Genomic DNA, 57,671 nt, shown 5'->3' on the forward strand with positions numbered 1-57,671 from the left:
TTGAGAGATGATAGGCTGGAAGATTTCTTTCAGCCTATTATTCTGTTGTAAAATCAGAGCACACCTGTCTCTTTGGCATGATTCATATGGATTCCGATGTGGCCTATACCCAGAATCAGAGTACTGATTAACATCCAGATTACGTTGCCGTAGATTCCCAGCAGAAGGAATGCTGCAATGGGGAGCAAGGCAAGAGGAACCGGGATGCCCGCCATCCGCCGGTAGAAATTAGCCATAGTGGGCTGACGGAAGTACCGTACCCAGCAATATTCATATAGCAGCATTATCAAAAACGATATAAAGAGCCATACATTGCGCCAGCCCGCGGACGGGTTTATGTTAAAGTCGGAAAAGATAAGGGCGCAGCAGGTGGTCAGAACCTGCCCGGTCTGTTCTAAGATTCCCAGTATCCGGTTTTCACCTTTGGACGTATAGCCCTCCGGCTTTCTGCGGCTCCAAAGCATATTGGGAAGAAACAGCATCAGCAGATAGATCAGTCCCACATATGAAAAGCCAAAATGTCCAAGCATAATGAATTTCTCCTTTTAGAACGGGATAAGACTAACATTATCATAAACCATACAGCCAATCGCTGCAAGGAAATAGAAGAGTTTGAGAGACTTAGCTATTGATTTGGCGGAAAATGTGATAAAATAGTCTATAGTTGGAAAACAAAGGAAAGAAGGGAAGAAATTGGAGATTCTGAAAACGTTTAAGAAAAATTATGTGGTCGTCGCGGTTCTTTATATGCTGTTTGGACTTGTACTTCTGATCTGGCCTGAGATGTCTCTGATGACGATCTGCTACAGCTTTGGCGTGATCACCATTGTGTTTGGCATCGTGCGTCTGATCGGTTATTTTGTGAAGGATAGTTTTGTGTCTGCATTTCGGTATGATCTGGTGATCGGGGTGCTGGCTGTGGCAGCAGGTATTTTCATTTTGATCAAGCCGGATTTTATCGCCTCCATCCTGCCGGTAGTGCTGGGAATCTTCATTATCGTAAGCAGTATGATTAAACTGCAGAATGCACTGGACTTAAAACGGTTTCACTACGATAACTGGTGGGTTGTAGTAATTTTCGCAGTGCTGACTACGGTGCTCGGCATCATTATTATTGTAAATCCTTTTGAAGCCGCCAAGATGGCGATGATGTTTGTGGGCGTTGCGCTGGCTGTAGATGGTGTCTTGAGCCTGATAAGTCTGCTGTGGGTATCCAGGCAGATTAAAAAGCTGAAAGAGAATACGGAAATCATAGAGATGGAAGATTAAAAGTAACTTTGCTTAAAATAAAAGGCGTCCGGATTAATCCGGACGCCTTCTCAATGTTCTATTCGTATTTATTTACGGAACGTTTTACATAGGACGTATGAAGAAGTTCATGTGCTTTATGACTTCCGGGCTCGCCCAGGAATTCTGCATATAATTTCTTCAGGCTTTCATTCTCATGAGATTTACGTACCGGCATGCTGGCATCAGCATCATACAGAGCTTTTGCACGAAGGGCACGGATATCATTGAAGTTGCGGACACTTGCCGGAACCTGAGGCTGACCGCCGCCGTTTACACAGCCGCCAGGACAACCCATGATCTCAATAAAGTGATAATTGGCTTCACCGGATTTCACCTTCTCAAGCACCTCTCTGGCGTTTTTAAGACCGGATGCAACGGCTACGTTTACATCCATGCCGGCAACATGATAAGTAGCTTCCTTCACGCCTGCCACGCCTCTGACCTCATGGAACTCCGGATCAGGGAGAGATTCGCCGGTCAGGGTTTCCACCGCTGTTCTTAATGCCGCTTCCATAACACCGCCGGTAGCACCGAAGATCACAGCGGCACCTGTAGATTCGCCCATCGGATCATCGAATTTTTCTTCCGGAAGGGAAGTAAAGTCAAGACCTGCACGGCGGATCATATTGGCCAGCTCTCTGGTGGTCAGGGAATAATCCACATCGGGAACCCCTGCCGCATCCTCATCGTCACGGCCGATCTCAAATTTCTTAGCTGTACAAGGCATGATACTTACCATGACAATATCCTTCGCATCCCAGCCCATCTTCTGTGCATAGTAGGTTTTCGCCATTGCACCGAACATCTGATGCGGAGATTTACAGGAAGATAAGTTCTCTGTCATATCCGGGAAATAATGCTCACAATATTTGATCCATCCTGGTGAACAGGAGGTAATCATCGGCAGAACACCGCCGTTTTGTACTCTCTCGATAAATTCATGCGCCTCTTCCAGAATTGTAAGGTCGGCAGCCCAGTCGGTATCAAATACGCCGTCAAAGCCCATACGGCGCAGCGCAGCAGCCATCTGGCCCTCTACGTTGGTACCGATCGGATAACCGAATTCTTCGCCCAGGCCTGCACGTACAGCAGGAGCGGTCTGAACCAGAACATGTTTCGCAGGATCTGCAATCGCTTCGAATACTTCGCTGGTTGCGTCCTTCTCATAGATAGCGCCTACCGGACAGACAGCGATACACTGACCGCAGGATACACAGCTGGTCTCGCCAAGCCCCATCTCGAAAGCACTTGCGATATGGGTATTAAATCCACGCTCATTGGGGCCGATAACTCCGATGCCCTGTACATTGGCACAGGCAGCCACACAACGTCTGCAGAGGATACATTTATTGTTGTCACGTACCATATGAACAGCGGAGGTATCCAGAGGATACTCTACATTTTCGCCCTGATAGAAAGCAGAATCTTCTACTTTTAAATCCCGGCAAAGTTTCTGCAGTTCACAGTTGCCGCTTCTCACACAGGAGAGACATTCTTTTTTATGATTGGAAAGGATCAGTTCCAGAGTTTTTCTTCTGGAGTTTAATACCTTTGGTGTGTTGGTCCATACTTCCATCCCGTCGTTGATCGGGTATACACAGGAAGCTACCAGAGTTCTGGCACCTTTAACTTCAACAACACACATACGGCAAGCGCCGATTTCATTGATATCCTTCAGATAACATAAAGTGGGGATATCGATGTGAGCCATCTTGGCGGCCTGGAGAATAGTAGAACCGGCAGGCGCGGATACATCGATACCATTTATTTTGATATTTACGTTTTCCATACTTTACCTCCTAGGCTTTTGTTATAGCACCGAATCTACATTTTTCCATACAAGCGCCGCACTTGACACATTTCTCCTGATGGATGAAATGCGGCTGTTTCACAGTACCTTCAATAGCACCGTTCGGACAGACTCTTGCACATAGTGTACAGCCCTTACATTTATCAGCATCGATGGTGAAGGACAGCAGATGTTTACAAACACCGGCCGGACACTTCTTATCTACAACATGAGCAACATATTCGTCTCTGAAATAACGGAGTGTGGAGAGTACCGGGTTCGGAGCTGTCTGGCCCAGACCGCAGAGTGCGTTCTCCTTGATATAGTAGCAGAGCTCTTCCATCTTATCCAGATCTTCCAGAGTACCCTGGCCCTTGGTAATCTTGTCTAACATCTCATAGAGACGCTTTGTACCGATACGGCAGGGAGTACATTTACCGCAGGATTCATCAACGGTGAATTCCAGGAAGAATTTCGCGATGTCAACCATACAGTTATCTTCATCCATAACGATCAGACCGCCGGAACCCATCATGGAACCGATGGAAATCAGGTTGTCGTAATCAATCGGAATATCAAAATGCTCCGCAGGGATACATCCGCCGGACGGACCGCCTGTCTGAGCTGCTTTAAATTTCTTGCCGTTAGGGATACCGCCGCCGATTTCATCGACTACTTCGCGGAGGGTTGTACCCATCGGGATTTCCACAAGACCAGTGTTGTTGATCTTGCCGCCGAGAGCAAATACCTTGGTTCCTTTGGACTTCTCGGTTCCCATGCTGGAGAACCACTCAGCGCCGTTCAGAATAATCTGAGGAATGTTGGCGTAGGTCTCAACATTATTTAAGATGGTCGGACGCTGGAACAGGCCCTTAACTGCCGGGAATGGCGGACGGGGACGAGGCTCACCGCGGTTTCCTTCAATGGAAGTCATAAGTGCTGTTTCCTCACCGCATACGAACGCGCCGGCACCCAGACGCAGATCAATATCAAAACAGAAATCAGTTCCAAATATATTCTGGCCCAGAAGACCATACTCTCTGGCCTGTTCAATCGCGATTTTCAGACGCTGTACAGCGATCGGATACTCTGCACGTACATAGATATAACCCTGTGTAGCACCAATTGCATAACCAGCGATGGTCATGGCCTCCAGGACTACATGCGGATCGCCTTCCAGAACGGAACGGTCCATGAATGCGCCCGGATCACCTTCATCGGCGTTACAGCAGACATATTTCTGAACCTGTCCTCTGTTGCCGCTGGCAAATTTCCACTTTAAACCGGTCGGGAAACCTGCGCCGCCGCGGCCTCTCAAGCCACTGTCCAGAATAAGCTGGATCACTTCGTCGGGAGTCATAGTTGTCAGAACCTTGCCAAGAGCCTCATAGCCGCCGGTTCCTATGTACTCGTCAATCACTTCCGGATTGATGACACCACAGTTGCGAAGTGCGATTCTGTGCTGTTTTTTATAGAAGGCAGTTTCATTTAAGGATTTAATTCCGTCTTCTTCAACAGTCTCATTGTATAACAGACGAGTAACAATTCTACCCTTCAATAAATGTTCTTCTACAATTTCCGGGATATCTTCCGTTTTAACCATAGAATAAAAGGCAGCTTCCGGATAAACAATCATGATGGGACCCAGAGCGCAGAGGCCATGACATCCTGTCTGAACAACAGCCACTTCGTTGGTCAGACCCTGTTTATCAATTTCTTCCTGCAGTGTCTTCATGATTTCCAGACTTCCTGAGGAAGTACATCCGGTTCCACCGCAAACCAAAACGTGTGAACGATACATATGTTTTTGTCCTCCTTAGGATTCGAGATTTGCAGAATTAATGGTATATTTATTGACAATCTGACCGCGGATCAGGTGCTGTTCCACCACTTCCTGTGCTTTCTCCGGAGTCATTTTAATATAAGTAACTTTTTCTTTGCCGGGCTCCATAACCTCGACAATCGGTTCATACTGACAAAGTCCGATGCAGCCCGTCTGGGTTACAACAACATTATCCAGCTTCTTCTCGGCAACGGCATCTGCCAGTGCGGTCAGAACCGGTCTTGCCCCGCTGGCAATACCACAGGTAGCCATACCTACAACAACTCTGGTTTTGGCCTCATTATCTTCGGAACGCATATTAACCTGTGCCTGCATTCTTTCACGTATAGCCTTAAGTTCCTCAAGACTCTTCATAGGGTTTACCTCCTTATACTCAAACGTTGACGCCCTGATCAACTTCCAGTTTATTTTCTGATAAAAATTCTTTTATGTATGCGGAAACATCCGGAGAAGAAAAGGAAATATCTTCCCCCAGAATCTCACGAAACTCCCTGGTGTCCAGCGTGAAGCTTCTGTCGTCAAACCGGTAGGTATAGACAAAATCAATTTCCGGATGCATAGTCACCATCATATGGATCGTGCCGGTCATATCTCCAAGAGGCATCCTGTCAATATGAGACAGGGTAAAAGAAGCGATCACCACAGTCCCCGCATTTAATACGGATTCAATGGAAAAGCTTCCGCCGGTGCTTTCGGCAGCCTGCTTGAAAAACGGCACTCCAAGACCTACTTTCCTGGTAGTCCGGGTGGTGAAGAACGGGTCCATGACTTTCTGTATCTGTTCCTTCGTCATCCCGCATCCATTGTCCCGTATGGTCACTGTTAATGTGTCCTCTGACGTGTCCACCGCAACGATGATTTCCACAAGATCTGCCTGTGCCCGCACCGAATTCTCCGCTACATCCAGAATATTCAGAGAGATTTCCGTCATCATAGGCTTAATATTTTGCCAGAATATCGTCGAGATCGTCTACCGTAAGCCGGCCGTAAACCTCATCATTGATCATCAAGACAGGCGCCAGGCCGCAGGCACCTACACAACGGCAGGCATCCAGAGAAAACTTGCCGTCCGGTGTACATTCACCGCTGGCAATTCCCAGCTTTTCGGAAAGCTTGTTGAAGAGATCGCCGGAACCCTTAACATAACATGCGGTACCAAGACAGACTGAAATTGTGTTTTCCCCTTTCGGATTTAACGAAAACTGGGAATAGAAAGTAGCAACACCGTAAATTTTTTCAAGCGGAACATTCAGTTCATCGGAAATCATGGTTTGAACTTCAATCGGAAGATAACCGTAAATTTCCTGCGCCTTCTGAAGGATCGGCATTAAAGAACCTTTATCGTCTTTATGCTCGGCAATCATTGCACGAAGAGCGGTTTCCTGCTCCTTCGTTCCCTGAAAAGGCAAAGATTGTTTCTTAGAATCCATTTTAAACCTCCTCAATTCCGGGATCTTACCAGGAAGACCCCCTGTGTTAGACATAAGCCCTCCCTGCCTGCTGGCAACAGCCCTTGGGCAAAGAAAGGTAACAGCTTACATAAAGCCTGTGTACAAACAACAAAACAAGACATCTCAGCATTAATTCCGAGGTGCTTATTGATCCAAGCCGCGGTAAAAACCACAAGGCTTTGTACATCCCATATGTTAAAATTATGTCAATGATATAAGATTATAGCATAGGAACAGCCAAAAATCTACAATGTTAAATATTTAACATTAATTACCTCAAAAAATACAAAATAATCTACAAGGCCGTCAGAATACAATTCTAATTGAAAAACAAAAATAGCAATGTTATACTAAGAAGTAATAAAAAATGCACACAATTTAGTGGAAATGTTACGAACGCGCCATGTAAGAATACAAAGCTGTAACTGGACGAGGAGCTCGCTCCTCAGGGACAGTTGCAGGTTTGTATTCTTAAGCGGCGAAGCCGCAAAGCGAGCAGCAGCGGAGCAGATGCGAGCTTTAACATGGCGCGGAAACAGAGAGCAGAGTTTGTATTTTTACATGGCGAAGCTGCAAAGCGAGCAGATGCGAGCTTTAACATGGCTTATTTCACTTGGGACGGGTTCATAAATAGCATAGCGAGCAAACAGAGTCTCTCCGGATCACCGGCTGGGACTCCTATATATAAAGGAGGCGGATTATATGACTGTTGGAGATATAAAAGAGATACTGGGTGCCAGCCTGATTTGCGGAGAGGAGTATTTAAATAAGGAAGTACATACGGCCTGCGGGTCCGACATGATGAGCGATGTACTGGCCTATGTAAAGGACCAGTCCGTGCTGCTAAGCGGTCTGTGCAATCCACAGGTAATACGAACGGCAGAGATGATGGATATCGTCTGTATTGTATTTGTAAGAGGAAAGAACCCGGATGACGGGATGGTTGACCTGGCAAAGGATGGGGGCATAGCCCTGATGACAACACAGCACAGGATGTTTACAGCCTGCGGTATGCTGTATGAAAAAGGACTGCGGGGAGGTACTCGTATTGGCTGATGCAATTAAACTTCACTATGAGGTATCGGGCGAAGATTTTACCCGGGCAGGGGAGGCCTCCAGTGATGTAAAGAAAAAACTCAAGCAGATGGACGTGGACCCCGATGCTGTGAGGAAGGTGGCCATTGCCATGTATGAAGGAGAAATCAACATGGTCATTCATGCGAACGGCGGGGATATTGACGTGGAGATTCGTCCGGATGAAATTATCATGATTTTAAAGGATGTTGGTCCTGGAATTGAAGATGTCGGAAAGGCAATGCAGGAGGGATATTCCACAGCACCTGATAACATCCGTTCTCTGGGATTCGGGGCTGGGATGGGCCTGCCAAACATGAAAAAATATTCGGATGATATGAAGATTGACACCGTGATCGGGACGGGAACAACGGTTACGATGAAAGTTTATATATAATGAAGAATGAAAAATGAATAGTGAAGAACGGTGAGAAAGAGTAATGAAGAATGAAAAGTGAATAGTGAAGAACGGTGAGAAAGAGTAATGAGGAATGAAAAGTGAATAGTGAAGAACGGTGAGAAAGAGTAATGAAGAATGAAAAGTGAATAGTGAAGAACGGTGAGAAAGAGTAATGAAGAATGAAAAATGAATAGTGAAGAACGATGAGAATGACAATGAAGTTTTTCGTTTTTCATCCTTCATTCTTTACTATTCATTAAAAAGTGGAAAGGGGGCTTCTTCGAATGGATAAGTTTTTTAATTCCGTGCGTCTGGATGAGAGCCTTTGTAAGGGTTGTATCAACTGCATTAAGCGCTGTCCTACCCAGGCGATCCGGGTGAGGAACGGCAAGGCAGTGATTACGAAGGAATTCTGCATTGACTGCGGGGAGTGCATTCGGATTTGTCCGCACCATGCGAAGCATGCGATTTATGATCCTCTCAGTATTATGGATCAGTTTGAATATACGGTAGCACTGCCAGCTCCTTCCCTTTATGGTCAGTTTAACAATCTGGAGGATGTGAATGTTGTTTTGTCCGGGTTAAAGGATATGGGGTTTGATGACGTATTTGAGGTGAGCGGGGCGGCGGAACTTGTTTCTGAGATGTCCAGGGATTATGTCCGCACCCATAAGGATCAGTGGCCTCTGATCAGCACGGCATGTCCTTCGATCGTGCGCTTGATCCGGGTACGCTTTCCTAATTTGATTGAGCATTTAATCCCTATCGAGGCGCCGATTGACCTGGCGGCTTCTCTGGCCCGCAAGAAGGCCGCGGAGGATACAGGACTTTCTCCGGACAAAATCGGGATTTTGTTTATTTCTCCCTGTCCGGCCAAGGTAACCCATACGAAGAGCCCGCTGGGCATTGACCACAGTGAGGTGGATGGGGTGCTGGCGATCAAGGATGTCTATCCGAAGCTTCTGCCCAGCATGAAAAAGGTAGCGGATAATGTGGAGGAACTGGCCATTGCCGGTAAAATAGGAATCGGCTGGGGAAGCAGCGGCGGAGAGGCCGGCGGTCTGCTGACCGACAGCTATCTGGCTGCGGACGGTATTGAGAATGTCATACGGGTGCTGGAAGATCTGGAAGATCAGAAATTCGCCAATCTGGAATTTATTGAACTGAATGCATGCAACGGCGGCTGCGTCGGCGGTGTGCTGACGGTGGAGAATCCTTACGTGGCTAAGGTGAAATTAAAACGGCTGAGAAAATATCTGCCGGTGGCCTGCAATTATATGGACGATGAGGATGGAATTAATGGTTTCTGGACCGACAAGATCCAGTATGAACCGGTATTTAAATTAGGGTCTAATATGAAAGAAAGCATTGAGAGAATGGCAGAGGTGGACCGGCTTTGCGCCAAATTCCCGGGGCTGGACTGCGGTTCCTGCGGGGCGCCCACATGCAGGGCTCTTGCTGAGGATATAGTCCGGGGAGTGGCCCATGAAAGAGACTGTATTCATATTCTGCGCGAGTATATACATAAGCTGTCCGAGGATATTTCTTTCCTGGATCACGATTACAAACCGGAATAGGGCTGCTAAGACAGAAGGAGAAGATATGACAGTAAATGAGCTGAAGGAAAAACAGATTTTTGAGACGGTGCAGGAAAAGGGAAATGAATCGGCGGAGATTACAAAACCATTTTGCTGTGACCTGCTCAGTGTGGCAATGAGTAAAGCACCTGCCGGATGTGCGTGGGTAACGATTATGGGAAATATAAATACCCTGGCGGTTGCCTCCTTGACGGAAGCGGCCTGTATCGTCCTTGCGGAAGGAGTACAAATGGATGAAGCTGCGGTGGAAAAGGCCGCGGCACAGGAGATTCCGGTATTTTGTACGGACAAACCGATCTTCGAGGCGGCGCTGGAAATAGAAAGGCTGCTGTATGGCTGAGCTGGCCTATGACCTGCACATGCATTCCTGCCTGTCACCCTGCGGAAGCGAGGATATGACTCCGGCAAATATAGCGGGAATGTCGGCTTTAAAGGGATTGGATGTTATTGCACTGACAGACCATAATACCTGCCGGAACTGCCCGGCCGTAATTGAAAATGCCAAACAGTACGATATACTGGTTATTCCGGGAATGGAATTAAATACGGTGGAGGAGGTTCATGTTGTCTGCCTTTTTCCTGAATTAAAGGCGGCTATGGAGTTCGATTCTTACGTATATGAACAGCTTCAGGCATTTCCCAATAACGAGGAGATTTTCGGCAGACAGGACATTTATAATGAAAAAGATGAACGGATCGGCACAGAACCGAATCTTCTGATTAATGCGACGAATATTGCCTTCGACGATGTCTATGATCTGGTACATTCCTATGACGGAATTATGATACCGGCCCACGTAGATAAGAATGCCAACAGCCTGCTTTCCAATCTAGGCTTTGTTCCTCCGGACAGCCGGTTTCGGTGTGTGGAAATAAAAGATGCCGGAAAAACGAAGGAAATACTCCTTAAGAACCCTTATCTTGGGAGCTGCTGTGTTGTCCACGATTCGGATGCCCATTACCTGGAGGATATCAGCGAGAGGGAGCATTTTCTGACAGCGGAAAAAGAGGGAAGGAGCATACTGAAAGCATTGATTCATCAAGTGGAGTGACCGTAAACTTTATAAAAATAAACTGTAATACTAAATTTAATAATATTTTAGCTTGCAGAATTTAAAAACTAATGTTATATTAATAGCCAGAAAATATAGTGCAATGGGGCACATGGTGAATAGGCCATGTGCCCTCTTTTTTATTTTAGCCGGGTTATGCCCGGGGATAGGAGAGATAAGTATGGATGATATTGACAGAAAATTAATTGGTTTGCTGCAGGATAACGCCAGATACTCTTTAAAACAGCTGGCAGAACAAGTCTTCTTATCTTCTCCGGCCGTTTCATCCAGAATTGAACGTCTGGAGCGGGCCGGCCTGATTGTGGGATATCAGGCTCAGGTTGATCCGCAGAAGCTGGGATATCCGATCACGGCGTTTATTAACCTGGAAATGACGCCGAAGCAGAAGGAAACATTTTATTCCTTTATCCGTTCCTGCCCTAATGTTCTGGAGTGCGATTGCGTGACGGGAATGTATTGCATGCTGATCAAGGTGGCATTTTCAAGTACCCAGGAGCTGGATGCATTTATCGGTCAGCTTCAGCATTTTGGAAGCACACAGACACAGATAGTATTTTCCACAGCCGTCCGCCCAAGAGGCATTCAGATAGGACAGTGCGGATAAGGCATCCTGAGGATATCTTTACGTGAATCGCGGTGTCATACGATCTGTAGAATACTGTAATCATGAAATAAATAATTTGTTACAGACCGTGTGTTTCTTGTTTCCTGAGGGCTGGTGTGATAAACTTCAGATTAGGGAAATCATGCGGATAGGAGGACTATCTAAACTTATGTCTGCATAAAGTTTTTGATAGTCCTTTTATTTGTATCTATGGGTAAAGGAGAGGGATTCATGTTTGATGTTTTGGTAATCGGTGCAGGGGTCATCGGATGTGCAATTGCCAGAGAATTGTCTGCCTATCAGCTTCATATTGGGGTGCTGGAGAAGGAAGAGGATGTCTGCTGCGGTACGTCCAAGGCAAACAGCGGAATTGTACATGGCGGATATGATGCTTTGCCCGGGTCTGATAAAGCTAGATTTAATATAGAGGGCAGCCGAATGATGGAACAGCTGGCAAAGGATCTGGATGTTCCCTATAGAAGAAACGGCTCCCTTGTTGTCTGCTTTCATGAAGAGGACAGAGGGAAACTGGAAGAATTGATGGAACAGGGAGTACAAAATGGCGTTGAGGATCTCCGGATTATCGAGCGTGAGGAAATCCGGAAGATGGAGCCAAATCTGTCGGAGACAATTGTGGCGGCGCTGTACGTCCCTTCCGGTGCTATTATCTGTCCCTTCGGCCTGACCATAGCACTGGGTGAAAATGCGGCGGAAAATGGTGCGGAATTTATGTTTCAGGAATCTGTGACAGGTATTGAGAAAAAAGAAGGTTATTTTGCGGTACATACAGCCACGGGCAGCTATAAGACCCGGACGGTTGTGAATGCAGCCGGAGTTTATGCCGACCAGATTCACAGCATGGTATGTGAAAACAGTTTTAGCATTGTGGCGCGCAAGGGCGAGTACTGCTTATTTGATAAGGTGACCGGAGGCTTTGTGGATCACACAATATTCCAGCTTCCCTCTGAGATGGGAAAGGGAGTGCTGGTGACCCCTACCGTTCACGGAAACCTGATGGTGGGGCCAAATGCCAACGATATGCCCGATAAAGAAGAAAATAATACAACGGCGAAAGGCCTGGAGGAAATATTGACAAAGGCTTCGCTGACGGCGGAACGGATTCCGGCGCGCAGTGTCATCACATCCTTTGCCGGTTTGCGTGCCCATAACCGTACCACGGAGGACTTTATTGTGGGTGAGGCGGAAGATGTTCCGGGATTTTTTGACGCAGCCGGAATCGAGTCGCCCGGTCTGTCGGCTTCACCGGCAATTGGTGTATATATAGCCGGCCTGGTAGCCGGTAAACTAAAGGCGGAGAAGAAAGAGAACTATAAGAAAACCAGAAAGGGAATTATCCCGTTTGCGGAGCTGAGCGAGGAAGAAAAAGCGGAAGCTATAAGAAGAAATCCGGCCTATGGAACGGTAATCTGCCGCTGTGAGACGGTCACTGAGGCGGAAATAGTTGATGCGATCAGAAGGCCTCTGGGCGCCAGATCCCTGGACGGAATCAAGCGCCGAACGAGAGCGGGGATGGGCAGATGCCAGAGCGGTTTCTGTATGCCTAAGGTGACGGAGATACTGAAAAGGGAGCTGGGATATGATTATGACAGAATAACCAAAAGCGGCCCGGGTTCCGAGATTTTATATCACAAAAATAAGCAGAACGACTGAGTGACAATTCCCGGATCAGCAGTCCGGAAGATTTGACGGGGGTTAGACATGATAAGACAGGATGTAGTAACGATCGGCGGAGGACCCGCCGGGCTGGCCGCAGCTATAGGGGCGAAGCAGGCCGGTGCGGAGAATGTTCTGATACTGGAAAGGGACTGCCGTCTGGGCGGAATACTGAATCAGTGCATCCACAATGGATTCGGACTCCATATGTTTAAAGAGGAACTGACCGGGCCGGAGTATGCGGAACGGTTTGTACGGCAGGCAGAAGAACTGAATATACCGTCTCTTTTAAATACCATGGTGCTTGACATTTCTCAGGGAGAGAACGGAGATAAAATAATTACTGCGGTGAACAGGGAGGGGCTGCTTACGATTCAGACGAAAGCAGCCGTGCTTTCTATGGGATGCAGAGAACGCCCCCGCGGGGCTTTGAATATTCCGGGATACCGGCCGGCGGGAATCTATTCTGCGGGAACGGCGCAGCATTTTGTTAATATAGATGGAATCATGCCCGGCAGGGAAGTGGTGATTCTGGGTTCCGGAGATATCGGCCTTATCATGGCGCGGAGGATGACGCTGGAGGGCGCCAAGGTAAAGGTAGTGGCGGAACTGATGCCCTACTCCGGAGGATTAAAGAGGAATATCGTTCAGTGTCTGGATGATTATGGAATTCCCCTGAAGCTGAGCCATACCGTGACGGCGATTCATGGGAAAAAACGTCTGGAGGGGGTGACCCTGGCCAGGGTAGATGAAAACAGAAAGCCGGTTCCCGGCACAGAAGAATATATTTCCTGCGACACGCTGCTGCTGTCGGTGGGACTGATACCGGAGAATGAATTATCTGCCGGAATGGGGGTGACCACGTCGCCGGTGACTTCCGGACCTGTGGTATCGGATAATCTGGAAACAAATATTTCCGGCGTTTTTGCCTGCGGAAATGTTCTTCATGTACATGATTTGGTGGATTATGTGACAGAGGAGGCTCTGCACGCGGGGAAATGCGCGGCTGACTATGCGGGCGGGAAGGTGCCGGGACAGGGAAGAGAAATAAAGCTGTGCCCGGAAGGGGGAGTCCGGTATACCGTGCCGGCTTTTATACGGCCTGATGAGATGGAAGAGAAGGTAACGGTGCGCTTCCGGGTGGGTAACGTCTATCAGAATCAGTATCTGTCTGTTTATTTTGACGACAGGAGAGTACTGCACCGCAGACGGCCGGTTATGGCGCCCGGCGAGATGGAAGAGGTTACCATCAAACGGAAGGACATTCTGGAAATGGATGGTCTGAACCAGATCCGCATCACAATTGAGGAGGCGTAGAGCATGGCAGTGAAAAATCTAACTTGTATTAATTGCCCTCTGGGCTGTGAGCTGGAAGTGGAACTGGATGACTCCGGCCAGGTAATCTCGGTCAGAGGCAATACCTGCAGGAGAGGAGAAGAGTACGCCAGAAAAGAGGTCAGCAATCCCACACGTATTGTTACTACCACGGTTCCGGTTATAAATGGGGACCTTACGGTGGTTTCAGTAAAAACACGGTCGGACATACCTAAAAATAAAATTTTTGACTGCATTGCGGCGATAAAAAATCTGTCGGTGGATGCCCCTGTCAGGTCCGGCGATGTTGTTTTAAAGGACATTGCGGGAACCGGTGTGGATTTGATTGCGACAAAGTCGGTGGAGAAAATCGAAAGCAGCAGGTCATAATATGAAGGATGGGAACATAGAATAATCAAAAACAGAGGTGATCTTTGTGGCTGATTACAGAAGAATGGTTTCCTATCTGTATTCTTACGAAAATGGTGCGAAGACAGAGAACATTGGATTTGTCAGAGTTGAAAGCAGAAATAATCAAAGCAAAATAACCGTGCACTGTAAAGTGACGGCAAATGATAAGAGTGCATTTCCGATTTACTTTATCTGCCCGGGCGAAAACGGCTATACATACGAAAAAGTCGGGATACTGCCGGTAGATAACGGAATCGGCGATGTACAGATTGTTACGGACAAGGATATCACAGCAAGAAGTGGTCTCCTTGTTTTTGTTTCCCTGCGGTATTTCCTGGGGACAATATGGCAGGAGACAGACATTACGTTTGATCACTTAGAAGAACTGGTCGAACCTGTACCGGTTCAGATGCCGGAAGACAGGGAAATGGAAAACAGAACAGAGGAGGAAGCCGGCGTAGCCGCTGCAGAAGTTATCTCTGCACAGATTCCGGAGCCGGCACAAGAGATCAGGACAGAAGAGATCATACAGCAGCCGGATGAACTGACTGAGGAGGAAGCACACACGGCAGAAGTAACAGAGGAGGATATTTCTGACGAGATAGTTTCGGAAGAAGTAACAACGGAGGAAATGCCTGTGGCTGAATCTCCTCAGGAAGAGCCGGGCGTACAGGAGAATACGGGCAGACCGGAACCAGAAGATCCCCCGGAGCATCTGGCGGATGTGGAGGAAACACAGATTTACAGCCAGATGACTGAGGCAGATGAACTGGAAGGTAGAATGTGGCAGGGAAGACCAGGCTGGCCGCCGATGGGACCAGGGCCGGGGAATCCGCCGCCACCGCCGGGACGGCCGCCGATGGGACCAGGACCAGGAATGCCTCCGCCACCGGGACGGCCGCCGATGGGACCAGGACCAGGAATGCCTCCGCCACCGGGACGGCCGCCGATGGGACCAGGACCAGGAATGCCTCCGCCACCGCCAGGACGGCCGCCGATGGGACCAGGACCGGGAATGCCTCCGCCACCGCCGGGACGGCCGCCGATGGGACCAGGACCGGGAATGCCTCCGCCACCGCCGGGACGGCCGCCGATGGGACCAGGACCGGGGAATCCGCCTCCAAGGCCGGGAAGACCGCCGATTGGGCCGGGATGGTGGGGAAATAACCGGAGACCCATGCGGCCGGGAAGACCCATGGGGCCTGCCAGATATACCAGCCCTGCAACTCCCTTCGAGCCGGAGTATGCACAGAAGATGGATGTGGAGAGGCCGGAACATGCCGAGAGGATTGAATTTGTGAAGCAGGACGCAGAGCCCGCAGCAGAGCAGATGGTGAGCCAGCAGGCAGGAGGAAGGCAGGAGTGCCCCTTTCGCTTCATGTTCGATGAATATCCTGCTGTTGCTCCTTTTGATGAGCAGCAGGGCCGGATAATCCGGATTGAACCTAAGGACATTGAAAAAATGCCGATTCAGCTCTGGGAGTATGCGAACAACAGCTTCTTGCTGCACGGATATTATGGATACCGTCATCTTATACTTCAGGAAAACCCTGATGGGACCTATTATATTGGAGTTCCCGGTGTTTATCATCCGCGTGAGGAATTTATGGCGAGAATGTTTGGCTTTTCCAACTTTGTTCCGATCAGCCAAAACCAGAGTGAAGGATTTGGATACTGGATGAGAAAAATTTTCCCGTGGTAATAAGACCATATTTTCAAGTACGCCTCGGCGTACTTGCTGCGAGCCGCACGTCATGCTTTGCATGACATAATACATCTGTGCGCTCTGCAATCCGCCGGAGGCTTTATCTTGGAAGGAGACTGGGCTCCCGCCAAGACGAATTTGTTATTTACTCACCACCTATAGAGGTGGGAGTCTTATCTTCTTCCATGATAAAAGGGCGCTGCTCCAGCCAGGAGCGGCGCCCTTTTCATACTCACGTAAAAGGAGAAAGTCAGCTAAGATTACCCGTTTTGTTCCAAAGAGGCAGCTATTCGGAGTCTCCCTTTACTGCGTGGACAATGCTGCTGAAAATGCCGAAGAGTATACCGGTGACAACAAAGATAATCCAGCCGCGTCCCCACCAGCCCCAGACAAAACCGCCGATGACATAGATGCCGGCCACGAGAGGCCATACAATCGAGGCTACCACGCTGATGATACGCTCGGATTCCTTATTTTTCTTCGAATACTCATTTATCTGCAGCAGGCGTTCATAGGCTTCTTTGCGCGTTCCGGTAAATATAAAGAGAAAAACGCAAATGGCTACAAGAACCAGGAGAATACATACACTGAACGCCGAAAACTCATTTAGAAAGACAGAAGAGATAAGCAGCGGAATCGGTGAAAAGATGCAGCCCAGAATAGCAACGATCAGAAGAACCGTAAAAGTGGGGCGAAAGCGGTCCAGAAGCTCCTGAACGTAAGCCCTGTCCTGATAACTGAGTGTAACACTGCCCTTTTCAATATATTTATATCGCTCTGACATGGCTCCCGAATAGATAAAGAGAGCAACACCAACGCCGACCAGCAGAAGCAGACAGCATACGCCCAGAACGGAAGAGGTACTTTCTGAAAATCCCGGCGTGATTTCTCCCATCATGGCCACAAATATCAACAGTGCCGGAGCCAGAATACAGCAGAATGTTCCGATTCCTACCAGAATCCCCGTCTGTTTCTTGGTGTCCAAATAGCCCACAACTTCATCATGAGAAATAGGAATCTCAGTCTCATCCTGTTTATCTTCCGGCTTCAGGTTGTAGGCCTGCATGATTTCGTCGATATTGCCAAATTCCGAGATCACAGTACCTATGGCTTCATTTTCAGATTTCCCCTGAGCCTTCAGCTCATTGTACTTATCCTCCATGTTGGATAGAATCTCTTCCTTAAGATCCTGCATCTCTTTTGTCTGCGGAAGCCGCATAAACATATTTTCCACATAAATTCGAATGGTTTCCATTAAAACTCCCCCTTAATAAATACACTGATTACTTCCTTCGTCAGTTTCCACTCATCACATTTTTCCTTATAATAGCCTCGGCCCGCATCAGTAATCCGATAATATGTTCTGCGCTTTCCGAACGTCTCATTTCCATAATAAGATTCAATATATCCATTTTTCTCCAACCGGTTAAAAGACGAATAAAGAGTAGTCTCTTTGATGATATATTTATCCCTGGAACGTTCTTTGATTTCTTTGGAAATTTCGTAGCCGTAGGAATCGCCCTCAGAAAGGATACAAAGGATGATGGTGTCATTATATCCACGAATCACATCGCTGCTGATCAAAATACCACCTCCATCTGTACGGATAAGCAACAGTTCCCGAATCCGTATCTACTTCATTTGATGTAGTACGTCTGTCGTGGTAGTTAGACTATAGCACGATTACTACGACAGGTCAAGTAGTTTATGAAAAAAAGAAAATAATGTGGTTATGAAGCACTTTGACAGCAAAATTGGGAGCATGTATAATAGGAAAACAGAGGGAGAAAGGCGAATAGAATGGAGAGCCGATGGTGGGGATAAAAATGAAGAATGTATGGAAAAGTGATGAGGGATATAGAAAAAATACAGAACAGTATTCGAAAAAAGACGGAGCAATGGCATTAATTCTATGGGGAATTATGCTGCTGGCATATTCTTTGTTAGCCTTTCTTGAGATGAAATTTAAAGCGGTTGGGGACCACATCCTGCTGACCGGATGTATATTTAATACAGCTTTAATTGGGATAGCAGTTATAGTTCTGAAATGGAATAAGCAAACGCTCAACAGTGTCGGGCTGGGCGGGGGAAAATGGAAGACAAGCTGTATCATGGGCGCCATTCTTGCTGTTATTGTGTTTATGATGAACTGCGGCCAATATCTGATTCAGGGAAAACGCTTAATCCCTGCAGGGGAAATAACGTCGCTGGCGGTTTATTATCTGCTGGTAGCTGTTTGCGAAGAATTGATTTTCAGAGGCTATATAGGGACAAGGATACAGGGGATAATTAAAATTAAATGGATTTCTGTCTGCGTGACAGGCGTACTGTTTGTCTTCATGCATTTTCCATATCGAATCATAGCTTATGGGATGTCGGTTCAGGCTATCTTCACGGATAATGCCGGCTGGCTGATCGATTTATTTGTGATTCATATTATATGGAATTTTATCTACAGGAAAACGAATTCTCTGTACGGAGCCATTATTCCGCACTGGGTTTCGAATCTGGCTTACAATATCATATTAAGATAAAAATCAGGGTGTCAAAGCTATGCTTTTGACACCCTGATCAGATTTTTCAAGTACGCCTCGGCGTACTTGCTGCGAGCCGCCGGAGCTTTATCTACTTCCATGATAGAATAATCGAAACGAATGCACGCCCTTAAGCAGGCAGTTCACAGCGGGACACAACTTTATATAAGATTATGGATAAAAGGAACAACAAAGCAGCGATACCGAAGGTTAAAAGGAGAACTCCGGAAGCTGTCATATAAAGTGCAGGCACCATACCGATTCCCGCGGCGCCGATGCTTGCGAATACCACAATCATGGTGGGTGCGCTTTGTTTCACAACCTGTGTTTCATTTGTCCAGTTGTAATTAACCAGCTTAATATTAAGCAGCATGCCGACAACACTCATAAAGCAGCTGAAAGCGGCCGGCATAAGAATGTAGGACAGCAGTTCAACCGGAGATGCCTGAAAAGCCAGGTAAAATAAAACGGCGCTTATTATAATAGCCGGAATATTTAAGAGGAGATTTAAGACAATCTTACTTTTATAAATAGTCTTCGGGGCAACCGGAGAGGATTTCAAAATCCATATCTGTCTGCCCTCCAGGGACAGGGAGGATGCGGTGGAACAGCACATACCGCAGCAAAAGCACATGAGAAACGGAACCATGCGGGTTAATATGTCGGAACCGCCCGGAATCTCCATAAACTGTTCAATTACCTTCTGCCCGAAAAAGAGGGAGGCCACCGCGGCCAGCAAAAGCAGAAGCGGTCCGATTGCGGTATTCATAACGTAAATAGAAGAGGAAAAATACCGCTTCCTCTCTTTGCGGAATAACGCCTGGAACTGGGAGGAGGTTTTTAACTCCGTCAGCCGGTAGTTTTTCCTGGTATGGTGGGAGGAAAGCAGACTGCAGATCGATTTAAACTTCCAGCCGATTACGATACAGCAGACAATTAAAATACCGACAGAACACAGCAGGAATAATGCGAAGAATATAAAATTCCCTCCCTGGATACCAGATACATATAATCTGGTCAGCGGATAAAAATGGTTGAGCTGCGCCATAAACGCCTGGCTGATATCCGCGATAAAATTCATATTGTAGAGACTGCCATTCATGGAAAATACCATAATCAGGACGACAAGAGCCATGGAAAGCACGATGGTTACCAGATTTTTAAAACGGAACCTGGATGCTATAAATGCAATCACAGCGCCGATCAGCATGGCCAGTACAATGGGGATCATGGGGATAAACAACAGGGAAATCAGAAAATAAATATAAAATACCGGACCAGGGCTTTGGAAGTAAATATACATCACCAGCGCCGGAATCATAACCATCAGGGAAGCTCCCAGATCCAGAATATAGAGAGGAACAATCCGGCTGGCCACAACTGTGCTGGTTTTTACCGGAAAGGACATGACAATGTCATAATCTCTGCTGTTAAAGATCGTTCCGTTCGCTTTGTAGGTGGTGGTAAAAAAGATGACAAAGCTGGTCAATGCGAAGCACATGGGTAAAATCAGATCTCCAAGGCCCATTACTCCCAGAGAATAGCAGTAGGCGCCCACATAAAATATCATCATCAGGCCTACCAGTACAAAGGCAAACCCCATAAAGACTGACTTGGCTCCTGCTTTTTGCTTGGAGTGGAGCGCCTTGTTGATGCCAAACAGCCTCAGCAGTTCTATTTTAAAGAGGCTTTTTCCGCTAATCCTCATGGCCGATCACCTCCATAAATACATCCTCCAGACTCTGATTGCCTCTCAGCTCTTCCATATCTCCGTCGGCCACGAGACGGCCATCCTTGATAATCGCTATTTTATTGCAAAGCTTTTCTGCCACATCCAGCACGTGTGTGGAAAAGAAAATGGCGCTGCCTTCTTTGCACATCTCATGCATCATATTTTTCAGCAGAATCGTTGCTTTTGGGTCCAGGCCTACGAAAGGCTCATCCAGAACAAGGAGCTTTGGCTTATGAATCAGGGCAGATATGATTGCCAGTTTCTGTTTCATACCGTGTGAGTAGGAAGAGATCAGGTCTCCCAGAGCAGGAGTAAGTTCAAAGGTATCGCCGTACTCCCGGACCCGGCTCTCCAGATCTGTTTTGGAGACTCCATAGATGTCTCCCACGAAAGTCAAGTATTGAATGCCCGTCAGATGATCATACAGGTCCGGATTATCGGGAATGTAGGCCATGATCTGTTTACAGGCCAGAGGTTCTTTCTGAATGGACTTCCCGTCAATAAGTATAGTTCCTTCATCGAAATCCATCACACCCACAACCCCTTTAATTGTGGTTGTCTTGCCGGCTCCGTTATGACCAATGAAACCGTAGATGTCCCCGGGCATGACGTGGAGGCTCAAATCCTCCACCGCCTTTTTGCCCCCTTTATATGTCTTTGAAAAATGCTCAATACGCAGCATAACGAATCCTCCTTGTTTTGAAGTAATAATGAAAAATGAATAGTGAAGAACGAAAAAGGAATAAGTAATAGTAAGGAATAAGTAATAGTGAAGAATGAATGACGATATGCTATTCTTCTTTCGCTTCTTTTTTTACTTTAAGGTGTAACCGATAGGAATATATGATAATAAAAACCAGTGTGATTGCCTGCATGACACAGATAATCCGAAATGCTATGGTGCTTATGAACATACAGGTAGCCAGCAGATCCGCGATACCCGTTAGCACAAATAAGATTCCTCCGATCCGATGGGTCTTGATCCAGACGATATCGTTTGATACGATCCAGGGCAGGCGGATTCCCACATAGCGGTTGCGCCGCAGTTTGGGAAAGATATTTCCAAGCCCGATAAACAGTATTCCCAGGATAAGATTCATGGTCAGCAATGTGTTTGATCCAGAGCCGGACGAGGCTCCCGCGCTGACCCGGAAGGCTCTGTATATCCAATCGTACTCTATGACGTGAAAGGTCAGTATGGACAGAGCGTTTACGATTAATATTACTTTCGTATTACCCTCTTCTTTTTTTTCTTCTACTCTGAGCAGCCACATGAGAAATACACCAAATCCCACGGTAAATAACGGCAGCATCCAGAGCTCGCTGCGGCTTCCGTAGCGGTCTATCATCCCGGCAGCATTCATATGTGCGGGGATTTGTTCCGGCAGCCGGTGATAAACCAGGGCAAGGACGATGACAGGCATTATCATGAACAGCCACATCAGGGATTTCATAAATTCATAATGCCTGGGCAGGGAGGCAGTTTTATTTTCCCTTGTATCAGAGACTGCCTCATTTGGAAGATTCATCTGCCGTCACCGCCTTTCTGCTTCCCTGTAATTTTGACAGCCAGAGTATGGCTTCATCCAGGACAGAAGCATTCAGATCATAAAGGATATAGTTACCCTTTCGGCGTTCCCTTATCAAATCTGCCCTTTTAAGCTGGGACAGATGATAGGATATGGTAGCGCCGGTCATATCAAAATGACTGCCGATTTCGCCTGCAGACATTGACCGGATTTTCAGCAGATCCAGAATTTCTCTGCGGGCCGGGTCAGACAGAGCCTTAAATGTTTCCTGAAAGCCCATGCAAGATCAGATCCTTTCCTTTATAAGTATTTAGATAAATTTCTAAATACAATATAAACGCAGACCATAGAAAAAGCAATAGGTATTTAGAAAGATATCTAAATACCTATTGCCAAAAATGTAAATAACTTGAAATCTAAAAAAAGGAGCGCTGATAAAAGCCAATTAATAAGATGGCGGCGAACGGCAAAACAATGTAAAACAAAGGTTCCAGCTTTAAAATTCCTGTTCCTTTCTGATCATCCGAACCGGTGAATTGTGCTAAAAGGCCCGGGCAGATCAGACGGAGGGAGGCGAAGAGCAGATATCCAAGAAGTACACCTGCACTGTTGGCGAAAAAATCATCAATATCGGTGACGCGGATGAGAAACATCTGCCATATTTCAATTGCAGCGGAGACGAAAGCGCCCAGAATCAGCGTCTTATAAAATTTACGGCAGCTTTGCCAGAACAAGGGAAGCAGAAAGCCCAGCGGGATAAAGAGCACGATATTGGCGATAAACCCTCCGTTGGTAATATCCGTAAAAGGAACCAGGTTAATGGGACCCTGAATATAAGGGGTAAAACCGCTCAGCGGTGAGATACCGGTCGCATTAAATACTGCGATTGCGGTTGCAGAGTAAACAAGAATTCCAATCTCGTGCAGAGGATGAAACCCATGACGTCTGGCCTTTCCGGCGATTAGAAACAATATTTGAAATATCAGGACCACAGGCAGAATCCTCATACAGTAATTGCCGAAGCCGTCCAGATAGGATAATAAAAACATAATCATTCCTCCAGTAATCTTTTCTTACTTTCAGTATAGAGACTATGTCCGGAAAGATCATTGAGAAATAATGAAAGAATATTATGTTATTATTAAGGAAATTTGATTAAGGTATGAGCAAAACCCATATCTCCATGCTTGCAGGGTCAGCGGTTACGCCGGTATACTTTTCCGCAGAAAAGGGCTGAATTTGAAGATGATGCCCCGGAAGCCATGTTTCAAGAAGATACTTTAATGCCTTATCAATCGCAGAAGTCCGAAGTTGTGCGAAGCTTTCAGCTTCAAATCGGCATACGGCATACTCTCCGGCAGGTAATTCCCAAACAGTTAATCCATTTGGAACAGGCGCGCTGCTGTTTGCAGCGGCAGCCGCACCTGCAAAGTAAATAAATGTACCGTCGTTTTCGTTGCTCATCATAGACGTACCTAATTCTACGCCGTTTGGCAAAAAACAGGCAAGACTGTTCTTTTGCATGTGAAAATCATCCCAAATCTGTCCCGGCCCGCTTATTCCGGTCGATTCACCAAAGCTAGCCTGCTCAACGGAAACTTTGCTGGAAATCCCGATGTATGTTTCCGGCATATCAAGCGTTCGTCGGGTAATCTCTATAACAATGTCGTCCGTTATGAGCGGAACATTTTCGTCAATCATGGTATAGCCGAGCAATAGATCAGGCTTCATAATCTGATTCAGATGAACAGGATTATTCCGGTATTCCTCCGGCGTTATACCGAACGCCCGCTTGAACGATTTTGTGAAATGCTCGTGGCTGTTAAACCCATATTCGAGGGCAATGTCCAGTATGCGCTTGCTCTTATCTTTAAGTGTTTCACACGCCCTTGCCAACCTGCGCATTTTGATATACGAATTTACCGGGCGTTTCACAAGGCGGGCAAACAACCGTTGAAAGTAAAAGGGAGAAAGGGCTGCAACCTTTGACAGCTCTTCGGGCGAATGGTCTTGCGCCAGATTCTCCTCGATGTAATCCAAAACCTTTTGTATAGCTTCCCATGCATACATAATACAACCTCCAATTTTTATTATGTATTAACTATACACGATAGAAAAAATGCCTGCTTGTTCATCAATGCCCTGTTCAGGTCGTTTTTCACATCAGTATGTAATTGCCGATATATAATCAAAAAGGAATATCATTCTATAGTTTTTCCTGCCATTTGCATAAAAGCAGGCGGTCTTTTTATGTTAAGGAAACCCCGACTTAACAGAACGATCACAAAAAGGATGTTGAAACATAATTTATGCATGTTTCAACATCCTTTCGAATAATTTGATAGCTAATCCTGGTCTTTACAAAATATAATGGCGAATTGATAGTAGACTAACGGTATCATAATGCCTGCTAAGAGGTTAGTAAACCTGGTTACAACTTGCTCAAATGTATCTACTACGCCATTAATAACGAAAATAGACAGTATACCAGGTAGCGCACTAATACCAGGCGTTAAAAGACCAGACCAGCCAAACTTTATTTTAACTAACACGATATTACCTACGATCAGCCCTAGGACGAAATGTGTAACTGCATAGGCTATATCATAAATAGAAAACAATTTTATAATTGAAAGAACAGTAATAAATAAAAGAATAACAAGTAATATACTTAATAGTTCTAAAACTAACCTTTGATTAAAATCAAAAAATAAGTATTTAACTTGATTACCATTATAATGATAAGGACGCCCAAAACCAGTAGCAGTTTCTACAACGAGGCGCTTTCTATACCAAAAAGAAACCAAAAGTGATATAGCAATAAAAATTGAAACCGGAAGATATATCCTCTTTTTCATATGGACCTCCTTACCTTCAGGATGATTAATTTATGATGATAGGACTTTGCGATACTTTTTGACCAATTACCTCGGCTTCATCTGGATCAGCACTTATGGATAAACCGGCGGTACCAGTAATGTCAATGCTGGCATATATAGAGATATTAAGTCTAGTATGAATATATGCACCATGCAATGATACCTGATTAATACCATACGTGTTTTGGAATGTTGTATGTATATATCCGGAAGCTAAGTAGTATGTAATGTCCTGACCTGAAGAATTTGCTCTAGTTTCACTGGCTGCAAACTCACTATAACCGCAATGTGCAGTATTAGGGTAGGCAGAGACAGATAAGGAACGTGTGAAATCTCTTGATCCGGTAGCCCCATATGCAGTATAGGTAGCAGTGCCTTTATTTCTGCTGTCGGAGGTGTATAAATAACCGTCGGAAGCCCCCATAATTGCGGCATCTGTAAAGGTGTAGAATGGAGCCTTATCCCAATAAAAATAGTAATCGGCTCCGACTTTACGTGTATTTCCACTCTTGCTGGTAGTTACATTAATGAGAGAAGAAGACAAATTAGCCGAAACAGCACGTAATTCTGCCTCAGAGCCTGAAAAATTTCTTATAATGTTAATCTCTTGATCTGAATAGCCTCTGTTATATAAATATTCATCCGAAGAATCTTTAAGATCATAAACAAAGGTAGCAGGGTCAGGGCCAAGTAATGATTCTTTTCATAAATAATAAATCCCATTGGAATCACCCCTTCATACTTTGTTTGCCATCAGTATACAGGGCAAATCTTAAATTTGTCTTACCTGATTTAAACCTTCCTGGAAAATCTGGTATAAAACGATACTCAGAATCCATAATAAGAAAAAGTTACCTGAATCATGATATTTAATATAAGGAGATGAGATTTCATATGGCAGTTTCCCATAAAGGTGCGATCAGTTTCGGACTGGTACACATTCCGGTGGCGCTGTATACGGCGACCCAGGACAATGATATACATTTTAATCAGCTCTGCAAAGAGGATAACAGCAGAATCCGATACAAAAAGATCTGTGCTTCCTGCGGCAAGGAAGTGAAGTCGGACGATATTATTAAAGGATTTGAATACGACAAAGATAAATACGTTATTATCTCAGATGAGGATCTGGAGAAAGTGAAGACGGAGAAAGACCGTACCATCCAGATTCTGCACTTTGATGATCTGAGCCACATCCGGCCGATTTACTATGACAAAACTTATCACACCGTACCGGAGGCCGGCGGAGAGAAGGCCTTTGAATTGCTTCGCAGCGCCATGAAGCAGGAGAATAAGGTGGCGATTGCCAAAACGGTGATGGGCAATTCCGAGACACTGTTATGTATTATTCCTACCGACGACGGCATCCTGATTGAGAAAATGTTCTATGCAGATGAGATCAAGGAGATTCCAAAGAGTTACACCAGGCCGGAGGCAAATGAAGCGGAGCTTACCATGGCGAAAACCCTGATTGAAGCGATGGTAAAGCCCTTTGAACCGGAACAGTACCGGGATGAATATCAGATCCGGTTAAAACAGCTGATTCAGGATAAGATTAATGGAAAAGAGATTGTAGCGGCGAAATCAGAGGAAGAGGGCAATGTCATCGACCTGATGGAGGCATTGAAAAAGAGTCTGGACCAAAGCACGGGAGCTTCCGGCGAACCTCTTAAAAAGGACGTTTCCTGATGGCGGGATTGGACATGCGCAGTATTGACCCCATGCTGATTGGGGCAACTTCGGAAGCCTTCGACGATCCGGCCTGGCTCTATGAACTGAAACTGGACGGAGAGCGGGCGATTGTTTATCTGGAGAAGGACGGCACGGAATTAAAGAATAAGAGAAATAAGAAAATGCTGCCGGTCTTTCCGGAACTTAAGAATCTGCATGAGATGGTAAAAGAACCCTGTATTCTGGATGGAGAGTATGTGGTGATGACAGACGGCAAACCGGATTTTGCGGCCCTGCAGCGCCGTTCTCTGATGTCTAATCCGTTTCGTATCGAGCTGACCGCCAGAAAATACCCTGTTTCCTTTGTGGCATTTGACGTGCTGGCGGTTAATGGAGAACGGCTGATGGACCGGCCTCTGACCAAACGAAAAGAAATACTGGCTGAATTAATCCGGAATGAAAATGATCAGATTGCCCTTTCCCGTGTGGTCGAACAGGGCGGATGTGCCTTTTATGAGCTGGCCAAGGCAGCCGGACTGGAAGGGATTGTGGCGAAGAAACGGACAAGCCTTTATTATCCCGGCAAGCGGACGAAAGAGTGGATCAAGATTAAGAACATGAAGGACGATGACTTTGTAGTCTGCGGCTGGATTGACAAAGCGGAGCATGTCAGCAGTCTTGTTCTGGGACAGTACCGGGATGGGCAGCTGGTCTATAAAGGGCATGTCACGCTGGGGGTGAGAGGTGATAATTTCCGGAGAATCCGGAGTATGGAACAGGTGGAGAAACCTTCATTTGATATTCCTAAAGGCAATGAGGGCGCGATATGGATCAGGCCGGAGATCGTCTGTACGGTCAGCTATATGGAACGCACGGAAGCAGGAGGGTTCAGACACCCGGTATTTAAAGGGCTTCGGGATGATAAGACAGCAAATGAATGTGTTGAGACTAATTAAAAAATAAGGATGCCGTTTCATTACCGTTGTGATAATGTTACGGCATCCCCTATAAAATGAGATATCAAATAAGCTGCGGCTCCGGAATTTATTCGTAATAGTCCGGGGCTGTCTTTAAGGTCTGGAAAAACTCATAATCATGGGCAAAAATGATTTCGGCATCATATTTCTGCTGCAGTTTTCTTACCTTCTCGATGGACTTAAAGTAAGCTATATTATCATAGAGCAGTCCGGAAGCCTTCGCCGGCGGCCCGAAGATTTCCTTCGTATAGATGCAGTCCTGAGGCAGAATGACAGTTTTGCTCTCCAAATGTACCACCAGTCCCAGAAGTCCGGGCGTATGACCCGGAAGATTGATCACTTCAATGCCGGGCGCCAGAGTGAAGTCTTCCTCCACCAGATGATATTGTTTCACGGACACATCCATATCTGCCTTGATGTAACCTCCGTGTGTTTTGGGGTCCGGATTTAAGCGCACCTGAGTCTGACCGTGCATGAAGTCAGCCTTCGGCACATATACATCCGCATGGGGGAAAAGATGAAGATTTCCGGCATGATCCAGATGCAGATGAGAAATAACTACCGTTTTCACATCCTCAGGAGAAACACCGCACAATTTCAGCTGGTTTTCCAGCCGTTCCTCTGTTTTCTGGTACAGCGGATAGATTTCCCGGAGATTTTCCGGCCAGTATCCGTTCATCGCTTCCGGATTGCTGCCGGTATCATAGAGAATGTAGCCGTCATCGGTCTGAATCAGGAAGGTCATGACCGGGAGCTTGATCCATTCATTCTGAACGGCCGGGCTGCTGTATGTGCCGACGGTAGCTCCCGCCACCACATTATTTTTATCGGTTTCCAGATAACCGGTATTGAGTACATATAATTTCATAGGACCATCCTTTCTGCTATCCAATGACCGCTATTAATATAATTCTTTGTAAATCTTATAAACCCGGTCTCTGTCTAACTCTGTAAAGTTGTTGGCCATCAGACGGCCCTGGGTCGTCATAACACTTTCTGTAAAGTCGGTGAGATCCTGCTCGGTCACGCCATACTCATGAAGCGCCTTTTTCGGGAGAATATGATTCAGAAGACTTTCCAGCTCATCGTATACATTGGCAACCTCACAGCCGAGGAGGTTTGACAAATAATCATTCATATCAGCCAGAGCGCCGTCGCAGCGGATCTCCATATAATTTTTCAAAACGCCGGTAAACATCGCATAGTTGGATTCCCCGTGGGGTACATGGTAAGTACCGCCCAGAGGATAGCTCAGAGCGTGAACAGCGCCGCAGCCTGCGGTGCCGAAGGCGATTCCGGCATAGTTGCTGGCAATCAGGAAATCTTTTAACAGCGGGATTCTGGCATCCGGGCCCTCCTTGGCAATGGTCTGATAACCGCGGATAATCATCTCGATCGCTTTATAGCCAAACAGACGGGTGTAAGGAGTGGCTTTCGGTGACAGGCTGGATTCCACCGCATGCACCAGTGCATCGATAGAGCTGGTGGCAAATACAGGGAACGGCAGGCCCTTTAACAGTTCGGGGATAAGAACCGCGCTGCTGGCAAACATCGCCTCAGAAGCCAGTCCCATCTTGGTGCCCAGACGGGTACGGTTGATGATGGAGAGGTTGGTTACTTCGCTGCCGGTACCGCAGGTTGTGGGGATGATGACCAGATCTTTCTTTCTCTGCAGGCTTGCGGCATTTTCGTACAGATCGTCTACTTTTTCTCCGTCGGAAACTGCCATCACTTTTGCAATGTCGATGATGGTGCCGCCGCCGATGGCGATGATACGCTTATAACTGTATTTTGCGGCGTCATCCAGAATGGCGTCAATCATCACATCGGTGGGCTCTCCCGCACCATATTTCTCCTGGAAAATCGTGGACACGGGGAGACTTAAATCTGCAAAATAAGGATTGTAGATAAAGGCGTTGGTCAGTACCAGATCGCCTTCCCCCAGCTGGAATTCCTCGGCAAAAGCCTTGCAGGTATCAAATTCATAGAGATCCGGTCTTAAAACTACTTCTTTCATTCTTTTCCTCCATTCCGGATTGATCCGATCTTAAATTCAGATTCAATCCCGTTATTCCTTTTTCGTTCGATGGTTAAACGCTTTTCAGGAACTTGCGCTGATAGCTGTAGATTCCGGGCGCACAGGTAAACTGACCGAAATACGCAGGGGTTGCCGTAATTACTACACGGTGTATCATATCGGCAAATTCAGGTTCCATCAGCATTTTGTCAATATCCCAGTAAATCTGAGGATAATTGGTGTTGCAGATAATTAATTTGGTATCCGGAAGATAGGACTGACGCAGTACACGCAGACTGTGGCGGACACTGTCCAGGCCGTCGAAGCCCTCCGAAGTTGTCGTCTGGCGGTAAGCGACCAGAGCCCTGGCCTTCGCCGCAATATCCTTTAAGGATAAAGAGGAGGAAGCCGGCAGTACATCGGTTGCAATCATAAACTGTTTCAGGTTCTCTGCATAGCGCTCATCGCCGGTTACTTCCAGTTTATCTAATAATTCCTTCATTTTCAAGGTGTCAAGGTGCCTTGTTTCAACAAATGCGTTTATAAAGTACGGTTTGGCCAACAGGGCAAGCGCAGTCTGGTGCGGGTCAAACATCAGGGTAAAGTTAACACGGTAACCCTGGCTGGAGAGTTTATAGGCAAAATTATGCCCGAAGAAATTGTCTTCCACAGAACCGCCGTCATAAGGAATATCAAAATTTCCATCCAGGAAGCTGCCTACATTGTCTTTATTCAGAGGCCCGGTATGAGGAACTTTCACAACCAGCCGATAAGGAGTCAGGATTTCCTCACAGCGCGCAATTTCTTCCATCAGTTCAGATTCCGGCGCGAACGGGTTATTAACCTCCACACTGATGTCCACGCCCGGCCCCACGATCCGGCACAGTTCCTCCAGCACTTCGAAACGGTCTTTAAATTGTCCTCCGATGTTCGCCTTGGGATTATTCAGGAAATGTTCATAAATAATCTGAGGATTTGTTGTCAGATTGGCAATCATATCTTTCATTACATTTATTTCAAAAGGATTGGCGCAGTTAGCAGAATAGAGCACCTTGGTCGGGCGTTTCCTGCCGTTAGAGGCATAGGAGATATCCCGGGCCAGATCAACACGCATGCTGCCGTCCTGGCTGAACATAAGATCCGGGCGGAACCCGGCCGGGATTTCCCCATCTGTCATCTGATTTTGAAAGGTATGTACGACCTTGGTAAATTCTTCTGTTACACCCACAAACTTAGTAAAATCACGAACTTTCCTATAATCTTCAAACGAAAATTCCAGATCCTTTATTCTGTTAAAGCTGTCTTTGTCTGTATCCGGCATAACCGACAGTTTATCCGCGCCGATCAGGCTGCCTAATGTGCATTTCATGCTGCTTATATTCATATCTTTGTTCCTCCTTTAAATGACCTTATCAATAGAGATTAAGCTCAGAATAGTATCGAATTATCGAAATGTCAACAAAACGAAAGCATTTTTCTGTATATTATCGAAATTAAGAAAATATCTAGGCAAATCTAATGATATATGGTATAATTCGGACGAAAACAATAGAAAAAACGATAGATAGAAAGGCAAGAACAGAATGAAAAACTCCAATGAACGCAGAAATCAGATTGTCCAGCTGCTCCAGAAGAACGGAGCAATGACGACGCAGCGGCTCTCTGAACTTTTGAAGGTAACGCCCGCCACGATCCGCAGGGATCTGGACTTTCTGGAGAATGTAGGCACGCTGACCCGTTCCTGGGGCAGAGCTTCCCTCACTCCTTCGGTTAATGTGGCGCCGCCTACCGCTGTGAGGGAAGAGAGGTTTATGGATGACAAGAAACGGATCGCAGAATTTGCGGCACAGTTTGTCCAGGCAGGGGACTCTATTATTTTGGATTCCAGTACAACGGTACTGGCGATGGCGGATAACTTGAAATCAATATCGCCGCTTTCCGTTGTTACTAATTTTATTCCGGTTGCATACGCATTTGCCAACAGCAGTATATCCTTGCAGTATACAGGCGGCTTTTTTGAAAATGACATGATGTCTCTGATCGGACCGGACTGCGAGACTTTCTTTCGGTCTATTTCAGTATCGAAAGCCTTTATCGGAACGACCAGTGTGCGGGCCAGCCAGGGCTTTGCGGTGTGCTCACCCTTTCAAAGCCAGGTAAAGCGGTGCATGATTGAGGCGGCCAGAGAGGTCTATCTGTTAATGGACCCAAGTAAGGTAGACGCATTCGGCATCAATCAGTTTGCTAATTTCAGAGATATCGACTATTTAATTACCACAAGGCCGCTAAGCCCATCCCTGGAAGAGCAGATGAGGGAAGCGGGCATGAAGATTCTTTATGCGGACCGTATGTGAAAGGGTGTATGAAAGAAGCAGATTGACTTGACAGACAGCGGTAGGGTAAGATGAAGATATAGCAGATCCTGTTTGTCTGCGTGACTGTTATGGGAAGAGGAGGAAATGCCTTTTGTTTATTATATTCGGATTTCGTTCCAAGCTGAAACGAGGATGCTATCTGGGCATCCACTACTGCTCTGCCTGCCGGGATTTCAGGCATTACTATATTATGAGAGAGGTAAAGCAATTTACCTTATTTTTCATTCCGGTGTTCTGGTGGACGACCGGCTGGTACATCGGCTGCAGCAGCTGCGGTACGGGGAGAAAAATAGACAGGCAGCAGGCGGAGGAGCTGGCAGCACGTTATCAGAACCAGCCTCAGGAGCAGCTGTCTTATGATATCTATCAATATGCTTCGAATCAGGCGATGAACCTGGAAAATTCGGATTTATCCCTGGAGATCGTTCTGGAGCGCACGAAAGAGCATTTTCCGGGTGTTATCCTCCCGGAGCCGGAGCTTCGGACATTGATCAGAAATGTGCTGGCGGTGCAGGAACACCGGAGAAACCAGCTTCAGGTTCAGGATGACATATTCCAGAATTAAAAATTTATAGATCATCAAAAATACCTTGAATCGCGTCGGCTATATTGATGATGCCTGCCGCTGAAATTCGATCTGTCTTGAAATAACCTCTTACTTTTAAATCCAGTAAAGCTAATTTCTCAAGTAGACTTTATGTTAAGAATAACGATAGCAAAGGCTCCATGGACGATATTCATCACAAGGAGCCTTTCTTAACGCCGTTGTATTATAATCCGCGGATTTCCGCTTTCTTTACATACTTTTCCATAATATCTTTAAAGCGGACCATAGATTCTTTGTCCCAGGCAGTCATACCCTGCGTGATCAGATCGCCGGAATCCTCAAAACACTGGAGAAAATAAGCATCTGCACCGTTAAGCCAGAGGCCGATGCTCTCAAAATCCGCTGCCGTATGTAATTCCTTTACCACGGTAGTACGGAATTCATAGGTGATATGACCTTCCAGCAGGTAATCCACAGATTCACATATCTTACTTAGATCCGGATTTTCGATCCCGATTGTCTTCCCGTAGCTTTCCCTAGAATTTTTCACGTCCATGGCCACATAGTCGATAAGCTTCTCCTGTATCAGATATTTCATCATAGCAGGATGGTTGCCGTTGGTGTCCAGTTTCACGTTCAATCCCAGTTTTTTAATCTTTTCTATAAAAAGAGGAAGATCCTTTTGCAGGGTTGGTTCACCGCCTGTGATACAAACCCCTTCCAATATCGTACGTCTTTTTTTTAACGCGGCCAGAACCTCATCCTCGGGGATATAGGGCTGGGAAGCCGGGTTTATGACAAGAGAGGCATTGTGGCAGAACGGACAGCGAAAATTGCATCCGCCGGTAAAGATGGTGGCGGCCAGATGCTCAGGGTAATCTAATAGTGTTGTTTTATTAAAACCATGAATCTGCATAATTTGTCTCCTTATTTAATGGTCAAATGTATATCCGGCATCTGTAAGGGCTCTTTTTGCCTCCCTGAACTGTTCTTTTTTAACCAGTATATAGTCGGTATTGTAGGTGGAAATGGCAAAGACACTGATTTTATGTTCTGCCAGTATTCCGGTGAGGCGGGAAAGGATACCAATCAGCGAAAAATCCAGTTCACCCTCCACGCGAAACGCGCGCCAGCCTGGCTCACAGACCGCCGCATTGTCAGGAACAGACCCGGAAAGGCAAACCAGAGAGAGTTCCTCCTCTGTTTTACTGATGAAAAGATAGGGGTCATTATAATCAATCTGACTTAGGTCGTACAGCTTGCAGACAGAAAATTCTCCGTCCAATATCGTTAAATTCATCCTGACACCTCCTGTGTTTCGTACAAATATTTTACCACAGAATAAAAGATAAGTCGAATGTGGCCATCATAAGAATTCTTCGTTTGTTTTCGGGTAAAATCTATGATAAAATGACTAGCAGTATAAACTATGTCGGGGTAGACTGTTATCCCGGCTGTTTGTTATGTTGAGAAAAATGAAAAGACTGGTGAAAATCGCCGATAAGCTATCAGAAGAGGAAAAATAACATGCATATTATCGTGGGCCTGGGAAATCCAACAAAACAGTACGAGCATACCAGACATAATGTGGGCTTTGATACCATAACAAGAATAGCAGAAGATTATAACATTTCAATGGATATAAAGAAGCATAAGGCAATCTGCGGCAGGGGAATGATAGGCGGAGAGAAGGTCATCCTGGCCAAACCTCAGACTTTTATGAACCTTTCCGGGGAGAGCGTTCGGGAACTTATGGATTACTATAAGGTTACTCCGGAGAAACTGATCGTGATATACGATGATGTCAGCCTTCCGCCGGGACACCTGCGTATCCGGAAGAAAGGCAGTGCAGGCGGGCATAATGGGATTAAAAATATCATTTCCCATCTTGGCACACAGGAATTTCCGAGAATAAAGATAGGTGTGGGTGAAAAACCGCGGGGCTGGGATCTGGCAGATTATGTCCTGAGTCATTTTAATAAGGAAGAGGAAAAAGTGATGGGAGAGGCCATCAAGCGGGGCTCCGAGGCGGTGGAGATGATACTGACTCAGGATGTTGACGCTGCGATGAACCGGTACAATGGCAATGTGGAAGCGTAAAACTGCGCGGAATGGAGTATTAAATTGAGAACATTTATGGCGCCTCTGGAAGGGCTGAGTGAATTTCAGATTATTCGGGAGCAGGTTCAGAAGCAGAACCTGCCTATTTCTGTGTCCGGCTGTATTGATTCACAAAAATGCCATTTGATGTACGGGCTGGGGGAAGGCTTTCAGTACCGCGTTATTGTAGCAGCAAATGAGCTGAAGGCGAAAGAGATATGTGAGGAATACCGCCTGTATGATAAAAAAGCAGTGTTTTATCCGGCCAAGGATATTATATTTTACAGTGCGGATGTCCATGGAAATGCGATTGTTGCGGAGCGGATGAAAGTGATCCGGTCCCTGCTTAAGGAGGAGCCCTGCACCATTGTCACAACATTGGATGCTGGCATGGATTCTATCCTGCCGTTAGAGACAATACGGAAAAATATTCTGCAAATTAAGGAAGCAGAAGTGATGGATCTGGATCAGTGGAACCGGGCGCTGCCTGCCCTTGGGTATGAACGGGTGCCGCAGGTGGAAGCTTCCGGTCAGTTTGCCGTCCGGGGAGGTATTCTGGATATATTTCCTCTTACGGAAGAAACGCCTTACCGTATTGAACTCTGGGATGATGAGGTTGATACGATCCGGGCATTCGACGTGGAGAGCCAGAGGTCCATTGAGCGGGTGGAGAAATTAACCATCTACCCCGCTTCTGAGTTTATTCTGGACGATGCGCGGATAGCCGCGGGCTGTCTGGATATTGAAGCAGACAGAAAGAAGCAGACGGCCATACTGCGGGAACAGGGCAATGGTGAGGCAGCGAAGCGGCTGGATACGATTGTGGAGGAACTGAAAGAAAATTTAAGCTTTCTGTGGACTGGTTTTGGGCTGGACAGCTATATCCGGTATTTTTATAAGACAACAGTATCTTTTTTTGATTACTTCATAGGAAAAAACGCCATTTTCTTTCTGGATGAGCCGGCAAGAATGATCGAGAAAGGCGAGGCGGTGGAGACCGAGTTCCGGGAGAGTATGTCGAGCCGTCTGGAGCATGGCTATCTTCTTCCCAGGCAGACGGAGGTGCTGTTCGGTTATCGGCTGATCCTGGAGAAACTAAATCATCAGAATTCCGTCCTGATCAGTATGATGGAGGCAAAGATTCCGGGCTTTGATTTAAAAGGGAAATACAATCTGACGGTAAAGTCGGTAAATCCGTATAATAATAATTTTGAAATATTGGTCAAAGATCTGAAGGACTGGAAGAAAAAGGGATACCGGGTGCTGTTGTTATCTGGTTCCAGAACCAGGGCAAAGCGCCTCAGCGAAGATCTGCTGGACCGGGAACTGACCGCGTTTTATACGGAGAATCTGGACCGGGAGATCCAGCCTGGAGAAACGATGGTTGCCTATGCGCAGCTCAGACGGGGATTTGAATACCCACTGAGTAAATTTGTTATGATCTCTGAGAGTGATATTTTCGGAGCGGAGAAGAAAAAAAGAAGAAAGAAAAAATATAATGCCGCCGGCAAATCCATCCAGAGCTTTGAAGAATTAAGCGCCGGTGATTATGTAGTACACGAGAATCATGGCCTGGGTATTTACCGGGGAATTGAAAAGATTGAGGTGGATAAAGTCACCAAGGACTATGTGAAGATAGAGTACGCGGCCGGAGGCGTTTTGTATATTCCCGCAACCGGTCTGGAAGTGCTGCAGAAATATGCAAGCAGCGACGCGAAGAAGCCGAAATTAAATAAACTTAACTCCATCGAGTGGAAGAACACGAAAACAAAGGTCAGAGGCGCGGTCAACGAGATTGCAAAAGAACTGGTGGATCTGTATGCGGTGCGGCAGGCCAGGGAAGGCTTTTCCTATGGGAAAGATACCGTATGGCAGAAGGAGTTCGAAGAACAGTTCCCTTACGAGGAGACGGACGATCAGCTGATGGCTATTGAAGCGGCCAAGAAGGATATGGAGAGCAAGAAGATCATGGACCGTCTGATCTGCGGGGACGTGGGCTACGGCAAGACAGAGATTGCGATCCGGGCCGCCTTTAAAGCGGTATCTGACGGCAAGCAGGTTGTTTTCCTGGTCCCGACTACTATTCTGGCCCAGCAGCACTATAATACCTTTACCCAGAGGATGAAAGATTACCCGATCACGGTGGAAATGCTTTCCAGGTTCCGCACGCCGGGAGAACAGAAGAAAATTATTGAAGATCTGAAAAAAGGAAGAATTGATATTATTATCGGAACACACCGTGTATTGAGCAAGGGGGTCGCCTATAAGGATCTGGGTCTGCTGATCATTGATGAGGAACAGCGGTTCGGTGTGACCCATAAAGAAAAGATCAAGCAGATGAAAGAAAATGTGGATGTTCTGACGCTCTCCGCCACACCGATTCCAAGGACTCTTCACATGAGTCTGATCGGGATACGTGATATGAGTGTTCTGGAGGAGCCTCCGGTGGACCGAATGCCCATTCAGACCTTTGTTCTGGAGCATAATGATGAGATTATCCGGGAGGCCATCAACCGGGAATTAGCCAGGGGCGGACAGGTTTACTATGTTTATAACCGGGTCAACAACATAGCGGAGGTGACAGCAGAGATCGCCAAGCTGGTGCCGGATGCCACGGTAGCCTTTGCCCACGGCCAGATGCACGAGCGAGAGCTGGAACGTATCATGTTTGATTTTATTAATGGTGAGATCGACGTGCTGGTTTCTACCACGATTGTGGAGACGGGTATGGATATTGCCAATGTAAATACGATGATTATTGAGGATGCGGACCGTATGGGCCTTTCCCAGCTCTATCAGCTGAGAGGCCGGGTGGGACGCTCCAACCGGACGGCCTATGCTTTTCTTATGTACCGGCGCAATAAGGTGCTGAAGGAGGTTGCCGAGAAGCGGCTTCAGGTTATCCGGGAATTTACGGAACTGGGATCGGGATTTAAGATTGCCATGCGGGATCTGGAGATCCGGGGAGCAGGAAACCTTCTGGGCGCCAGACAGCACGGGCATATGGAAGCCGTGGGCTATGATCTGTACTGTAAGATGCTAAATGACGCGGTAAAGCGTCTGAAGGGTGAAGCCACTGCCGAGGAAGCCTTTGACACATCGGTGGATCTGGATGTAGACGCATTTATCCCAAACAGCTATATGAAGAGCGAATTCCAAAAACTGGATATGTATAAGCGGATTGCCGATATCGAAAATGAAGAAGAATATAATGACATGCAGGAAGAACTGTTAGACCGGTTTGGAGAGATGCCGCAGGCCGTAAGCAATCTGCTTCAGATTGCCCTGTTAAAAGCCAGGGCGCATAAAGCCTATATTACCCAGCTGGCCCAGAAGGGAAATCTGGTTAAAATTGTGATGTTTGCCAAGGCCAGGGTGGATGCCGGAAAAATCCCGGCATTGATAGAAAAATATAACGGCGCATTGAAATTTTACGCGGAGGCAGAACCGAATTTCCATTTTCAGCTTGCTTATCAGGAACCTGAGAAACCGCCGGTGCGGCCCGTCAGGACTGTCCGCAGAAATGGAATCTCCACCCTGACAAGGGAACAGAAGCTTAAAACGATAACGCCTGTCAGGCAGCCGGAGAAATTGACAAATGCTTATGTATTTGAGAGAATAAACCAACTGATTGAGGACATGATGAAATTACAGGAGGGATTGGAGGCGCTGGAACTGAATTCGGCCTCAGCGGACAATCCAAATTAAGAAAGGTATCTGAGTATGAGAAAGCAAGGTCCCATTGTAAAAATACTTCTGTGGATGCTGCTGGCGGCAATGGTGCTGACCGGCTGCGGCAAGAAAGATAAGGACGCTGAACAAAACGGGAAAGGCGGGATCTCTGTATCCGGGGAGGTTGATCCGGATACGGAGATTCTGAAAGTAGGACTGACCGGAGTGTCCCTGCGGGAACTTTATGTTTATGTGCTTCATCTGAAAGAACAGTATGAGCCGGTGCTGGGAGACAGGGTCTGGTATCTGAATACCGGTGACGGAGATAAGACGGTGGAACAGCTTGCCAAGGATCAGCTTCTGGAAACGGTTACAGAGGTAAAAATCATAAATAAAAATGCCGAGAAAAATGATATCAAGCTGGACGAGGAAGATGAAAATACATTAAAAACCGCGGTCAGTACTTACTATGCATCTCTGGATCAGGAGGCTAAGGATAAGTATGGTATCACGGAGGAAGTCCTGTACCGGGTATACCGGGAAAATATGCTTGCAGAAACAGCCTTTGAAATCATGACCAATGATCTGGATACCGATGATCTGGTGAAAGATGTGAGAGAGATTCATACGGCATTTTTCTATGTGAGCGGAACCGATGCGGCTGCTGAAAAAGAGGCGAAAAGCCTTCGGAAGCAGGCACTCAAAGAAGAGGATTTTACTGCTTTTGCCAGAAGTAATTCCCAGAGTATGGTGACGGAGCATACGTTCGGACGGGACGACACTACTTTGGAACCTGCCTTTGTGGAAGCTTCCTTTGCCCTTTCCACCGGGGATGTCAGTCCGGTAATTAAGGGGGAAGAGGGCTATTATGTCATTTACTGTGTCAGCGATAACGATGAAGACGCTACAACCAAACGGAAGACAAGCCTTATCTTAGAGGCACAGAAGGAGTCTTTTTACCAGACTTACGCAGAGTGGGCAAAGGATATTAAAGTGACGGTGAATTCATCCGCGTGGGACAGCATTTTTATCAGGACGAACTAACAGCCGGGTCAGCAAAAGAGCTGTTAAAATGCCGGCGGCAGCACCGGCCAGCACGTCGGTGAAATAATGCACCCCCACATACATTCTGGAAAATCCAATGGCAGCCGCTAATATGCCGGCTGCCATTCCTGCTTTTCGGTTCAGGGAAAAGAGTGAGGCTGCGGCGGCAAAGGAAGTCATGGTGTGGCCGGAGGGGAATGAAAAGCTTCCGGGAGGCTGAATCAACAAATGAATAGAAGGACAGGCGGCAAATGGACGGGTTCTGGCAAAGAGCGGTTTTAAAATATGGTCTCCGAGCAGCGCTGAGAACAGCAGAGAAAGACAGATCAGGCTGCCGGTCTGCCGGTATTTTTTACTCGCCAAAAGGCAGAAAGCAAGAAGAACCCACAGGAAACCTCTGTCTGCCAGATGGGTCAGAAAGATCATAATACGATCCAGCGCCGGGGTGGAAAGAGACTGGATAAGATGCAGAATAAACTCGTCAAAGACCTGAATCGGCTGCAATAGAAAAACCTCCCTTCTATGTAATTTCAGCCGAACTCTGATTATTATAAAGGATAAGACAATATGAAAAGAAATCTCATACTGGGAATCGCTTATGATGGAACCCGCTATCAGGGCTGGCAGAGAAACGAAACAATACCTTATCATAAATCTATTCAGGGACAGCTGGAACATTGCCTGTCCGCGCTGACTCATGATCCGGTACACGTAATCGGAGCCGGAAGGACGGATAAGGGGGTGCATGCACAGGAACAGACTGCAAATTTCAGAACGGGAAGCAGCATTTCCTGTGAGGAGCTGAAACAGGAGTGCCGTCTTGCGCTGCCTTCTGACATCCGCATATTGTGGGTTAAAGAGGGCAATATGGAGTTTCACAGCAGGTTTGATGCTCTGGGAAAACAATATTCCTATTATATAGATATGGGGGAAGACAGAAGAGTGTTTGGACGGGAGTATAGTACCTGGCTGCCGGGAGAGGTGAATCTGGATGCGATGCGGGCAGCAGCCGGGCAGCTGGTCGGAACCCATGATTTTAAGGGGTTTTCTTCTCTGGGCAGCACGGAGAGAGATACGGTGCGCCGTCTGAACTTCATAAAAATAGATTCTCTGCCCGATCACAGGCTGAGAATCTGTATGGATGGAGATGGTTTTTTATATCATATGGTCAGAATTTTGTCCGGCACTCTCCTGGAAGCGGGCCGGGGCCGCATGTCTTCTGAACAGATACAGAAGGTGCTGAGCATAAAAGATCGGAGCATGGCGGGGCCGATGCTGCCCGCCTGCGGCCTTTTTCTCGATAAAGTAAGATATCCCCTCTAGGGATGGACTTCCAAAGGATCAACCCCGTATACCTGAACGATGTCGAAATAGGGAGAGTTTAAAATATTATCTGGTATAACCAGGCGGCCGCCGTTGGAATCAATATCCAGACCCGCCCCATAGAAAGAATTCCAGACTAAGAGGGCACACTGTGTTCCCCAGATGCTGCCGGGCTCCTGATATTTTCTTCCCAGAAATCCAGAGGTAATGCGGTAGGGAATCCCCACCATATTCTCCTTAGCAAAGGCTGCGGCCTTCGTAGCGAGGCCTGCATATTCTTCCTTCAGACGGAGCACAATGACCGAACCATAGCCCCGCCATCCCTGTACATCCTGAAGGCTTGATGTGACGCCAAGCCCATAGGCTTCGAGTGATTCATCCCCGCCGGCGTCTGTCACGATCCCGGAGTGGCCAAGACGTATGCCGAACAGGTGGGTGGAACGGGTAATCAGAACATCACCATCATAAAGAGGGGCAAGTTCGAAGCAGTAAGGGCTCTCCAGACTGGTATTATTTAACATTTCCTGCCGTACGGGAAAAAATGCGGTGCTGCATGTGACAGTCCTGTCTTCAAAAAAGTTTTCCTGAAAACGAAGCATCGTATCTATATAATCTTCTTCCCGCTTCAGATCATCTACAGCAGGCTTTCCAAGTCCGGTCTGATAAAATAACACTTCATAATCGCCGTCGCTCAGGGTGTCTTTCAGCAGAAGCGGCATGATGTCTGTTTTGGGATAATCCGGCTGTATGCTGGCATCCTTCTCAATCGTAGCCCCCCATATACTTAAGGCCAGAAAAAGAAGAAGCAGTGTAAGCAAAATCCCCGCGGGGATTTTGATCCACAAGCCTCTTTTTTTTGACTTTGCGATTCCGGAATTAATAGCAGGTATGGTTTCTTTCAATGGATTCATCTTCTCTCATGTGCGGATTTCATCAGTCGTATTCAATGATTTTTCTTTGGGCAGCGTGACCAGGAATGTGGTGCCTTTTCCGGGCTCGCTTTCAATCCGAATAGTTCCATTATAGAAGTTAACGATATGTTTGACAATAGAAAGGCCCAGTCCGGTCCCTCCCATTTTTTTGCTGCGCCCTTTATCCACACGGTAAAAACGTTCAAAAACCCTGACCTGATCTTCTTGTGAGATGCCCATACCATCATCTGAAACAGAAATAAGAAGATTGCAGGCGTCCTCTCTGACCCGTACCCGGACGGAACCGCCCGGATGATTATATTTAATGCCATTACTGATCAGATTGGACATCAGCTCCCTGATCTGCTGTAAATTTGCAAATATAGAAGCCTGAGAGCAGTCTACCGTTACGGTGATACCGCAGGCTTTTGCGAGAGGACTCAGGGAATCCACCACATCATCCAGCAAAACCGGCATACGGACCGGGGAGAAATCCACCTGTGTTTCCTTTGTCTCCAGCCTGGAAATCATCAGAATATCATTGATCAGGCCGGTCATGTTGCTGGCCTCCCGAATAATCCGACCCAGCGCATCCTTTTGTCCTTCCCTGCCGGGGATCAAATCATTAGCCAGCAATTCCGCGTAGCCTTGAATGGACGTAATCGGAGTTTTCAGCTCATGCGACGCATTCGAAAAGAATTCCTGCCGTACCTTCTTTTCAAATTCCAGCTTGTCCAGGTAATCATTAATATCCTCTGCCATGGCAACGGTGGTGTCTGCGATGACATTGAATTCCTCATACCGGTATTTGCAGAAATGAAAGTCCGGCCGCCCGGTTTTCTGCGTTTTCATTTCCTCCGCAATCTCATTTAACGGCCTGGTGATATTTTTGGTAATGCCCACAGCCAGAATCATGGAAACACAAAAAGAAACAGCCACTCCCGCAGTCAGAATAGGCAGCAGCGCCCTGGCATAATCAGAAGACGCGGAAAAGGGAACCGCGATACGCAGGATGTATTTGCCATTGTCTGCAAGTCTGGCAACGTATAAAAGATTTTTATTTAAGGTGGAGGAACGGCGGGTAGAATAGCCGGTACCGGTTTCGATGGCTTCCCTTATCTCCTCCCTCTCCAGATGATTTTCCATGAGGGAAATCTGAGGGGCCTCCGTATCGGCATAAACCTTACCGGTCAGATCCAGCACAGTGACACGGCTGTCCTTTTCCAGGGCATTTTCCCCCAGCCTGTTGATCTGAGGCTGAAGTTCCTGCGCATAATCCAGAGAATAATCTACCGTACGAAGAATGGTTCCCATCGTCTCAATATTTGTCTTAAGCAGATGATTACCTGTGACATAGTAAAAAACCGCACTGCATAACAGCAGTGCGAAGAGTAAAACAATTATAAACCGGGTAAAAATTGCTCTTTTCATCTTGCGGCTACCCCTTTTTCATCTTATGGATCACATTTTAATCTTTGTCATACAGAAAACGGTATCCTACACTGCGGATCGTTTTAATGTACTCGGATGCCTCCGGGCCAAGTTTCTGGCGGAGCGTTTTAATATGAATATCCAGTGTTCTGGTTTCCACACTGCAGTCAAAGCCCCATAATCTGTCCAGCAGTTCCTCCCTGGACACAACCCTTGCATGGTTCGTCATCAGGTAGTGAAGCAGTTCATATTCTTTATAGGTAAGCCCCACTGGCCTGTCGCCCACTAAGACCTCCCGTGTATCGGTATTCACGGTCAAACTGTTCATGTTCAGAAGTGTTGGACGTTTTTTATATTTCTGAACACGTCTTAACAGGGAACGCACTCTGGCTGTCATTTCGAGCACGCCGAACGGCTTGGTGATATAATCATCTGCCCCGTTATCCAGACCGATTACCTTATCGTACTCCTTATCTTTGGCAGTTAACACGATAATTGGAATATCTGCAGTGCCTGGCTTTTCCCGAAGAATGCGGATTGCTTCCAGACCATCCATCCCGGGCAGCATGATATCAAAAATCGCCAGATCCGGAATGGTCTTTTCCATTTCCTTCAGAGCCGGTTCTGCGGCTTCAAAATCCATAACATCAAATCCATAACTGGTCAGGGCCAGATGAATCATATCCCGGATGTTTTCATCATCCTCTATTACAAATATTTTTTCCATGTTGACTCCTTAAGGTGGGTTAGCTGCGTAATATTACGAATAATTTCTAAAATAAACAGGTCCCTTTTCCATTTACTGCGTAAATCGAAACAGCGTAAACGGGTCCCTTCTCAATTTACTACGTAAATCGAGAAGTAGCGTAAAAGGGTCCCTTCTCAATTTACTGCGTAAATCGAAGCAGCGTAAACGGGTCCCTTCTCAATTTACTACGTAAATCGAGAAGTAGCGTAAAAAAGTTACTTTGTAACTTTTTTACTTTATTATAATTCACTTTGTACGTATTCTGCAATATTAAGTGAGTGATCCGAAACGCGTTCCAGGTTGGTGATGGCATCCAGGAAGATAATACCGCTTTCCGGCAGACATTCATGGTTGGAGAGACGGAAGATATGGCGCTCTCTTAAATCGTCTTCCATATCATCCACTTCTTTTTCCGACTGCTGCACAATGGTAATGGCAGCCGCATCCATATCCTTTCTGGCTTTGATTGCATTTTCCAGACCCTGGAGTACCAGGCCGGAGATCTGATTCAGTTCTTCCGTAGCCATCATGGAGAAACGAAGATCTTCATCAATTTTTGTTTTTGCAAGTTCAGCCAGGTTCTCACTGTGGTCACCGATTCGTTCCAGGTCATGAATCGTGTAGAACAGATCTTTAACCAGAGCATATTGATATTCGGTCAGGGACATATTATCAATCTGAACCAGATATTCCGTCAGCAGCTTTTCCAGCTGGTTGATTACCTGTTCGTTCCGAAGCACGCTGTCAACCAATTCAGGGCTGTTTTCCATGACGGAATCCACCGCGTCCTTGAAGTTACTATAGGTAATGCTGGCCATATGAATGACCTCCCGGTTGGCGGCCTCGATAGCAAAAGCAGGGGTTGGGGTATGGGTAACACGGGTATCCAGACGCCTTCTGACATCCGCAACAATATCTTCCGATTCCTGCGGTGCTTCTGCTGTTTTCTTGTCCTTTAAGAGTACGCCGGACAGCTTGACGAGACCTTTGGCAAACGGGAACAGAATAATAGTATTCGTAATGTTGAATATGGTATGGAAAATTGAAATCTGTACCGTATTAATGGAGCCTGATGCCCAGGCCGGGTTAAATCGGAATATGATAAACATAATTAAGCCGAAGAAAACTGCTCCGAACACATTAAACAGCAGATGGATAACAGCAGCACGTTTTGCTGTTTTCTGTGCACCGGCACTGGAAATGAGTGCGGTCACACAGGTTCCGATATTCTGACCCAGGGTAATAAATACGGCTGAATTCCAGTTGACAATACCGTTTAAAGCCAGAGTCTGTAAAATACCCACAGAAGCGGAAGAACTCTGAATGATAGCGGTTACTACCGCACCGGTTAAAATACCCAGAATCGGATTGCTGCCCAGTACACGGAACGCATTCACAAAAATCTCAGAATCACGATATGGTTTAATTGCGGAAGACATTAAAGAAAGACCGATAAACAGCACACCGAAACCGATTAGAATCTCACCAATCTGCCGGCTCTTCGGCTTCTTCGTAAAAATGAGGCAGAATGCGCCGATTCCCACAATCAGCGGCGCCAGAAAATCAGGGCTTAAAACCTGACTCCATTCACTCATGGAAACGATCCAGGCGGTAATGGTTGTACCAATATTGGCGCCCATAATTACGCCTACAGCCTGAGTCAGGTTCATAATACCGGCATTGACAAAGCCGACAATCATAACAGTAGTAGCAGAAGAACTCTGAATGATAGCAGTAATCAGAGCGCCGACAATAACGGCAAGAAAACGGTTGTTGGTAAGAAAACCCATCAGGCGTTTCATCTTATTTCCGGCAGATTTCTGCAGACCATCCGCCATGGTATTCATACCATACAAAAACAGACCCAGGCCTCCGATAAAACTGAAGAGCGTTTTCAAAAGCTCAATTGACATAACTGTAATTTCCTCCTTGTGTATACAATGGCGGAATTCCGGCCGATCCGGGAAGAGAGAATAAGGAAAAACGGAATCAGGATCTATTCATGAAGTATCAGCGGTTCATCTTTCCTTTCGAGAAAGACTCCGTGCTTCCTTCTTCTATCTTCGCCTTTAAACGTCCAGATAACTTAACCATTGTTTAATCATAATTTAACCCCAGTTTCATAGTAGCAATACCTTGTAAAGTCATCACGGGCATTATGTAAAATCTGGGTAAAATTTCGAAGCTACGAGCCACATATAATCAGAGCGCGAAGCAGCTGCAAAGCTCGCTTTGCAAGCTGCTTCGCGCTCTGATTATGTACGGCGACAGCCGTAAGCGAGCAAGCATGAAATGCTTGCGTAGCTTATGTGGCGAGAAAAAGTCAGTACGCGGGCTTGCTTATCAAGCCGTTTTTCCCTTTGATTATGTACGGCGACAGATCAAAAATTGCGGCTCTTCCTGCTTTTAGCATAAACCAATTGCCAAAACCTATACCAGACTTCAAGTTGACATTTCCTTTCCCTGTGTTTATAATCAATTTGTGCAGGATTCCGGTGCCACGCCGGAATCAGCTTAAATTAACAAGACATCCCGGCAGACCGGGCTGTTTTAAAAATCAAATAGCGTAAGCTAGGGGCGCCCGTAGGGCTGAGACGAAAGATAGTCCCTCATTACTTGATCCGGATAATGCCGGCGTAAGGAAGCTAATGATAAGGTTTATAACCGGCCGCTACAGCGGTAAAGGTTCTTTCGTACCCCTCCTGCAATTCAAGTTGAAGGAGGTTTTTTTATGTGGTGGGAATTTTTTGCAACAAAGTACACAAATGAATACCAGGAGGTCGTATATAGCCCGACAACAGCAGGTTATATCGCCATGGTTCTGGTTATGCTGGTATTTTTATGTCTGGCCCTCTACTTCGGGAAAAAGAAGGCACAGAAATCCATAACGACAAAACAGCTGGTATTTTCAGCAATGGCAATGGCGCTGGCCATGGTTACGTCAAACTTGAAATTGTTTGACATGCCGATGGGCGGTTCCGTCACACTGTTCAGCATGTTTTTTATCTGCCTGATCGGTTATTGGTATGGCCTTAAGGCCGGACTGATGACTGCGGTCGCCTATGGAATGCTGCAGCTTATCATTGATCCGTATATTTTAAGTATTCCGCAGCTGATCTGTGACTATCCGCTGGCTTTTGGCGCGTTGGGGCTTTCCGGTATTTTTTCCGATAAAAAGAATGGCCTGATGACCGGATATGCGGTGGGCATTCTGGGAAGGTTTTTCTTCTCCTTTTTATCCGGCGTCATCTTTTTTGGGTATTATGCCCCGGCGAGCATGAATCCGATGGTGTACTCCTTTTTGTATAATGGAGGATATATCGGAGCGGAAGCACTGCTTACCCTGGTCGTACTGTTTATTCCGGCAGTGTCGAAAGCTGTCCGGCAGGTCAAGACGATTGCCCTGGCTTAAGGTAGGAGCAATGGATGCGGAATCCTACCTCTGATATTTTAAACTGATATGTATAAAGGATGCTGCACATGCGGCGTCCTTTTTTTATTACATGGGAAAGTTCTCCAAACTTTCCCATGTAATAAAAAACCCTCCGGGGGATCGCACTGCGGCGGAAAGGAATTGCGTTGCCAGAGCAACCCGCCGCAGGCGGAGAATCCCGCAAGCGGGATTCTATGTTCTTACATAAGAAAGTTCTTCAAAGATTTGTTTAGACACCTTAATCCTATAAAGCGACAAATTCTCAGGTTTATATCGTCAAGATGACCGGATTGTGATATACTAAATTCCGGGTTCATACGGGTGACGGGTAACGTATGTTGCGTTAAAGGAGGAGTCTGGATGGAATATTCAATTTATGAACTCTTATGCTTCTTTATTATATATGCATTTTTAGGCTGGTGCAGTGAGGTGGCGTTTGCAGCACTTCGAACAGGGAAGTTTGTAAACCGTGGATTTTTAAATGGGCCGGTCTGCCCGATTTACGGGTTTGGTGTGGTAATTGTGGTGATCTGCCTCACCCCATTGAAAGAGAACGTACTTCTACTGTTCATTGGAGCAGCACTGCTAACGTCCGCTCTGGAATTTGTTACCGGCTTTGTCCTTGAGAAAGTATTTCATGATAAATGGTGGGACTATTCCGAACGGCCGTTTAACATAATGGGCTATGTTTGCCTGGAATTTTCGATCATGTGGGGGCTGGCCTGTATTTTGATCATGGACGCGTTCCATCCGATCGTAACTAAATTTGTCAGAATGATTCCGTTCCGGCTTGGCGTGGTGCTGGCAGTAATCTGTCTGAGCGCATTCCTTGTGGATTGCCTGGTAACTGTCACTACGATTATGAAGCTGCAGAAGCATCTGCGGCTGTTGAATGAAATTTCCGGCCGTCTGAAAGTGATTTCGGATGCGATTGGTGAGAATATTTCGGATGGCGTTACGGAGAAAGTGGTTCCTGCTCTGGAAAATGCGAAAGAAAAGGGAGAGGAATATAAGCAGGAGCGCGCGGAGCGTTCGAGGGAGCATGAGGAAAGGCTTGAAACCTACCGCACGGACTGGGAAAATAAGAAGGCTCTTTATCGTCAGGAACTGGATGAACTTAAAGGTCGTTACCGTCATCTGACGAGTCAGAAGGTTTGGGGAAGAGAGCGTCTGCTCAATGCCTTTCCTAACCTGAAGAACGGAAAGGCGGGGCAGCTTTCAGATTCAATACATGATTATATGATGAAAATAAAAGCCTTTTTTGATAAGAAAGGATCTGTTTAATGAGGAAATGGATGTTGGTTGCCGCCGGCCTGGTTCTGCTGACCGGGTGCAGCCGCTTGCCGGAAGATGATTATGGATACAAAATTCAATCTGTAGAGATGGCCCCGGCGGATGTGGCAGAGACAAATATAGTCAGTGCGGCAAAGGCCGAGTACACCTATGTGGAAGATAAAAAGGGAGAAGAATACGCGGTTGAGATCAATCCGGAGCTTCCGCAAAGTTCGTTTGACCGCAGCAAATTGAAAAAGAAGAAAGAGTATTACTCTTACGGAAAGAAATCCGGCGTGGGTGTAGATGTATCTACCTTTCAAAATACAATAGACTGGAAAAAGGTGGCTGACTCCGGTATTGACTTTGCCATGATACGGTTGGGAATACGGGGCTACAAAACGGGACGGCTGGTATTGGATGATAATTTCAGGGAAAATATAAAGGGAGCAAAGAAAAATGGTCTGAGGACGGGCGTTTATTTTTTCTCTCAGGCAATTAGCCGGGAAGAGGCGGAGGAAGAAGCTGATTTTGTACTGAAGGCTCTGAAAAAGTATAAGATTGACGGCCCGGTAGCGCTGGATTCGGAGCTGATAGACAGCAAGAATGCCAGGACCGGAGATTTGACCAGAGAGGAAAGAACGGATTTTTGTATCGCTTTCTGTGAAAGGATTGAGGAAGCCGGCTATACACCTATGATTTACGCAGATAAAGCACAGCTTCTGGCAGAGCTGGATACAGAAAGGCTTACTGACTACATGATCTGGTATTCCGACTTTGGGGATAAGCCGGATTATCCATATGAATTTGCCCTCTGGCAATATACGAACAAGGGGAAGGTTCCGGGGATTAAGGGAAATGTGGATCTGAATCTGTGGATGGAATTTAACGAAGAATAGGCAGGGGATTTAGAGTGGTAAAAAGGTGTACGCTGGAGTCTCCGGCGGGACTGATTCTGATTGAGGAAACCGACGGGGAAGTAACCCGGATCGGATTTACAGAGGAGCAGATAAAGACGCCGGATCAGTCACCGGTTCTTCACGAGACGGTGAGAGAGCTTCTGGAATATTTTGAGGGAAACAGAAAAGAATTTGAACTGCCGCTGCACCCGTCAGGGACTGCATTTCAGAAAAAGGTTTGGGATGCTCTTAAGGAGATCCCTTACGGCGAAACCCGCTCCTATAAGGAAATTGCCCAGGCGATAGGCAACCCTAAAGCCTGCAGGGCTGTGGGTATGGCCAATCACAATAACCCCATCGGTATAGTAATACCATGTCATCGGGTGCTGGGGGCCAATGGTGCCCTAACCGGCTATGCAGGCGGTTTGGACAAGAAGGCTTCTTTGTTGTTTCTGGAACAAATGCACTGCGACAAATTAGGAGAAGAACGCTAAAGAATGTTTTCCGATAAGAAGAAAATAGTATTCTGGCTCTGTCTGGCCGCTGTGACTCTTGCAGGAGCCTTTGCCTTAAAGGAATATATTGTTCATAAAAATTCTATGCCTTACTGCAGTGAGTGGTATAATGAAAAGACGGAATTGTTTGAATGTCCGGTAGCGGAGAATGAAGATTTATGGCAAAGTATGAGTATACAGGAGTGCATAGAGAGCCAGCAGATTCCTGTTGACATATTGCCGTGCTTAGGGGAACGACGTCATACACAGTATCAATAGGTTATGCTGTGTATGACGTTTTTTGTGCCCCCTGGGATACATACTTTGTTTTTTGCAGAGGCGGCAGGGGGAGAGGCTTTACGGAGATGGGGAAAGGGACCAGAACCATACATGTGTCCTAACTTGTACGGTTCTGAACAAATGGCTTAACTGCCGGGTTTTACGGGCATTATAGGGGAAATCCTATAAATAAATGGATTTTCCTCCTGAGATTTAGTATAATATTAACAATCATGTGGTACTGTCGCCGGTAAGTCAGAGCAGACAATTTTTTGGCCTGCCGGCGCCTGTGTTACCTGGAGAATACAGTTAAATTAAGTAGCATGTAAACAATGTATGGGCTACAGGAAATAGGAGGACAAGACAATGAACAATGTACCAGAGGTTAAATTAGGACTCGTTGCCGTGAGCAGGGACTGCTTCCCTATGACTCTTTCCGATAAGAGAAGAGAGATTTTGGCGGACAGATATACTGCGAAATACGGTGATATCTTCAACTGCAAGACCGTTGTGGAGAACGAGAAGGATATGTTAAAGGCGGCAGCAGAGGTGAAAGAAGCCGGATGCAACGCGCTGGTTGTCTATCTGGGGAACTTCGGACCGGAATCATCGGAGACCCTGCTGGCTAAAACCTTCGGCGGACCGGTTATGTTTGTTGCAGCGGCAGAGGAGACCGGAGAAGATCTGCTTGACGGCAGAGGAGACGCTTACTGCGGAATGTTAAACTGCAGCTATAACTTAAAGCTGCGCAATATCAGAGCGTACATACCGGAGAAGCCTGTTGGCACAGCCGATGAGCTGGCAGATAAGATTCATGATTTTATCCCGGTTGCCAAGACCATTATCGGTTTAAATAACTTAAAGATAATTACATTTGGACCCAGACCTCAGGATTTCCTGGCATGTAATGCGCCGATTAAACAGTTGTACAACCTGGGTGTGGAAATTGAAGAGAACTCAGAGCTGGATCTCTTTGAAGCATATCATAAGCATGCCGATGATCCGAGAATTGACGGGATCGTGAAGGAAATGCAGGAAGAACTGGGAGAGGGAAATAACAAGCCTGGAATTCTTCCCAAACTGGCACAGTATGAGCTCACCCTTCTGGATTGGGTGGAGGGACACAGAGGAAGCCGCGAATATGTAGCGATTGCCGGTAAATGCTGGCCTGCTTTCCAGACCCAGTTTGGATTTGTACCATGTTATGTAAATGGCCGTCTGACGGCAAAGGGGATTCCGGTTTCCTGTGAAGTGGATATCTACGGAGCACTCAGTGAGTATATCGGAACCTGCATCAGCGATGATGTTGTAACCCTGCTGGATATTAACAATACCGTTCCTCAGAATATGTATGATGATGAAATTAAAGGGAAATACGATTATAAATTAAGCGATACCTTCATGGGCTTCCACTGCGGAAATACATCTGCTTCCAAGCTGAGCAAATGCGGCATGAACTATCAGCGGATTATGGCCAGAACACTTCCGGAAGAGGTAACACAGGGAACGCTGGAAGGAGATATTATACCGGGCGATATCACATTCTTCCGCCTTCAGAGCACAGCGGATGCCAAATTAACCGCTTATGTGGCCCAGGGTGAAGTGCTGCCGGTTGCAACCCGTTCTTTCGGCGGAATCGGTGTCTTCGCAATCAAAGAGATGGGACGTTTCTACCGTCATGTACTGGTTCAGAAGAACTATCCTCATCACGGTGCGGTGGCGTTCGGACATTTCGGCAAAGCTCTTTTCGAAGTATTTAAATATTATGGAGCCGACGTAAACTTTAACCAGCCTCAGGGTATGCTCTATCCTACCGAGAATCCATTTGAGGATTAAGAACGGATGAGATAGCCATCCGGGCCAATGGAAAGCGGCTCCGGTAAGAGGCAGTATTGATAGAAAAGGACGGAGGTAAATGTAAATTGAATTATTTAATTGGTATTGATCTGGGTACGTCCGCCACAAAGACGGTTCTGTTTGATGAAACTGGCGCGGTCATTGCTTCTGTATCAAAAGAGTATCCTTTATATCAGCCTCAAAACGGTTGGGCAGAGCAGGACCCTCATGACTGGAAAGACGCTGCGATAGAGACGATTGCGGCAGTCATGAAGCAGTCCGGCGTCAATAAAGAAGATGTGAAAGCACTTGGTATCTCCGGACAGATGCACGGACTCGTCATGCTGGATGAAAACTGCGAGGTGATCCGGCCTTCCATCATCTGGTGCGACCAGCGTACTGCAAAAGAATGTGAAGAGATTACGGAGAAGGTTGGAGCCAGGCGGTTGATCGAAATCACCGCGAACCCCGCGCTGACCGGATTTACAGCCTCAAAGATTCTCTGGGTGCGCAATAATGAGCCGGAGAATTACGCGAAATGCCGCCATATTCTGCTTCCGAAAGACTATGTGCGCTATGTGCTGACCGGAGATTTTGCCACAGAGGTTTCCGACGCTTCGGGTATGCAGCTTCTGGATATTCCAAACCGCTGCTGGTCCGATGAGGTGCTGGAAAAACTGGAGATAGATAAAGCCATGCTTCCCAAGGTTTATGAATCTCCGGAAGTGACAGGAAAAATAAGCCGGAAAGCGGCAGAGCTGACCGGATTGTCGGAGAATACTTTAGTTGTCGGCGGAGCCGGGGATAATGCGGCCGCAGCGGTAGGTACCGGCATTGTAAAAGATGGACGGGCGTTCACCACGATCGGAACCAGCGGCGTGGTATTTGCCCACAGCAGCAAGATTACCATTGATCCGAAAGGCAGAGTACATACATTTTGCTGTGCCGTTCCGGGCTGCTGGCATGTAATGGGTGTTACCCAGGGCGCCGGACTGTCTTTAAAATGGTTTAAGGATAATTTCTGTGAAGATTATATTGCCAGGGCGGAAGCTGCAGGCTGTGATCCCTATGATTTTATTAACGCGGATATTATGGATACCCCGGTGGGGAGCAACAAACTGATCTATCTGCCTTATCTGATGGGGGAGAGAACCCCTCATCTGGACCCGGACTGCAGAGGCGTATTTTTCGGTCTGTCGGCGATTCATAAAAAACCAGATTTTCTGCGGGCAATTATGGAGGGTGTTTCCTTCTCCCTGAAAGACTGCAATGATATTCTGGTGGAGATGGGAGTCAAGGTGGATGAGATGATGGCCTGCGGCGGCGGTGCCAAGAGTCCGATCTGGCGTCAGATGCTGGCGGATATGTATAATTGCAGTGTGAAGACTGTTTCTGCACAGGAAGGTCCCGCACTGGGTGTGGCAATCCTGGCCGGTGTTGGAGCAGGTATCTATTCCAGCGTGGAGGATGCCTGTGAGAAGATGATCAACACAGATAAATCCTGTGAGCCGGTTCCGGAGAATACGGAGAAGTATAATAAGCTTCATGAGATTTATAAAGCACTTTATCCAAGCCTGAAAGAGCAGTATAAGGCGCTGGCGGGACTGGATTTATAAGACTGAGAAAAAGATTTGAGAGCAGTGATTTTGACCTAGAAAATCACTGCTCTTTTTTGTTTTATCTGCATGGAAATATTTCCCTGTTTCATAAAAAAAGACCTTGCTAATTTTATACCGGGGGGGGTATAATGAAGAGGAAAACAAAAGGGATACACGTACACTGCGATTCGTGATTAACGTAGACAGCTGAGGGTATCATCGCAGCGGCGTACAAAGGGAGCAGAAACTATGATGACCTGTTCACTTTGCTCATGAATGGAGGGAAATTAGAAGGTATGAAAAATCTAAAGAAACTAATTACATTACTTCTCTGCGCGGCTATGATCGTAGGCGTGACACCGGCAATGGCCAGGGCGGAGGAACCCCCAGTGGATACGTCCACAGCAGTCGCCAGAGTAAATGACGATGTAGAATATGGGTCGTTAGCAGAGGCAGTTGAGAATGCTAATGCCGGAGATACAATCACGCTTCTTGTGGATGTTTCTCTATCAGCAACTCAGGAAATTAATAAAAACCTCACATTGGACTTAGGCAGTAATACAATCACATCGACTGTAGATTCTTTTGGATTAAGAATCACTTCTGGGTCTGTGGAGGTTAAAAACGGCACAATATCAAGTAGTAAATATGGTATAACTACAACTCCTGATACAGCTCCTACTCTGACACTGACTGATTTGAATATTACGGCAGAACTGAGAGCAGTGCAGAATAACGGAGGTATTGTAAACATTAGTGGCGGCACGTATGTAAGCCAGGGTGAGATGACTCTCTTCAATAATAAGGAAATGCATATCATTGGAGGTAACTTCAGCACCAACAGTACAAAAGATGGAGATGCGGTTCTCTATTGTACCGCCGCTGGAACGAATACCTATATTTCAGGCGGAACTATAAGCAATCTAAATGGATATGGTGTAGCATCGATGGATGGCGCAAATGTAACGGTAAGCGGTACAGCCGATATCAGTGCCAAGGTTGCAGCTCTGGGTGGCAATAACACTGAGGCTACAGAGAATTTTACCGTTACCGGCGGCACATTAACGGCTTCTGATGGTCCGGCTATCTTCTTCCCATCAGAAGGAATTCTGAATATTTCCAGCGGTACGATCACCGGTAAGACAGGTATCCACTCCCTGATGGGTACTATCAGTATTACAGGAGGAACCATTACAGGAACCGCAACCGAAAATGGGCCGGATATGGATAATTATCCCGCTACAGGTTCCGGTCCAAGATATGATGGCTCTGCTTTGTTGCTGGTGAAGAATAATTATGATAAATGTCAGAACAGCAACGCCCTTACTGTAAAGATCTCCGATGATGCAATCCTGAAGGGTGGAACTGCTGCGATTAATATTTTAGATGCAGGTAAGTATGAGCAGACATTCAGCATGAGCATCTCAGGCGGTACCTTCTCTTCTAAGCCGGCAAGTGAATATATCACTTCCGGTTATGAGGTGAGAGACAACGGCGACAATACATTTACCGTATATTATCCCAGCGTTTATGTACCTGTTGGGCCCACACCGGATGTTCCTAAGACAGAAGTCGATACGAAACCAGACGGCTCCAGTGTAACAACTACGACACAGAAAGATACAATAACCGGTGTAGAAACTAAGACAGATGTGATTAAGGATAAAGACGGAACAACAACGGCCAATGCAGAAGTAAACGCACCGGCCAGAGTCAATACAACCGGAAATACTGCTAAGGCGGAGATTACTTCCCAGGCGGCAGACAAACTGGTTGAACAGGCTAAGAAAGCCGAAAAAGAGGCGGCTGATGCAGGCGCGAAAGAGGTAAAGACAACCATTACTATTACTGCGTCTCTACCTGCAGGAACAACACAGGTAGAGACCTCCCTTCCAGCAGAGACGGTGAAAACGATTGCAGAAGAGACCTCCGCTGATCTTAAAGTAACTACTACTGCGGGAGACATCACGTTAGACAATGAGGCTCTGAAAGCGGTAGCCGGACAGGCTGAGGGTGAAACTGTAAAACTGACAATAGAACAGATGAAATCAGATGCTTTGCCGGAGGCGGTAAGAAGCAGAATCACGGAAAATACGTTGGTTCTGGATCTGAATCTGGAAACCGGCAAAGGCAAGGTAAGCGACTTCGGCGGCGGCACAGCAACGGTGGCAACGCCGATCCCGGAGGGGCTTGATCCTAAAGATGTAAAAGTGATGTTCATCAATGATAAGGGCGAAGCAGAAGAAGTAAAGGGTACGATAATTGAAATAGATGGTAAATCTTATTATCAATTTACCACGGGACATTTCTCCTACTATGCACTTTCCGATAGCAAGACGGTAGATTCAGCAGTTGCTGATACGAAAGCCAAATTAACGGCAGCAGTAAAGGCATCCAAGATTAAGGTTTCAGCGAAATCCGGCAAGGGTTATATCAAGCTCAGCTGGAAGCCTGGCAAGGGTACGGATGTAGATTACTATGAAGTATTCCGCTCCACAAAGAAGAGCAGCGGATATGGTAAGAAAGCATTCCATACGACTGCAAATGAATCAAAAACAACCTATAAGAACAGCAAGAAACAGCTGAAAAACGGAAAGAAATATTATTATAAGGTCAGAGGCGTAAAATTAATCGACGGTAAAAAAGTTTATACCAAATGGTCAAATGTAGTAAGCAAAACTTATAAGAAATAATGCTGCATGAATTAAGGGCTGACGCTTAGGCGTCAGCCCTTTCTCTGTAAGGAATTCTTATTTACACTGGTTTTGCTGCTCCGCCGGACTGTGCTTGATATGTCTGACAGACATGATCACAATGCCGATAAAAATAAAAATGGCTGCCATTCCAAAATAGACGACTGGAAATTGATCCGATAAGCTCCAGGAATCGTTCACCCCGGGAAGCTGATCCATTCGCATGTTTGTAAACCGTTCGCCGGCGTAAATGCCAAGTATACTAATTCCCGCTATGATGCAGGCATTTAATTTTGTCAGTTTCCGGATGACGGCGAGCAGCCCGAAGATGGCGAGCCAGCATATGCTTACTGGAGCGGCAAAGCCTGATACCCAATACTGGGGAGCAGCCAAATACTGATTGGCAACCAGCTCAATTAAGTACAGGTATGGTATGGTCAAAATACAGACGGCACCGTACAGAAGAAGAACCCGGTGCTTCCCGCCTGTTAATGCCAACAGTAAGAGCAGATAGGCGAAAACACATCCACCTGCCGCTATCAGCGACCAGTTTAGTGTCCGGTCTATCGCATAGTTGGTAATGAAACAGACGATGATCGCGATTCCAAAGGGGACGGATATATAAATACTAACTAATTTCTTTTTCTGGTTCATATCACACTTCCTTTTCTGTGACTGGTCTTAAAATACGATCCATCGCGGAGACTATAAATTCTCTTGGATATTCAATGTGTTCCGAGGATACCAGGAGATTCTGGAACGCAAGCCCGTCGATAGCCGCTGTGATAAATGTGGTTAATTGCTTTACTGGAAGATCCGTGAGAAACTCTCCGTTGTTAATACCGGAGGCGATGAGGCCGGCTATGAGATTGTTGAAATGCTCGTAACCATCGCGGATCAAATTCTTGACCGGACTTTCGTTCGAATATGCTTCCAGATAAAACTTAATGGGGAAGAGGCACATCATGGCAGAAGCAATGGTATCGGATTCACCGAGTATAATCAGGCGGAGCTTTTCATATGCGCTTAATCCGCTGGCGGCAATTTTATCCGCATTGCCGATGTATGCCTGGTAAACGCTCTTGACAGTTTCCTCGATTAATGTGTTTTTATTTGGAAAATACCAGTAAATGGCAGCTTTTGTCAGGCCGGTAGCCTCAGCAACAGAAGCAAGACTGAAATCAGCCATACTTTTTTTGATCATGAGTCCGATGGAAGCCTGAATAATGTCATTTTTCCTCTTATCATAATTCTCAGGAATCTTTTTTCTAGCCAATTGTTATGGTACCCTCCCTTTTATATTAATTAACTGACCGATAGGTTAATTATACAGAGACAGGTGCAGTGTGTCAATATAAATGCTTGGAAATGCTGTATGCCGCCGCCCTTTTTTTTCTTGTGCCAATATGTTACACTAATAAAATCAGGAAGCAAGATATTTAGCAGAGTTT

At 46.5% G+C, this 57,671-nt stretch carries 55 protein-coding genes and 1 riboswitch; of the genes, 28 read left to right on the forward strand and 27 right to left on the reverse strand.

Annotation, left to right across the window (positions count from 1 at the left end; genetic code table 11):
- Window positions 1–53: 53 nt before the first annotated feature.
- The gene (locus ABCW47_RS00440; protein ID WP_343207891.1) at window positions 54–530 is read right to left on the reverse strand and encodes a hypothetical protein; all 477 of its coding nucleotides are present in this window, start codon (window positions 528–530) and stop codon (window positions 54–56) included.
- 163 nt (window positions 531–693) lie between these two features.
- On the opposite strand from ABCW47_RS00440, the gene ABCW47_RS00445 reads away from it, so the two are divergent.
- Window positions 694–1,269: an HdeD family acid-resistance protein gene (locus tag ABCW47_RS00445; RefSeq protein WP_343207892.1), complete on the forward strand. Its 576-nt coding sequence runs from the start codon at window positions 694–696 to the stop codon at window positions 1,267–1,269.
- A gap of 58 nt (window positions 1,270–1,327) precedes the next feature.
- On the opposite strand, the gene ABCW47_RS00450 is transcribed toward ABCW47_RS00445, so the two are convergent.
- From ABCW47_RS00450 to ABCW47_RS00470, 5 genes are read right to left on the reverse strand one after another with little or no spacing between them, the layout of a single operon-like run.
- Window positions 1,328–3,079 carry an NADH-dependent [FeFe] hydrogenase, group A6 gene (locus tag ABCW47_RS00450; protein ID WP_343207893.1) on the reverse strand — a complete coding sequence of 584 codons (1,752 nt, stop codon included), beginning with the start codon at window positions 3,077–3,079 and terminating at the stop codon, window positions 1,328–1,330.
- Window positions 3,080–3,089: 10 nt separating this feature from the next.
- Entirely contained in the window at window positions 3,090–4,880 is a 1,791-nt protein-coding gene (locus ABCW47_RS00455; RefSeq protein ID WP_343207894.1) for an NADH-ubiquinone oxidoreductase-F iron-sulfur binding region domain-containing protein, read from the reverse strand.
- Window positions 4,881–4,895: 15 nt separating this feature from the next.
- Complete coding sequence (locus ABCW47_RS00460) at window positions 4,896–5,276, reverse strand: (2Fe-2S) ferredoxin domain-containing protein (RefSeq protein ID WP_343207895.1); 381 nt, start codon at window positions 5,274–5,276, stop codon at window positions 4,896–4,898.
- A gap of 19 nt (window positions 5,277–5,295) precedes the next feature.
- Window positions 5,296–5,856: an ATP-binding protein gene (locus tag ABCW47_RS00465; RefSeq protein ID WP_343207896.1), complete on the reverse strand. Its 561-nt coding sequence runs from the start codon at window positions 5,854–5,856 to the stop codon at window positions 5,296–5,298.
- A 4-nt stretch (window positions 5,857–5,860) separates the two neighbouring features.
- The gene (locus tag ABCW47_RS00470) at window positions 5,861–6,352 is read right to left on the reverse strand and encodes an NADH-quinone oxidoreductase subunit NuoE family protein (RefSeq protein ID WP_343207897.1); all 492 of its coding nucleotides are present in this window, start codon (window positions 6,350–6,352) and stop codon (window positions 5,861–5,863) included.
- A gap of 723 nt (window positions 6,353–7,075) precedes the next feature.
- Here ABCW47_RS00470 and ABCW47_RS00475 point away from each other — a divergent pair.
- The 10 genes from ABCW47_RS00475 (at window position 7,076) to ABCW47_RS00520 (ending at window position 16,223) form a co-directional block, all read left to right on the forward strand.
- Window positions 7,076–7,429, forward strand: a complete 354-nt coding sequence (locus ABCW47_RS00475) for a DRTGG domain-containing protein (protein WP_343207898.1) — start codon at window positions 7,076–7,078, stop codon at window positions 7,427–7,429.
- Window positions 7,422–7,844, forward strand: a complete 423-nt coding sequence (locus tag ABCW47_RS00480) for an ATP-binding protein (protein ID WP_343207899.1) — start codon at window positions 7,422–7,424, stop codon at window positions 7,842–7,844. The genes ABCW47_RS00475 and ABCW47_RS00480 overlap by 8 nt, the downstream gene beginning before the upstream one ends.
- A 287-nt stretch (window positions 7,845–8,131) precedes the next feature.
- A complete protein-coding gene (locus ABCW47_RS00485; protein WP_343207900.1) occupies window positions 8,132–9,424 on the forward strand; it encodes a [Fe-Fe] hydrogenase large subunit C-terminal domain-containing protein in 1,293 nt (430 codons plus the stop codon).
- A 25-nt stretch (window positions 9,425–9,449) separates the two neighbouring features.
- On the forward strand, window positions 9,450–9,785 hold the full coding sequence (locus tag ABCW47_RS00490) for a hypothetical protein (protein WP_343207901.1): 336 nt from the start codon (window positions 9,450–9,452) through the stop codon (window positions 9,783–9,785).
- Complete coding sequence (locus ABCW47_RS00495) at window positions 9,778–10,497, forward strand: PHP domain-containing protein (protein WP_343207902.1); 720 nt, start codon at window positions 9,778–9,780, stop codon at window positions 10,495–10,497. The genes ABCW47_RS00490 and ABCW47_RS00495 overlap by 8 nt, the downstream gene beginning before the upstream one ends.
- Before the next feature lie 181 nt (window positions 10,498–10,678).
- The gene (locus tag ABCW47_RS00500; protein WP_343207903.1) at window positions 10,679–11,122 is read left to right on the forward strand and encodes an Lrp/AsnC family transcriptional regulator; all 444 of its coding nucleotides are present in this window, start codon (window positions 10,679–10,681) and stop codon (window positions 11,120–11,122) included.
- 231 nt (window positions 11,123–11,353) lie between these two features.
- Window positions 11,354–12,793: an NAD(P)/FAD-dependent oxidoreductase gene (locus ABCW47_RS00505; RefSeq protein ID WP_343207904.1), complete on the forward strand. Its 1,440-nt coding sequence runs from the start codon at window positions 11,354–11,356 to the stop codon at window positions 12,791–12,793.
- A gap of 48 nt (window positions 12,794–12,841) precedes the next feature.
- Window positions 12,842–14,113: an NAD(P)/FAD-dependent oxidoreductase gene (locus ABCW47_RS00510; protein ID WP_343207905.1), complete on the forward strand. Its 1,272-nt coding sequence runs from the start codon at window positions 12,842–12,844 to the stop codon at window positions 14,111–14,113.
- 3 nt (window positions 14,114–14,116) lie between these two features.
- Window positions 14,117–14,500: a DUF1667 domain-containing protein gene (locus ABCW47_RS00515; protein WP_343207906.1), complete on the forward strand. Its 384-nt coding sequence runs from the start codon at window positions 14,117–14,119 to the stop codon at window positions 14,498–14,500.
- 46 nt (window positions 14,501–14,546) lie between these two features.
- The gene (locus ABCW47_RS00520; RefSeq protein ID WP_343207907.1) at window positions 14,547–16,223 is read left to right on the forward strand and encodes a DUF6128 domain-containing protein; all 1,677 of its coding nucleotides are present in this window, start codon (window positions 14,547–14,549) and stop codon (window positions 16,221–16,223) included.
- 289 nt (window positions 16,224–16,512) lie between these two features.
- Here ABCW47_RS00520 and ABCW47_RS00525 read toward each other — a convergent pair whose 3' ends face one another.
- Both ABCW47_RS00525 and ABCW47_RS00530 read right to left on the reverse strand, forming a co-directional pair.
- Window positions 16,513–17,481: a permease prefix domain 1-containing protein gene (locus ABCW47_RS00525; RefSeq protein WP_343207908.1), complete on the reverse strand. Its 969-nt coding sequence runs from the start codon at window positions 17,479–17,481 to the stop codon at window positions 16,513–16,515.
- Window positions 17,481–17,810, reverse strand: a complete 330-nt coding sequence (locus tag ABCW47_RS00530; RefSeq protein ID WP_343207909.1) for a PadR family transcriptional regulator — start codon at window positions 17,808–17,810, stop codon at window positions 17,481–17,483. The genes ABCW47_RS00525 and ABCW47_RS00530 overlap by 1 nt, the downstream gene beginning before the upstream one ends.
- 242 nt (window positions 17,811–18,052) lie before the next feature.
- Here ABCW47_RS00530 and ABCW47_RS00535 point away from each other — a divergent pair, with 242 nt between their 5' ends.
- Entirely contained in the window at window positions 18,053–18,760 is a 708-nt protein-coding gene (locus ABCW47_RS00535; protein ID WP_343207910.1) for a CPBP family glutamic-type intramembrane protease, read from the forward strand.
- Between the two features lie 130 nt (window positions 18,761–18,890).
- Here the strand turns inward: ABCW47_RS00535 and ABCW47_RS00540 are convergent, their stop codons facing one another.
- From ABCW47_RS00540 to ABCW47_RS00570, 7 genes are all read right to left on the reverse strand, one after another.
- Window positions 18,891–20,468 carry a putative ABC transporter permease subunit gene (locus tag ABCW47_RS00540; protein ID WP_343207911.1) on the reverse strand — a complete coding sequence of 526 codons (1,578 nt, stop codon included), beginning with the start codon at window positions 20,466–20,468 and terminating at the stop codon, window positions 18,891–18,893.
- The gene (locus ABCW47_RS00545) at window positions 20,458–21,174 is read right to left on the reverse strand and encodes an ABC transporter ATP-binding protein (protein ID WP_343207912.1); all 717 of its coding nucleotides are present in this window, start codon (window positions 21,172–21,174) and stop codon (window positions 20,458–20,460) included. Before ABCW47_RS00545 ends, ABCW47_RS00540 begins: the two co-directional genes overlap by 11 nt.
- 109 nt (window positions 21,175–21,283) lie before the next feature.
- Window positions 21,284–22,021, reverse strand: a complete 738-nt coding sequence (locus ABCW47_RS00550) for an SdpI family protein (RefSeq protein WP_343207913.1) — start codon at window positions 22,019–22,021, stop codon at window positions 21,284–21,286.
- A complete protein-coding gene (locus tag ABCW47_RS00555; RefSeq protein WP_343207914.1) occupies window positions 22,005–22,301 on the reverse strand; it encodes an autorepressor SdpR family transcription factor in 297 nt (98 codons plus the stop codon). The genes ABCW47_RS00550 and ABCW47_RS00555 overlap by 17 nt, the downstream gene beginning before the upstream one ends.
- A gap of 136 nt (window positions 22,302–22,437) precedes the next feature.
- Complete coding sequence (locus ABCW47_RS00560; protein WP_343207915.1) at window positions 22,438–23,070, reverse strand: VanZ family protein; 633 nt, start codon at window positions 23,068–23,070, stop codon at window positions 22,438–22,440.
- 106 nt (window positions 23,071–23,176) lie between these two features.
- Window positions 23,177–24,091, reverse strand: a complete 915-nt coding sequence (locus ABCW47_RS00565) for an AraC family transcriptional regulator (protein ID WP_343207916.1) — start codon at window positions 24,089–24,091, stop codon at window positions 23,177–23,179.
- A gap of 275 nt (window positions 24,092–24,366) precedes the next feature.
- Window positions 24,367–24,879 (reverse strand): hypothetical protein, encoded by a 513-nt coding sequence (locus ABCW47_RS00570; RefSeq protein ID WP_343207917.1) that lies wholly within the window; start codon window positions 24,877–24,879, stop codon window positions 24,367–24,369.
- A gap of 915 nt (window positions 24,880–25,794) precedes the next feature.
- Here ABCW47_RS00570 and ku point away from each other — a divergent pair.
- Together ku and ligD are read left to right on the forward strand one after the other, a co-directional pair.
- A complete protein-coding gene (ku, locus tag ABCW47_RS00575; protein ID WP_343207918.1) occupies window positions 25,795–26,589 on the forward strand; it encodes a non-homologous end joining protein Ku in 795 nt (264 codons plus the stop codon).
- The gene (gene ligD, locus ABCW47_RS00580) at window positions 26,589–27,527 is read left to right on the forward strand and encodes a non-homologous end-joining DNA ligase (RefSeq protein WP_343207919.1); all 939 of its coding nucleotides are present in this window, start codon (window positions 26,589–26,591) and stop codon (window positions 27,525–27,527) included. The genes ku and ligD overlap by 1 nt, the downstream gene beginning before the upstream one ends.
- A gap of 88 nt (window positions 27,528–27,615) precedes the next feature.
- Here the strand turns inward: ligD and ABCW47_RS00585 are convergent, their stop codons facing one another.
- The 3 genes from ABCW47_RS00585 to ABCW47_RS00595 form a co-directional block, all read right to left on the reverse strand.
- Window positions 27,616–28,416 (reverse strand): N-acyl homoserine lactonase family protein, encoded by an 801-nt coding sequence (locus tag ABCW47_RS00585; RefSeq protein WP_343207920.1) that lies wholly within the window; start codon window positions 28,414–28,416, stop codon window positions 27,616–27,618.
- 33 nt (window positions 28,417–28,449) lie between these two features.
- Window positions 28,450–29,565 carry a 4-hydroxybutyrate dehydrogenase gene (locus tag ABCW47_RS00590; RefSeq protein ID WP_343207921.1) on the reverse strand — a complete coding sequence of 372 codons (1,116 nt, stop codon included), beginning with the start codon at window positions 29,563–29,565 and terminating at the stop codon, window positions 28,450–28,452.
- A 73-nt stretch (window positions 29,566–29,638) separates the two neighbouring features.
- The gene (locus ABCW47_RS00595) at window positions 29,639–30,949 is read right to left on the reverse strand and encodes a transaldolase family protein (RefSeq protein WP_343207922.1); all 1,311 of its coding nucleotides are present in this window, start codon (window positions 30,947–30,949) and stop codon (window positions 29,639–29,641) included.
- A 199-nt stretch (window positions 30,950–31,148) separates the two neighbouring features.
- Between ABCW47_RS00595 and ABCW47_RS00600 the strand changes: the two genes are divergently transcribed.
- Entirely contained in the window at window positions 31,149–31,919 is a 771-nt protein-coding gene (locus tag ABCW47_RS00600; RefSeq protein ID WP_343207923.1) for a DeoR/GlpR family DNA-binding transcription regulator, read from the forward strand.
- 112 nt (window positions 31,920–32,031) lie between these two features.
- Window positions 32,032–32,505 (forward strand): zinc-ribbon domain-containing protein, encoded by a 474-nt coding sequence (locus tag ABCW47_RS00605; protein ID WP_343207924.1) that lies wholly within the window; start codon window positions 32,032–32,034, stop codon window positions 32,503–32,505.
- Window positions 32,506–32,710: 205 nt separating this feature from the next.
- Here ABCW47_RS00605 and ABCW47_RS00610 read toward each other — a convergent pair whose 3' ends face one another.
- Window positions 32,711–33,403: an anaerobic ribonucleoside-triphosphate reductase activating protein gene (locus tag ABCW47_RS00610; protein WP_343207925.1), complete on the reverse strand. Its 693-nt coding sequence runs from the start codon at window positions 33,401–33,403 to the stop codon at window positions 32,711–32,713.
- A 15-nt stretch (window positions 33,404–33,418) separates the two neighbouring features.
- The gene (locus ABCW47_RS00615) at window positions 33,419–33,787 is read right to left on the reverse strand and encodes an ACT domain-containing protein (RefSeq protein WP_343207926.1); all 369 of its coding nucleotides are present in this window, start codon (window positions 33,785–33,787) and stop codon (window positions 33,419–33,421) included.
- Window positions 33,788–34,014: 227 nt separating this feature from the next.
- Between ABCW47_RS00615 and pth the strand changes: the two genes are divergently transcribed.
- The 3 genes from pth to ABCW47_RS00630 are packed head-to-tail and all read left to right on the forward strand — an operon-like array spanning window position 34,015 to window position 39,303.
- Window positions 34,015–34,587, forward strand: a complete 573-nt coding sequence (gene pth / locus ABCW47_RS00620) for an aminoacyl-tRNA hydrolase (protein WP_343207927.1) — start codon at window positions 34,015–34,017, stop codon at window positions 34,585–34,587.
- A 36-nt stretch (window positions 34,588–34,623) separates the two neighbouring features.
- On the forward strand, window positions 34,624–38,295 hold the full coding sequence (gene mfd / locus ABCW47_RS00625) for a transcription-repair coupling factor (RefSeq protein ID WP_425516065.1): 3,672 nt from the start codon (window positions 34,624–34,626) through the stop codon (window positions 38,293–38,295).
- 15 nt (window positions 38,296–38,310) lie between these two features.
- On the forward strand, window positions 38,311–39,303 hold the full coding sequence (locus tag ABCW47_RS00630; RefSeq protein WP_343207929.1) for a peptidylprolyl isomerase: 993 nt from the start codon (window positions 38,311–38,313) through the stop codon (window positions 39,301–39,303).
- Here ABCW47_RS00630 and ABCW47_RS00635 read toward each other — a convergent pair.
- Complete coding sequence (locus tag ABCW47_RS00635) at window positions 39,265–39,807, reverse strand: phosphatase PAP2 family protein (protein WP_343207930.1); 543 nt, start codon at window positions 39,805–39,807, stop codon at window positions 39,265–39,267. The genes ABCW47_RS00630 and ABCW47_RS00635 overlap by 39 nt on opposite strands.
- Window positions 39,808–39,870: 63 nt before the next feature.
- Here ABCW47_RS00635 and truA point away from each other — a divergent pair, with 63 nt between their 5' ends.
- Window positions 39,871–40,626, forward strand: a complete 756-nt coding sequence (gene truA, locus ABCW47_RS00640; RefSeq protein ID WP_343207931.1) for a tRNA pseudouridine(38-40) synthase TruA — start codon at window positions 39,871–39,873, stop codon at window positions 40,624–40,626.
- Here the strand turns inward: truA and ABCW47_RS00645 are convergent.
- From ABCW47_RS00645 to ABCW47_RS00660, 4 genes are all read right to left on the reverse strand, one after another.
- Window positions 40,623–41,537, reverse strand: a complete 915-nt coding sequence (locus ABCW47_RS00645; protein ID WP_343207932.1) for a hypothetical protein — start codon at window positions 41,535–41,537, stop codon at window positions 40,623–40,625. The two genes, truA and ABCW47_RS00645, sit on opposite strands and share 4 nt — an antisense overlap.
- Before the next feature lie 6 nt (window positions 41,538–41,543).
- On the reverse strand, window positions 41,544–42,968 hold the full coding sequence (locus ABCW47_RS00650; RefSeq protein ID WP_343207933.1) for a sensor histidine kinase: 1,425 nt from the start codon (window positions 42,966–42,968) through the stop codon (window positions 41,544–41,546).
- 37 nt (window positions 42,969–43,005) lie between these two features.
- Window positions 43,006–43,695, reverse strand: coding sequence for a winged helix-turn-helix domain-containing protein (locus ABCW47_RS00655; protein WP_343207934.1), 690 nt, complete (start codon window positions 43,693–43,695; stop codon window positions 43,006–43,008).
- Window positions 43,696–43,955: 260 nt separating this feature from the next.
- Window positions 43,956–45,629 (reverse strand): Na/Pi cotransporter family protein, encoded by a 1,674-nt coding sequence (locus ABCW47_RS00660; protein ID WP_343207935.1) that lies wholly within the window; start codon window positions 45,627–45,629, stop codon window positions 43,956–43,958.
- A gap of 650 nt (window positions 45,630–46,279) precedes the next feature.
- A riboswitch (TPP riboswitch) is annotated at window positions 46,280–46,376 on the forward strand.
- Window positions 46,377–46,447: 71 nt separating this feature from the next.
- On the opposite strand from ABCW47_RS00660, the gene thiT reads away from it, so the two are divergent.
- The 8 genes from thiT (at window position 46,448) to ABCW47_RS00700 (ending at window position 56,220) form a co-directional block, all read left to right on the forward strand.
- Window positions 46,448–47,128 carry an energy-coupled thiamine transporter ThiT gene (thiT, locus tag ABCW47_RS00665; protein WP_343207936.1) on the forward strand — a complete coding sequence of 227 codons (681 nt, stop codon included), beginning with the start codon at window positions 46,448–46,450 and terminating at the stop codon, window positions 47,126–47,128.
- 381 nt (window positions 47,129–47,509) lie between these two features.
- On the forward strand, window positions 47,510–48,433 hold the full coding sequence (locus ABCW47_RS00670; RefSeq protein WP_343207937.1) for a putative ABC transporter permease: 924 nt from the start codon (window positions 47,510–47,512) through the stop codon (window positions 48,431–48,433).
- Window positions 48,433–49,320, forward strand: a complete 888-nt coding sequence (locus tag ABCW47_RS00675) for a glycoside hydrolase family 25 protein (RefSeq protein WP_343207938.1) — start codon at window positions 48,433–48,435, stop codon at window positions 49,318–49,320. The genes ABCW47_RS00670 and ABCW47_RS00675 overlap by 1 nt, the downstream gene beginning before the upstream one ends.
- A gap of 14 nt (window positions 49,321–49,334) precedes the next feature.
- Window positions 49,335–49,814: a methylated-DNA--[protein]-cysteine S-methyltransferase gene (locus ABCW47_RS00680; RefSeq protein WP_425516040.1), complete on the forward strand. Its 480-nt coding sequence runs from the start codon at window positions 49,335–49,337 to the stop codon at window positions 49,812–49,814.
- Window positions 49,815–49,817: 3 nt separating this feature from the next.
- The gene (locus tag ABCW47_RS00685; protein ID WP_343207939.1) at window positions 49,818–50,093 is read left to right on the forward strand and encodes a hypothetical protein; all 276 of its coding nucleotides are present in this window, start codon (window positions 49,818–49,820) and stop codon (window positions 50,091–50,093) included.
- A gap of 366 nt (window positions 50,094–50,459) precedes the next feature.
- Complete coding sequence (locus ABCW47_RS00690) at window positions 50,460–51,929, forward strand: L-fucose/L-arabinose isomerase family protein (RefSeq protein WP_343207940.1); 1,470 nt, start codon at window positions 50,460–50,462, stop codon at window positions 51,927–51,929.
- Between the two features lie 86 nt (window positions 51,930–52,015).
- Window positions 52,016–53,545, forward strand: a complete 1,530-nt coding sequence (xylB, locus tag ABCW47_RS00695; RefSeq protein WP_343207941.1) for a xylulokinase — start codon at window positions 52,016–52,018, stop codon at window positions 53,543–53,545.
- A 278-nt stretch (window positions 53,546–53,823) separates the two neighbouring features.
- Window positions 53,824–56,220 carry a hypothetical protein gene (locus ABCW47_RS00700; RefSeq protein WP_343207942.1) on the forward strand — a complete coding sequence of 799 codons (2,397 nt, stop codon included), beginning with the start codon at window positions 53,824–53,826 and terminating at the stop codon, window positions 56,218–56,220.
- Window positions 56,221–56,277: 57 nt separating this feature from the next.
- Here the strand turns inward: ABCW47_RS00700 and ABCW47_RS00705 are convergent, their stop codons facing one another.
- Window positions 56,278–56,874 carry a hypothetical protein gene (locus ABCW47_RS00705; protein WP_343207943.1) on the reverse strand — a complete coding sequence of 199 codons (597 nt, stop codon included), beginning with the start codon at window positions 56,872–56,874 and terminating at the stop codon, window positions 56,278–56,280.
- 1 nt (window position 56,875) lies between these two features.
- Window positions 56,876–57,496 (reverse strand): TetR/AcrR family transcriptional regulator, encoded by a 621-nt coding sequence (locus ABCW47_RS00710; protein WP_343207944.1) that lies wholly within the window; start codon window positions 57,494–57,496, stop codon window positions 56,876–56,878.
- Between the last annotated feature and the right edge of the window lie 175 nt (window positions 57,497–57,671).

It is taken from the genome of Anaerolentibacter hominis, from assembly GCF_032380675.1.
Classification (GTDB): Bacteria; Bacillota; Clostridia; order Lachnospirales; family Lachnospiraceae; genus Anaerolentibacter; species Anaerolentibacter hominis.

Excerpts from the sequence above, each read along its gene's own strand:
- ABCW47_RS00440 (WP_343207891.1), bottom strand. The coding sequence starts at position 530 with ATGCTTGGACATTTTGGCTTTTCATATGTGGGACTGATCTATCTGCTG.
- ABCW47_RS00450 (WP_343207893.1), bottom strand. The coding sequence starts at position 3,079 with ATGGAAAACGTAAATATCAAAATAAATGGTATCGATGTATCCGCGCCT.
- ABCW47_RS00455 (WP_343207894.1), bottom strand. The coding sequence starts at position 4,880 with ATGTATCGTTCACACGTTTTGGTTTGCGGTGGAACCGGATGTACTTCC.
- ABCW47_RS00460 (WP_343207895.1), bottom strand. The coding sequence starts at position 5,276 with ATGAAGAGTCTTGAGGAACTTAAGGCTATACGTGAAAGAATGCAGGCA.
- ABCW47_RS00465 (WP_343207896.1), bottom strand. The coding sequence starts at position 5,856 with ATGATGACGGAAATCTCTCTGAATATTCTGGATGTAGCGGAGAATTCG.
- ABCW47_RS00470 (WP_343207897.1), bottom strand. The coding sequence starts at position 6,352 with ATGGATTCTAAGAAACAATCTTTGCCTTTTCAGGGAACGAAGGAGCAG.
- ABCW47_RS00475 (WP_343207898.1), top strand. The coding sequence starts at position 7,076 with ATGACTGTTGGAGATATAAAAGAGATACTGGGTGCCAGCCTGATTTGC.
- ABCW47_RS00485 (WP_343207900.1), top strand. The coding sequence starts at position 8,132 with ATGGATAAGTTTTTTAATTCCGTGCGTCTGGATGAGAGCCTTTGTAAG.
- ABCW47_RS00490 (WP_343207901.1), top strand. The coding sequence starts at position 9,450 with ATGACAGTAAATGAGCTGAAGGAAAAACAGATTTTTGAGACGGTGCAG.
- ABCW47_RS00495 (WP_343207902.1), top strand. The coding sequence starts at position 9,778 with ATGGCTGAGCTGGCCTATGACCTGCACATGCATTCCTGCCTGTCACCC.
- ABCW47_RS00500 (WP_343207903.1), top strand. The coding sequence starts at position 10,679 with ATGGATGATATTGACAGAAAATTAATTGGTTTGCTGCAGGATAACGCC.
- ABCW47_RS00505 (WP_343207904.1), top strand. The coding sequence starts at position 11,354 with ATGTTTGATGTTTTGGTAATCGGTGCAGGGGTCATCGGATGTGCAATT.
- ABCW47_RS00510 (WP_343207905.1), top strand. The coding sequence starts at position 12,842 with ATGATAAGACAGGATGTAGTAACGATCGGCGGAGGACCCGCCGGGCTG.
- ABCW47_RS00515 (WP_343207906.1), top strand. The coding sequence starts at position 14,117 with ATGGCAGTGAAAAATCTAACTTGTATTAATTGCCCTCTGGGCTGTGAG.
- ABCW47_RS00525 (WP_343207908.1), bottom strand. The coding sequence starts at position 17,481 with ATGGAAACCATTCGAATTTATGTGGAAAATATGTTTATGCGGCTTCCG.
- ABCW47_RS00535 (WP_343207910.1), top strand. The coding sequence starts at position 18,053 with ATGAAGAATGTATGGAAAAGTGATGAGGGATATAGAAAAAATACAGAA.
- ABCW47_RS00540 (WP_343207911.1), bottom strand. The coding sequence starts at position 20,468 with ATGAGGATTAGCGGAAAAAGCCTCTTTAAAATAGAACTGCTGAGGCTG.
- ABCW47_RS00545 (WP_343207912.1), bottom strand. The coding sequence starts at position 21,174 with ATGCTGCGTATTGAGCATTTTTCAAAGACATATAAAGGGGGCAAAAAG.
- ABCW47_RS00550 (WP_343207913.1), bottom strand. The coding sequence starts at position 22,021 with ATGAATCTTCCAAATGAGGCAGTCTCTGATACAAGGGAAAATAAAACT.
- ABCW47_RS00555 (WP_343207914.1), bottom strand. The coding sequence starts at position 22,301 with ATGGGCTTTCAGGAAACATTTAAGGCTCTGTCTGACCCGGCCCGCAGA.
- ABCW47_RS00560 (WP_343207915.1), bottom strand. The coding sequence starts at position 23,070 with ATGTTTTTATTATCCTATCTGGACGGCTTCGGCAATTACTGTATGAGG.
- ABCW47_RS00565 (WP_343207916.1), bottom strand. The coding sequence starts at position 24,091 with ATGTATGCATGGGAAGCTATACAAAAGGTTTTGGATTACATCGAGGAG.
- ABCW47_RS00570 (WP_343207917.1), bottom strand. The coding sequence starts at position 24,879 with ATGAAAAAGAGGATATATCTTCCGGTTTCAATTTTTATTGCTATATCA.
- ku (WP_343207918.1), top strand. The coding sequence starts at position 25,795 with ATGGCAGTTTCCCATAAAGGTGCGATCAGTTTCGGACTGGTACACATT.
- ligD (WP_343207919.1), top strand. The coding sequence starts at position 26,589 with ATGGCGGGATTGGACATGCGCAGTATTGACCCCATGCTGATTGGGGCA.
- ABCW47_RS00585 (WP_343207920.1), bottom strand. The coding sequence starts at position 28,416 with ATGAAATTATATGTACTCAATACCGGTTATCTGGAAACCGATAAAAAT.
- ABCW47_RS00590 (WP_343207921.1), bottom strand. The coding sequence starts at position 29,565 with ATGAAAGAAGTAGTTTTAAGACCGGATCTCTATGAATTTGATACCTGC.
- ABCW47_RS00595 (WP_343207922.1), bottom strand. The coding sequence starts at position 30,949 with ATGAATATAAGCAGCATGAAATGCACATTAGGCAGCCTGATCGGCGCG.
- ABCW47_RS00600 (WP_343207923.1), top strand. The coding sequence starts at position 31,149 with ATGAAAAACTCCAATGAACGCAGAAATCAGATTGTCCAGCTGCTCCAG.
- ABCW47_RS00610 (WP_343207925.1), bottom strand. The coding sequence starts at position 33,403 with ATGCAGATTCATGGTTTTAATAAAACAACACTATTAGATTACCCTGAG.
- ABCW47_RS00615 (WP_343207926.1), bottom strand. The coding sequence starts at position 33,787 with ATGAATTTAACGATATTGGACGGAGAATTTTCTGTCTGCAAGCTGTAC.
- pth (WP_343207927.1), top strand. The coding sequence starts at position 34,015 with ATGCATATTATCGTGGGCCTGGGAAATCCAACAAAACAGTACGAGCAT.
- mfd (WP_425516065.1), top strand. The coding sequence starts at position 34,624 with ATGGCGCCTCTGGAAGGGCTGAGTGAATTTCAGATTATTCGGGAGCAG.
- ABCW47_RS00630 (WP_343207929.1), top strand. The coding sequence starts at position 38,311 with ATGAGAAAGCAAGGTCCCATTGTAAAAATACTTCTGTGGATGCTGCTG.
- truA (WP_343207931.1), top strand. The coding sequence starts at position 39,871 with ATGAAAAGAAATCTCATACTGGGAATCGCTTATGATGGAACCCGCTAT.
- ABCW47_RS00645 (WP_343207932.1), bottom strand. The coding sequence starts at position 41,537 with ATGAATCCATTGAAAGAAACCATACCTGCTATTAATTCCGGAATCGCA.
- ABCW47_RS00650 (WP_343207933.1), bottom strand. The coding sequence starts at position 42,968 with ATGAAAAGAGCAATTTTTACCCGGTTTATAATTGTTTTACTCTTCGCA.
- ABCW47_RS00655 (WP_343207934.1), bottom strand. The coding sequence starts at position 43,695 with ATGGAAAAAATATTTGTAATAGAGGATGATGAAAACATCCGGGATATG.
- ABCW47_RS00660 (WP_343207935.1), bottom strand. The coding sequence starts at position 45,629 with ATGTCAATTGAGCTTTTGAAAACGCTCTTCAGTTTTATCGGAGGCCTG.
- thiT (WP_343207936.1), top strand. The coding sequence starts at position 46,448 with ATGTGGTGGGAATTTTTTGCAACAAAGTACACAAATGAATACCAGGAG.
- ABCW47_RS00670 (WP_343207937.1), top strand. The coding sequence starts at position 47,510 with ATGGAATATTCAATTTATGAACTCTTATGCTTCTTTATTATATATGCA.
- ABCW47_RS00675 (WP_343207938.1), top strand. The coding sequence starts at position 48,433 with ATGAGGAAATGGATGTTGGTTGCCGCCGGCCTGGTTCTGCTGACCGGG.
- ABCW47_RS00685 (WP_343207939.1), top strand. The coding sequence starts at position 49,818 with ATGTTTTCCGATAAGAAGAAAATAGTATTCTGGCTCTGTCTGGCCGCT.
- ABCW47_RS00690 (WP_343207940.1), top strand. The coding sequence starts at position 50,460 with ATGAACAATGTACCAGAGGTTAAATTAGGACTCGTTGCCGTGAGCAGG.
- ABCW47_RS00700 (WP_343207942.1), top strand. The coding sequence starts at position 53,824 with ATGAAAAATCTAAAGAAACTAATTACATTACTTCTCTGCGCGGCTATG.
- ABCW47_RS00705 (WP_343207943.1), bottom strand. The coding sequence starts at position 56,874 with ATGAACCAGAAAAAGAAATTAGTTAGTATTTATATATCCGTCCCCTTT.